54 protein-coding genes and 1 riboswitch (2 of these 55 running past the window's edge) are annotated in these 55,460 nt (G+C 74.2%); of the genes, 25 read left to right on the forward strand and 29 right to left on the reverse strand.

Annotation, left to right across the window (positions count from 1 at the left end; genetic code table 11):
* Together cbiE and cobM are read right to left on the reverse strand one after the other, a co-directional pair.
* Positions 1-655, reverse strand: partial view of a precorrin-6y C5,15-methyltransferase (decarboxylating) subunit CbiE gene (gene cbiE, locus ACFYU0_RS25905; RefSeq protein WP_389304467.1) — the 5' portion only. It extends 578 nt beyond the left edge of the window; the window shows 655 of its 1,233 coding nt (coding positions 1-655); the start codon lies at positions 653-655; the stop codon falls past the left edge of the window.
* A complete protein-coding gene (cobM, locus tag ACFYU0_RS25910) occupies positions 652-1,470 on the reverse strand; it encodes a precorrin-4 C(11)-methyltransferase (protein WP_351669301.1) in 819 nt (272 codons plus the stop codon). The genes cbiE and cobM overlap by 4 nt, the downstream gene beginning before the upstream one ends.
* Before the next feature lie 126 nt (positions 1,471-1,596).
* Between cobM and ACFYU0_RS25915 the strand changes: the two genes are divergently transcribed.
* Complete coding sequence (locus ACFYU0_RS25915) at positions 1,597-2,328, forward strand: ZIP family metal transporter (RefSeq protein ID WP_389304469.1); 732 nt, start codon at positions 1,597-1,599, stop codon at positions 2,326-2,328.
* 14 nt (positions 2,329-2,342) lie between these two features.
* On the opposite strand, the gene cobI is transcribed toward ACFYU0_RS25915, so the two are convergent.
* The 10 genes from cobI to ACFYU0_RS25965 form a co-directional block, all read right to left on the reverse strand.
* Entirely contained in the window at positions 2,343-3,074 is a 732-nt protein-coding gene (gene cobI / locus ACFYU0_RS25920) for a precorrin-2 C(20)-methyltransferase (protein ID WP_389304471.1), read from the reverse strand.
* A complete protein-coding gene (locus tag ACFYU0_RS25925) occupies positions 3,071-4,441 on the reverse strand; it encodes a cobyrinate a,c-diamide synthase (protein ID WP_389304472.1) in 1,371 nt (456 codons plus the stop codon). Before ACFYU0_RS25925 ends, cobI begins: the two co-directional genes overlap by 4 nt.
* On the reverse strand, positions 4,441-5,040 hold the full coding sequence (gene cobO, locus ACFYU0_RS25930) for a cob(I)yrinic acid a,c-diamide adenosyltransferase (protein WP_351669154.1): 600 nt from the start codon (positions 5,038-5,040) through the stop codon (positions 4,441-4,443). The genes ACFYU0_RS25925 and cobO overlap by 1 nt, the downstream gene beginning before the upstream one ends.
* Positions 5,040-7,100, reverse strand: a complete 2,061-nt coding sequence (locus ACFYU0_RS25935; protein WP_389304473.1) for a putative cobaltochelatase — start codon at positions 7,098-7,100, stop codon at positions 5,040-5,042. Before ACFYU0_RS25935 ends, cobO begins: the two co-directional genes overlap by 1 nt.
* A complete protein-coding gene (gene cobN / locus ACFYU0_RS25940) occupies positions 7,097-10,747 on the reverse strand; it encodes a cobaltochelatase subunit CobN (protein ID WP_389304475.1) in 3,651 nt (1,216 codons plus the stop codon). Before cobN ends, ACFYU0_RS25935 begins: the two co-directional genes overlap by 4 nt.
* On the reverse strand, positions 10,744-12,252 hold the full coding sequence (locus ACFYU0_RS25945; RefSeq protein WP_351669148.1) for a cobyric acid synthase: 1,509 nt from the start codon (positions 12,250-12,252) through the stop codon (positions 10,744-10,746). Before ACFYU0_RS25945 ends, cobN begins: the two co-directional genes overlap by 4 nt.
* Positions 12,249-13,193, reverse strand: coding sequence for a cobalamin biosynthesis protein (locus tag ACFYU0_RS25950; protein ID WP_351669146.1), 945 nt, complete (start codon positions 13,191-13,193; stop codon positions 12,249-12,251). The genes ACFYU0_RS25945 and ACFYU0_RS25950 overlap by 4 nt, the downstream gene beginning before the upstream one ends.
* Positions 13,194-13,330: 137 nt before the next feature.
* Positions 13,331-13,403: riboswitch (cobalamin riboswitch) on the reverse strand.
* A gap of 173 nt (positions 13,404-13,576) precedes the next feature.
* Positions 13,577-13,804, reverse strand: a complete 228-nt coding sequence (locus ACFYU0_RS25955; protein ID WP_351669144.1) for a hypothetical protein — start codon at positions 13,802-13,804, stop codon at positions 13,577-13,579.
* Positions 13,805-13,828: 24 nt separating this feature from the next.
* Complete coding sequence (locus tag ACFYU0_RS25960) at positions 13,829-15,106, reverse strand: inorganic phosphate transporter (protein ID WP_389304478.1); 1,278 nt, start codon at positions 15,104-15,106, stop codon at positions 13,829-13,831.
* A gap of 143 nt (positions 15,107-15,249) precedes the next feature.
* Positions 15,250-16,014 carry a lysozyme gene (locus ACFYU0_RS25965; protein ID WP_389304480.1) on the reverse strand — a complete coding sequence of 255 codons (765 nt, stop codon included), beginning with the start codon at positions 16,012-16,014 and terminating at the stop codon, positions 15,250-15,252.
* Positions 16,015-16,205: 191 nt separating this feature from the next.
* Here ACFYU0_RS25965 and ACFYU0_RS25970 point away from each other — a divergent pair, with 191 nt between their 5' ends.
* From ACFYU0_RS25970 to ACFYU0_RS25995, 6 genes are all read left to right on the forward strand, one after another.
* Positions 16,206-16,874, forward strand: a complete 669-nt coding sequence (locus ACFYU0_RS25970) for a class II aldolase/adducin family protein (protein WP_389304482.1) — start codon at positions 16,206-16,208, stop codon at positions 16,872-16,874.
* Positions 16,875-17,001: 127 nt separating this feature from the next.
* Positions 17,002-18,129, forward strand: a complete 1,128-nt coding sequence (locus ACFYU0_RS25975; protein ID WP_389304484.1) for an alpha/beta hydrolase — start codon at positions 17,002-17,004, stop codon at positions 18,127-18,129.
* Between the two features lie 184 nt (positions 18,130-18,313).
* Positions 18,314-19,741, forward strand: coding sequence for a hypothetical protein (locus ACFYU0_RS25980; protein WP_389304486.1), 1,428 nt, complete (start codon positions 18,314-18,316; stop codon positions 19,739-19,741).
* Between the two features lie 187 nt (positions 19,742-19,928).
* Positions 19,929-21,527: an ABC-F family ATP-binding cassette domain-containing protein gene (locus ACFYU0_RS25985; RefSeq protein WP_351669132.1), complete on the forward strand. Its 1,599-nt coding sequence runs from the start codon at positions 19,929-19,931 to the stop codon at positions 21,525-21,527.
* 335 nt (positions 21,528-21,862) lie between these two features.
* The gene (locus ACFYU0_RS25990) at positions 21,863-22,084 is read left to right on the forward strand and encodes a helix-turn-helix domain-containing protein (protein WP_010355597.1); all 222 of its coding nucleotides are present in this window, start codon (positions 21,863-21,865) and stop codon (positions 22,082-22,084) included.
* Positions 22,085-22,209: 125 nt separating this feature from the next.
* Positions 22,210-23,013, forward strand: coding sequence for an enoyl-CoA hydratase/isomerase family protein (locus ACFYU0_RS25995; protein ID WP_351669129.1), 804 nt, complete (start codon positions 22,210-22,212; stop codon positions 23,011-23,013).
* Positions 23,014-23,048: 35 nt separating this feature from the next.
* On the opposite strand, the gene ACFYU0_RS26000 is transcribed toward ACFYU0_RS25995, so the two are convergent.
* Positions 23,049-23,774, reverse strand: a complete 726-nt coding sequence (locus tag ACFYU0_RS26000) for a nucleopolyhedrovirus P10 family protein (RefSeq protein WP_389304489.1) — start codon at positions 23,772-23,774, stop codon at positions 23,049-23,051.
* An 87-nt stretch (positions 23,775-23,861) separates the two neighbouring features.
* Here ACFYU0_RS26000 and ACFYU0_RS26005 point away from each other — a divergent pair, with 87 nt between their 5' ends.
* From ACFYU0_RS26005 to amaP, 5 genes are all read left to right on the forward strand, one after another.
* Positions 23,862-24,335: an Asp23/Gls24 family envelope stress response protein gene (locus tag ACFYU0_RS26005; RefSeq protein ID WP_351669125.1), complete on the forward strand. Its 474-nt coding sequence runs from the start codon at positions 23,862-23,864 to the stop codon at positions 24,333-24,335.
* A 63-nt stretch (positions 24,336-24,398) separates the two neighbouring features.
* Entirely contained in the window at positions 24,399-24,593 is a 195-nt protein-coding gene (locus tag ACFYU0_RS26010) for a hypothetical protein (RefSeq protein ID WP_351669123.1), read from the forward strand.
* A complete protein-coding gene (locus tag ACFYU0_RS26015; protein ID WP_351669120.1) occupies positions 24,590-25,003 on the forward strand; it encodes an Asp23/Gls24 family envelope stress response protein in 414 nt (137 codons plus the stop codon). The genes ACFYU0_RS26010 and ACFYU0_RS26015 overlap by 4 nt, the downstream gene beginning before the upstream one ends.
* Positions 25,000-25,635: a DUF6286 domain-containing protein gene (locus ACFYU0_RS26020; protein WP_351669118.1), complete on the forward strand. Its 636-nt coding sequence runs from the start codon at positions 25,000-25,002 to the stop codon at positions 25,633-25,635. Before ACFYU0_RS26015 ends, ACFYU0_RS26020 begins: the two co-directional genes overlap by 4 nt.
* Before the next feature lie 4 nt (positions 25,636-25,639).
* Complete coding sequence (amaP, locus tag ACFYU0_RS26025; protein ID WP_389304492.1) at positions 25,640-26,221, forward strand: alkaline shock response membrane anchor protein AmaP; 582 nt, start codon at positions 25,640-25,642, stop codon at positions 26,219-26,221.
* A gap of 484 nt (positions 26,222-26,705) precedes the next feature.
* Here the strand turns inward: amaP and ACFYU0_RS26030 are convergent, their stop codons facing one another.
* The 5 genes from ACFYU0_RS26030 to ACFYU0_RS26050 all read right to left on the reverse strand — a co-directional run bounded on the left by ACFYU0_RS26030 (position 26,706) and on the right by ACFYU0_RS26050 (position 31,480).
* Positions 26,706-27,461: an SDR family oxidoreductase gene (locus ACFYU0_RS26030; protein ID WP_351669114.1), complete on the reverse strand. Its 756-nt coding sequence runs from the start codon at positions 27,459-27,461 to the stop codon at positions 26,706-26,708.
* Between the two features lie 5 nt (positions 27,462-27,466).
* On the reverse strand, positions 27,467-29,251 hold the full coding sequence (locus ACFYU0_RS26035; RefSeq protein WP_351669112.1) for a glycoside hydrolase family 15 protein: 1,785 nt from the start codon (positions 29,249-29,251) through the stop codon (positions 27,467-27,469).
* Positions 29,252-29,333: 82 nt separating this feature from the next.
* Positions 29,334-30,146 carry an SURF1 family protein gene (locus ACFYU0_RS26040; protein WP_389304495.1) on the reverse strand — a complete coding sequence of 271 codons (813 nt, stop codon included), beginning with the start codon at positions 30,144-30,146 and terminating at the stop codon, positions 29,334-29,336.
* A 34-nt stretch (positions 30,147-30,180) separates the two neighbouring features.
* Complete coding sequence (locus ACFYU0_RS26045; protein WP_351669110.1) at positions 30,181-30,414, reverse strand: hypothetical protein; 234 nt, start codon at positions 30,412-30,414, stop codon at positions 30,181-30,183.
* A 79-nt stretch (positions 30,415-30,493) separates the two neighbouring features.
* Positions 30,494-31,480 carry a DEDDh family exonuclease gene (locus ACFYU0_RS26050; RefSeq protein ID WP_389304497.1) on the reverse strand — a complete coding sequence of 329 codons (987 nt, stop codon included), beginning with the start codon at positions 31,478-31,480 and terminating at the stop codon, positions 30,494-30,496.
* Between the two features lie 241 nt (positions 31,481-31,721).
* Between ACFYU0_RS26050 and ACFYU0_RS26055 the strand changes: the two genes are divergently transcribed.
* Together ACFYU0_RS26055 and ACFYU0_RS26060 are read left to right on the forward strand one after the other, a co-directional pair.
* Positions 31,722-32,432 (forward strand): VIT family protein, encoded by a 711-nt coding sequence (locus tag ACFYU0_RS26055; RefSeq protein ID WP_389304499.1) that lies wholly within the window; start codon positions 31,722-31,724, stop codon positions 32,430-32,432.
* 123 nt (positions 32,433-32,555) lie between these two features.
* Entirely contained in the window at positions 32,556-33,602 is a 1,047-nt protein-coding gene (locus ACFYU0_RS26060; RefSeq protein WP_389304501.1) for a zinc-dependent alcohol dehydrogenase family protein, read from the forward strand.
* 18 nt (positions 33,603-33,620) lie between these two features.
* Here ACFYU0_RS26060 and ACFYU0_RS26065 read toward each other — a convergent pair whose 3' ends face one another.
* The 3 genes from ACFYU0_RS26065 to ACFYU0_RS26075 form a co-directional block, all read right to left on the reverse strand.
* Positions 33,621-34,631 carry a CopD family protein gene (locus ACFYU0_RS26065; RefSeq protein ID WP_389304503.1) on the reverse strand — a complete coding sequence of 337 codons (1,011 nt, stop codon included), beginning with the start codon at positions 34,629-34,631 and terminating at the stop codon, positions 33,621-33,623.
* Positions 34,632-34,731: 100 nt separating this feature from the next.
* Entirely contained in the window at positions 34,732-36,114 is a 1,383-nt protein-coding gene (locus tag ACFYU0_RS26070) for a CoA transferase (protein ID WP_389304505.1), read from the reverse strand.
* Between the two features lie 157 nt (positions 36,115-36,271).
* Positions 36,272-37,798 (reverse strand): S8 family serine peptidase, encoded by a 1,527-nt coding sequence (locus tag ACFYU0_RS26075; RefSeq protein WP_351669103.1) that lies wholly within the window; start codon positions 37,796-37,798, stop codon positions 36,272-36,274.
* A 287-nt stretch (positions 37,799-38,085) separates the two neighbouring features.
* On the opposite strand from ACFYU0_RS26075, the gene ACFYU0_RS26080 reads away from it, so the two are divergent.
* The 3 genes from ACFYU0_RS26080 to moaA all read left to right on the forward strand — a co-directional run bounded on the left by ACFYU0_RS26080 (position 38,086) and on the right by moaA (position 41,209).
* A complete protein-coding gene (locus ACFYU0_RS26080) occupies positions 38,086-38,442 on the forward strand; it encodes a DUF485 domain-containing protein (RefSeq protein WP_351669101.1) in 357 nt (118 codons plus the stop codon).
* Positions 38,439-40,064 carry a cation acetate symporter gene (locus tag ACFYU0_RS26085; protein ID WP_351669099.1) on the forward strand — a complete coding sequence of 542 codons (1,626 nt, stop codon included), beginning with the start codon at positions 38,439-38,441 and terminating at the stop codon, positions 40,062-40,064. Before ACFYU0_RS26080 ends, ACFYU0_RS26085 begins: the two co-directional genes overlap by 4 nt.
* A gap of 155 nt (positions 40,065-40,219) precedes the next feature.
* Positions 40,220-41,209, forward strand: coding sequence for a GTP 3',8-cyclase MoaA (moaA, locus tag ACFYU0_RS26090; protein WP_389304508.1), 990 nt, complete (start codon positions 40,220-40,222; stop codon positions 41,207-41,209).
* A gap of 218 nt (positions 41,210-41,427) precedes the next feature.
* Here moaA and ACFYU0_RS26095 read toward each other — a convergent pair whose 3' ends face one another.
* Positions 41,428-41,646, reverse strand: a complete 219-nt coding sequence (locus tag ACFYU0_RS26095) for a hypothetical protein (protein WP_351673181.1) — start codon at positions 41,644-41,646, stop codon at positions 41,428-41,430.
* A 224-nt stretch (positions 41,647-41,870) separates the two neighbouring features.
* The gene (locus tag ACFYU0_RS26100; protein ID WP_351673179.1) at positions 41,871-42,272 is read right to left on the reverse strand and encodes a DUF3099 domain-containing protein; all 402 of its coding nucleotides are present in this window, start codon (positions 42,270-42,272) and stop codon (positions 41,871-41,873) included.
* A 245-nt stretch (positions 42,273-42,517) separates the two neighbouring features.
* On the opposite strand from ACFYU0_RS26100, the gene ACFYU0_RS26105 reads away from it, so the two are divergent.
* Positions 42,518-42,802 carry a GlsB/YeaQ/YmgE family stress response membrane protein gene (locus ACFYU0_RS26105; protein WP_351673177.1) on the forward strand — a complete coding sequence of 95 codons (285 nt, stop codon included), beginning with the start codon at positions 42,518-42,520 and terminating at the stop codon, positions 42,800-42,802.
* Positions 42,803-42,872: 70 nt separating this feature from the next.
* On the opposite strand, the gene tyrS is transcribed toward ACFYU0_RS26105, so the two are convergent.
* From tyrS to ACFYU0_RS26120, 3 genes are read right to left on the reverse strand one after another with little or no spacing between them, the layout of a single operon-like run.
* Positions 42,873-44,141 (reverse strand): tyrosine--tRNA ligase, encoded by a 1,269-nt coding sequence (tyrS, locus tag ACFYU0_RS26110; protein WP_351673175.1) that lies wholly within the window; start codon positions 44,139-44,141, stop codon positions 42,873-42,875.
* 55 nt (positions 44,142-44,196) lie between these two features.
* Positions 44,197-45,591 (reverse strand): metallopeptidase TldD-related protein, encoded by a 1,395-nt coding sequence (locus tag ACFYU0_RS26115; RefSeq protein WP_389304511.1) that lies wholly within the window; start codon positions 45,589-45,591, stop codon positions 44,197-44,199.
* Complete coding sequence (locus tag ACFYU0_RS26120) at positions 45,588-47,111, reverse strand: TldD/PmbA family protein (RefSeq protein ID WP_389304513.1); 1,524 nt, start codon at positions 47,109-47,111, stop codon at positions 45,588-45,590. Before ACFYU0_RS26120 ends, ACFYU0_RS26115 begins: the two co-directional genes overlap by 4 nt.
* 247 nt (positions 47,112-47,358) lie before the next feature.
* Between ACFYU0_RS26120 and fabG the strand changes: the two genes are divergently transcribed.
* The 3 genes from fabG to ACFYU0_RS26135 all read left to right on the forward strand — a co-directional run bounded on the left by fabG (position 47,359) and on the right by ACFYU0_RS26135 (position 49,390).
* Positions 47,359-48,063: a 3-oxoacyl-[acyl-carrier-protein] reductase gene (gene fabG / locus ACFYU0_RS26125; RefSeq protein WP_351673169.1), complete on the forward strand. Its 705-nt coding sequence runs from the start codon at positions 47,359-47,361 to the stop codon at positions 48,061-48,063.
* Between the two features lie 5 nt (positions 48,064-48,068).
* On the forward strand, positions 48,069-48,836 hold the full coding sequence (fabI, locus tag ACFYU0_RS26130) for an enoyl-ACP reductase FabI (protein WP_351673167.1): 768 nt from the start codon (positions 48,069-48,071) through the stop codon (positions 48,834-48,836).
* A 203-nt stretch (positions 48,837-49,039) separates the two neighbouring features.
* Complete coding sequence (locus tag ACFYU0_RS26135; protein WP_351673165.1) at positions 49,040-49,390, forward strand: hypothetical protein; 351 nt, start codon at positions 49,040-49,042, stop codon at positions 49,388-49,390.
* On the opposite strand, the gene ACFYU0_RS26140 is transcribed toward ACFYU0_RS26135, so the two are convergent.
* Positions 49,368-50,060 (reverse strand): FCD domain-containing protein, encoded by a 693-nt coding sequence (locus ACFYU0_RS26140; RefSeq protein WP_351673163.1) that lies wholly within the window; start codon positions 50,058-50,060, stop codon positions 49,368-49,370. The genes ACFYU0_RS26135 and ACFYU0_RS26140 overlap by 23 nt on opposite strands.
* 124 nt (positions 50,061-50,184) lie before the next feature.
* Here ACFYU0_RS26140 and ACFYU0_RS26145 point away from each other — a divergent pair, with 124 nt between their 5' ends.
* The 4 genes from ACFYU0_RS26145 (at position 50,185) to ACFYU0_RS26160 (ending at position 52,636) form a co-directional block, all read left to right on the forward strand.
* Positions 50,185-51,447, forward strand: coding sequence for a CynX/NimT family MFS transporter (locus ACFYU0_RS26145; protein WP_389304552.1), 1,263 nt, complete (start codon positions 50,185-50,187; stop codon positions 51,445-51,447).
* A gap of 99 nt (positions 51,448-51,546) precedes the next feature.
* Positions 51,547-51,666: an SGM_5486 family transporter-associated protein gene (locus ACFYU0_RS26150; RefSeq protein ID WP_351673159.1), complete on the forward strand. Its 120-nt coding sequence runs from the start codon at positions 51,547-51,549 to the stop codon at positions 51,664-51,666.
* A gap of 167 nt (positions 51,667-51,833) precedes the next feature.
* Positions 51,834-52,040, forward strand: a complete 207-nt coding sequence (locus ACFYU0_RS26155) for a hypothetical protein (protein WP_351673157.1) — start codon at positions 51,834-51,836, stop codon at positions 52,038-52,040.
* Positions 52,041-52,117: 77 nt separating this feature from the next.
* A complete protein-coding gene (locus tag ACFYU0_RS26160; RefSeq protein WP_351673155.1) occupies positions 52,118-52,636 on the forward strand; it encodes a histidine phosphatase family protein in 519 nt (172 codons plus the stop codon).
* Positions 52,637-52,729: 93 nt separating this feature from the next.
* Here ACFYU0_RS26160 and serB read toward each other — a convergent pair whose 3' ends face one another.
* Together serB and ACFYU0_RS26170 are read right to left on the reverse strand one after the other, a co-directional pair.
* Positions 52,730-53,938 (reverse strand): phosphoserine phosphatase SerB, encoded by a 1,209-nt coding sequence (gene serB / locus ACFYU0_RS26165; protein ID WP_351673153.1) that lies wholly within the window; start codon positions 53,936-53,938, stop codon positions 52,730-52,732.
* A 132-nt stretch (positions 53,939-54,070) separates the two neighbouring features.
* Positions 54,071-55,460, reverse strand: partial view of a streptophobe family protein gene (locus ACFYU0_RS26170; protein WP_389304518.1) — the 3' portion only. 575 nt of this gene lie beyond the right edge of the window; the window shows 1,390 of its 1,965 coding nt (coding positions 576-1,965); the start codon falls outside the window, past its right edge; the stop codon is at positions 54,071-54,073.

A 55,460-nucleotide genomic window follows, 5' to 3' on the forward strand; every position in this document is an offset into this window, starting at 1 on the left:
ATCCTGCGGGCCCCCCGCCCGCTCCGGCGACCGTGCGCACCGGGCCCAGGGCGCGCGCCTCGTCCAGGCACAGCACCACGCTCACCGCCGCGCCCCAGTCCCGGGCGGCGGCCTCGGCGGGCGTCACCCGCTCCACACGCTCGTGCTCCGGATCGCCCAGCGCGCTCGCCACGACCAGCAGCCGGCCGCCGCCGAGCGCGGCTCCCAGCTCGGCCGGCCCGGCCCCGGGCCCGGTCAGCACGGCCACCTTCGGATGCGCCCGGCACGCGTTGACCGCCGTCCGCAGATCGCGCCCGTGCGCGCTGACCACGACCGCGTCGTCCCACGGCAGCCCGAGCCGCGCGAACGCGGTGGCCACCGAGGACACCCCCGGCCGCACGTCAAGCCGCCCCGCCCCGAACCGCTCGGCCAGCGCCCGCACGACCCCGAAGAACCCCGGGTCCCCGGAGGCCAGCACGACCACCGGCCGCCCCCGGTCCGCGTGCTCCCCGATCGCGTCCAGGGCGGGCGCCAGCGGCCCGAGCACGATCCGCGCGGCCCCCGCGGGCAGCTCCACGGCGTCCAGGTGCCGCCGCCCGCCCACGACGAGGGCGGCCCCGGCGAGCACCTCGTCCGGAACCGGCGCGCCCGTCCCGGTGCCGACGACCGTGATCAACTCTTCGCCCTCTGCTCGCGCAGCGCCCGCCGCGCCTCCGGGTCGGCCTTGCGGTACCCGTGGAAGTGGCCGGGGTGGTACAGGTGCGAGCGGGTGCCGTGGGCGTCCAGGGCCGGACCGACCAGGAAGAGGGTGTGCTTCCAGAGCCTGTGCTCCTTGACCGTCTCCTCCAGCGTGCCGATCGTGCACCTGACGACCAGCTCCTCCGGCCAGGTCGCCTGGTACGCGACGACCACCGGGGTGTCCGTGGGGTAGCCGCCCTCCAGCAGCTCCCGCACGAGCTGGCCGCTGCGCGCCGCCGACAGGAACACCGCCATGGTGGTGCCGTGCCGGGCGAACTCGCGCACCTCCTCGCCGGGCGGCATCGGCGTCTTGCCGCCGCCGAGCCGGGTCAGCACCACCGACTGGGCGACCTCGGGGATGGTCAGCTCCCGCTGGGCGAGGGCGGCCACGGCGGAGAACGAGGAGACCCCCGGCACGACCTCGGTCGCGATGCCGATCTCCGCGCACCGGTCGAGCTGCTCCTGCGTGCCGCCCCACAGGGCCGGGTCGCCGGAGTGGATCCGGGCGACGTTCAGGCCCTCGGCGCGCGCCCGGCGGTAGACGGCCACCACGTCCTCCAGCGACATGGCCGCCGAGTCCAGGATCTCCGCGTCCTGCCGCGCGTGCTCGAGGACTTCGGCCTGCACCAGGCTCGCCGCCCAGATCACCACGTCGGCCGCCGCGATCGCGCGTGCGGCCCGGAACGTCAGCAGATCGGCGGCGCCGGGGCCGGCACCGACGAACGTCACCTTGCCGCCGGGGGCATCGGCCATGGCCATGGGAAGTGGTCCTCTCGTGGGAAAGACGCGGGTCTGTTCTGGGATGAAACGTCAGGATCTGGGGGTGTGCGGCAGGCGCCGGATGTGCGCGAAGGCGCCTTCATCGGATAGCAAGGGCCCATGGCGGTCCTTGTCGCGCTCGGCGCGTTCCTGATGACGCTGGCCGGCGGCTGGACGGCACAGCGGGTGACCGACCGCCGCCATCTCGTCCTGGGCCTGGCCGGCGGCCTGATGCTGGGCGTGGTCGGCCTCGACCTGCTGCCGGAGGCGCTGCACGCGGCGGACCGGGAGATCTTCGGCGTGCCGGCCGCCCTGCTGCTGTTCGTGGCCGGCTTCCTGCTGGCCCATCTGGTCGAGCGGACCCTGGCCGCGCGCCAGGCGTCGCACGGGGGCGACGAGCACCCCCACCGCGCGCCCGAGGTGGGCCTGACGGCGGCGGCCGCGATGGTCGGGCACAGCGCCATGGACGGCGTGGCGATCGGCGCGGCCTTCCAGGTGGGCGGCGGCATGGGCGCGTCCGTCGCGCTCGCCGTGATCGCGCACGACTTCGCCGACGGCTTCAACACCTTCACCATCACGAGCCTGTACGGCAACGCCCGCCGCCGGGCGGTGGGCATGCTGGTGGCCGACGCCTGCGCCCCGCTGCTGGGCGCGCTGTCGACGGTCTTCTTCCACATCCCCGAGCCGGTGCTCGGCGGCTATCTCGGCCTCTTCGGGGGCGTGCTGCTCTATCTCGCCGCCGCCGAGATCCTCCCCGAGGCCCACCACGAGCACCCGGCCCGTTCCACCCTGCTGTGCACGGTCGCGGGCGCGGCCTTCATCTGGCTGGTGGTCGGCGTCTCCGGCGGCTGACCGCACGGGCCGCGTCACAGCTTCCCGCCCCGTCCGCCGTCCCGCCGCGGCGGCGCGATCAGCGTGGAGAGGTAGGGCAGCGGCGCCCCGTCCAGCTCGGCGGCCGGCCGCACCGACTCCTCCGGCAGCCCGAGCGCCGAACCCCACACCGCGTCCCCGATCCGCCCGGTCTCCCGCAGCGCCTCGGCGACCTCGGTGGCCTGCCGCCCGAACTTGTACGCCACGACCGTGCCCGGCCCCGCCAGCGCCTCCTTGAGCGCGGCCGAGCCCGCCGTCACCGGCACCAGCGTCAACGGCTCGGTCCCCTCGGTCAGCACCGCGCCCGACCGCGCCGCCAGATCCTGCATGGCGGTGATCCCGGGCACGGTCTCCACCACGACGCCCGGCACCAGCTCCGCGATCGTCTGCGCGAGATAGGTGAACGTCGAGTACACGTTCGGATCGCCGATGGTGGCGAAGGCGACCGACCCGTGCCGCTCCAGCAGCCCGGCGACCCGCTCGCCCGCCGCGTCCCAGGCGGCCTCCCGGCGCGCCCGGTCGGTCCGCTCGTTCAGCGCGAACACCACCCGGACGATCTTCTCGCCGGGCACGTAGTGCAGGACCGTCGCCTCGGCCCGGCCGCGCTCGCCCGTGTCCATCACGGGGACGACGACGACCTCTGCCGCGCGCAGCGCGTTGACCCCCTTGACGGTCACCAGCTCCGGGTCCCCGGGGCCGACCCCCACTCCGACCAGCCTGCTGCTCATGACGTCCGGCACCTCTCCACGAACCGACGGGCCGCACCGGGCGCGGCGGCCCAGTGCGTGTGCAGATAACTCGCGTGCACGCCCTGCTGTACGAAACCCTCGACCCGCCGGACCGGCGTGGTCAGACCCCAGGCGGGGGCGGCGCCGGCGCCGGGCTCGACGACCGTGCGGTGGAACTCGTGCCCGCGCGTCCGCGTCCCCGCGGCGGCCAGCACACTGTCCCCGACGGCCACCGCGTCCCGGTAGCCGAGAGTGAGCCGTTCGCCCATGCGGGCGCCGGCGTCCAGCACCCCGCACATGGGGCGCCCGTCCAGCTCCCGGCACAGGTAGAGCAGCCCGGCGCACTCCGCCGCCACCGGCGCGCCGCTCAGCGCGAGACCGGCGACCGCCTTGCGCAGCGGCTCGTTCGCGGACAGCTCGGCCGCGTACACCTCGGGGAACCCGCCCCCCACGACCAGCCCGGCGGTGCCCTCCGGCAGTTCCTCGTCCCGGAGCGGATCGAACGTGACCACCTCGGCGCCGGCGGCGGCGAGCAGTTCGGCGTGCTCCGCGTAGGAGAACGTGAACGCCCGGCCGCCGGCCACGGCGACGACCGGCCTGTCCGGCGTCCCGGGGCGAGACCCCGGCCCGGCGAGGGCCCCGGCCGGGTCCCAGGCCGCACCCGGCAGCTCACCCGCGCCGCGCGCCAGCGCGGCCAGAGCCTCCAGATCGCACCCCTGCGCCACCTGCGCCGCCATCGCCGTCACCGCCTCGACCGCCGCGGAGCCGCGTTCGGCGACCGGCACCAGACCCAGGTGCCGCGACGGCGTGTCCACCTGCGGCGCCCGCCGCAGCACCCCCAGCACCGGCACCCCGGAGGCGTCCAGCGCCTCCCGCAGCAGCGCCTCGTGCCGGTCGGACCCCACCTTGTTCAGGATCACGCCCCCGACCCGCACCTCCGGGTCCCAGGAGGCGAACCCGTGCACCAGCGCCGCGACCGACCGCGACTGCGACGACGCGTCCACGACCAGCACCACCGGCGCCCGCAGCAGCTTGGCCACGTGCGCGGTGGACGCCAGCTCGCCCTGGCCCGCGGCCCCGTCGTACAGCCCCATCACGCCCTCGACGACGGCGAGATCGCATCCCCGCGCCCCGTGCAGGAACAGCGGGGCGATCAGCTCCGGTCCGCACAGGTACGCGTCCAGGTTGCGCCCCACCCGCCCCGTGGCGAGCGCGTGGTAGCCGGGGTCGATGTAGTCCGGCCCGACCTTGTGCGGGGACACGGCGAGCCCCCGCGCGGCGAACGCGGCCATCAGACCCGTGGCGACGGTGGTCTTGCCGCTGCCCGACGCGGGCGCGGCGACGACCAGCCGGGGCACCGGCGACATCACCACTCGATGCCCTTCTGGCCCTTCTGGCCCACGTCCATGGGGTGCTTGACCTTGGACATGTCGGTGACCAGGTCGGCGAGGTCCACCAGCTTCCGCGGCGCGTTCCGCCCCGTGATCACCACGTGCTGGGTGCCGGGCCGGCCGCGCAGCACGTCCACCACCTCGTCCGTGTCGACCCAGCCCCAGTGCATCGGGTAGGCGAACTCGTCCAGCACGTATAGCCGGTACGTCTCGGCCGCCAGGTCCCGCTTGACCTGCTCCCAGCCCTCGCGGGCCTTCTCCTCGTTGTCCATCTGCGCGTCGCGCTGCACCCAGGACCAGCCCTCGCCCATCTTGTGCCAGTCGACGCTGCCGCCCTCGCCGGAGGCGCCGAGCACGCGCAGCGCGTTCTCCTCGCCGACCTTCCACTTGGCGGACTTGACGAACTGGAACACCCCGATCGGCCAGCCCTGGTTCCAGGCCCGCAGCGCCAGTCCGAACGCGGCGGTGGACTTGCCCTTGCCGACGCCCGTGTGCACCACGACCAGCGGCCGGTTGCGGCGCTGACGGGTCGTCAGGCCATCGTCCGGTACGACACTCGGCTGCCCCTGCGGCATTACGCGGCCCTCCTCGAAGTCCCCTGCACATCCCTGACCAGCCCGGCGATCGAGTCGGACCGCAGCTCCTCCAGCGTCACCGCCGTACCGCCCAGCTCGCCCGCGAGCTGCCCGGCGAGCCCGAGCCGCACCGGCCCCGACTCGCAGTCGACGACCACCGAGGCGACGCCGTCCGCCGCGAACAGCCGCGCCGCCCGCCCCGCCAGCGCCACCGGCTCCGTCCCACCCGTCGCCCGGCCACCACCCCGGCCGGAGGCGCTTCGCGCCGCCCCTCCGCCGGTGGCCCGGCCGTCCGTCACCACCACGACCAGCGCCCGCCGCGCCGGGTCCCGCAGCCGCTCCACCCGCAGCACCTCGTGCGCCCTCAGCAGCCCGGCCGCCAGCGGCGTGCGGCCGCCGGTCGGCAGCGACTCCAGCCGGGCCGCCGCCGCGTCCACCGACGAGGTCGGCGGCAGCGCCACGTCCGCGGCGGACCCCCGGAAGGTCACCAGGCCCACCTTGTCCCGCCGCTGGTAGGCGTCGAGGAGCAGCGACAGCACCGCGCCCTTCACGGCGCTCATCCGCTGCCGCGCCGCCATCGACCCGGAGGCGTCCACCACGAACAGCACGAGGTTGCCCTCGCGCCCCTCCCGGGTCGCCTGCCGCAGATCGTCCCGGCGGACCACGAGCCCCGGCCCGGACCGCCCCCGCGCCCGCTGGTGCGGCGCCGCGGCCAGCACGGTCGCCGCCAGGTGCAGCTTGGTCAGCGCGCCCCGGGGCCGCCGGGCGCCCGTGGTCCGCCCGTGCTCGGAGCGCGCCCGCGAGCGCCGGCCGGCCGCGCCCTCACCGATGCCGGGCACGCTCAGCACCTTCGTGCGGAACGGCTCGGCGGCCCGCACCGCCGACTGCTCCTGGCCGCCCGACGGCTGCGGCTGCCCGCCCTCGCCCGCCTCGGGCCGCGCGGCCGCGCCGCCGTCGCCCTGCGGACCGCTGTCCGGCGCCGGCTGCCCTCCGCCGCCGGGGCCCTGGGGACCGGGGTCGGGGTCGTCGTCGCCCTCGCCGTCGCCCTCGCCGGAGTACTGCTCCATCGTCTCGTCCAGCTTGTCCTCGTCCAGACCCGGCGCGTCGAACGGGTTGCGCCGCCGCCGGTGCGGCAGCGCGAGCAGCGCGGCCTGCCGGACGTCCTCGGCGAGCACGTCGGTCCGCCCCGCCCACGCGGCGAGCGCGGTCGCCGTACGCGCCATCACGATGTCGGCGCGCATCCCGTCCACCTCGAAGGCCGCGCAGGTCGCCGCGATCTGCCGCAGCGCGCCGTCGCCGAGACGCACCCGGGGCAGCAGCTCCCGGGCCGCGGCGATCCGCTGCCGGACGGCGGCCTCCTCCTCGGCCCAGCGCGCCGCGAAGGCGCCGGGATCGTCGTCGTACGCCAGCCGGCGCCGCACGACCTCCACGCGCTCGTCCGGCTCCCGCGAGGCCGCGACCTCCACGGTCAGCCCGAACCGGTCCAGCAGCTGCGGCCGCAGCTCGCCCTCTTCGGGGTTCATGGTGCCGACGAGCAGGAACCGGGCGGCGTGCCGCACCGAGACGCCCTCGCGCTCGACGTACGAGGCGCCCATCGCGGCGGCGTCCAGCAGCAGGTCCACGAGGTGGTCGTGCAGGAGGTTGACCTCGTCCACGTACAGGATCCCGCGGTGGGCGTCGGCCAGCAGGCCCGGCTCGAAGGCCTTCACGCCCTCGGCGAGCGCCCGCTCGATGTCGAGCGCGCCGACCAGCCGGTCCTCGGAGGCGCCGACCGGCAGCTCGACCATCCGCGCCGGCCGTGCGTCCCCGGCGCCCGCCTCGTGCGGCCCGTCCGGGCAGGACGGGTCCGGCGCCGCCGGATCGCAGGAGAACCGGCATCCGGGGACGACGGCCACCTCCGGCAGCAGCGCGGACAGGGCGCGTACGGCCGTACTCTTCGCGGTGCCCTTCTCGCCGCGCACCAGCACGCCGCCGACCGCCGGGGACACGGCGTTCAGCAGCAGCGCGAGCCGCAGATCGTCCTGACCGACAACGGCCGTGAACGGGAACGGGGTGGTCACTGGTCGCCCTCCAAGTCGCCTTCCAGCTCCAGATAGGTGGCGCGCAGCCGCTCCAGCGTGTCCGCGTCCGGCTCGGCCCACAGGCCCCGGTCCGCCGCCTCCAGCAGCCGCTCGGTGATGCCGCGCAGCGCCCACGGGTTGGACTTCTTCATGAAGTCCCGGTTCTCCGGGTCGAAGACGTACTCCGCGCTGAGCTTCTCGTACATCCAGTCGTCGACCACGCCCGCCGTGGCGTCGTAGCCGAACAGGTAGTCCACGGTCGCCGCCATCTCGAAGGCGCCCTTGTAGCCGTGCCGGCGCATCGCCGCCATCCAGCGCGGGTTGACCACCCGTGCCCGGAAGACGCGGTGCGTCTCCTCGCCCAGCGTGCGGGTCCTCACCTGGTCGGGTACGGCGCTGTCGCCCACGTAGGCCTCGGGGTTGGCGCCGGTCAGGTGCCGCACCATGGCGACCATGCCGCCGTGGTACTGGAAGTAGTCGTCGGCGTCGACCAGGTCGTGCTCGCGGGTGTCGACGTTCTTCGCGGCGACCGCGATCCGCTTGAACGCGGTCTCCATGTCCCCGCGCGCCGCCCGGCCGTCGAGCCCGCGCCCGTAGGCGTAACCGCCCCACACCGCGTACACCTCGGCGAGGTCGGCGTCGGAGCGCCAGTTGCGGGCGTCGATCAGCGGCAGCAGGCCGGCGCCGTACGCGCCCGGCTTCGAGCCGAAGATGCGGGCGGTCGCCCGCCGGCGGTCGCCGTGCTCCGCCGTGTCCTCCTCCACGTGCGCCCGCACGTAGTTGACCTCGGCCGGCTCGTCCAGCGCGGCCACCGCCCGGACCGCGTCGTCGATCAGCCCGACCACGTGCGGGAACGCGTCCCGGAAGAAGCCGGAGATGCGGACCGTGACGTCGACGCGCGGCCGGCCCAGCTCCTGCGGGCCGATCACCTCGAAGCCCGTCACCCGGCGCGAGGCGTCGTCCCAGACCGGACGGCAGCCGAGCAGCGCCAGGATCTCGGCGATGTCGTCGCCCTGGGTGCGCATCGCGGAGGTGCCCCACACCGTGAGGCCCACCGACCTCGGGTACTCCCCGGTGTCCTGGAGGTACCGCTGGACCAGCGAGTCCGCGAGCGACTGGCCGACCTCCCAGCTCAGCCTGGACGGGATCGCCTTCGGGTCGACGGAGTAGAAGTTCCGGCCGGTCGGCAGCACGTTGACCAGGCCCCGGGTCGGCGAACCGGACGGTCCCGCGGGCACGTAACCGCCGTCCAGCGCCCGCAGGATGTGACCGATCTCGTCGGTGGTCCGGGCGAGGCGCGGCACGACCTCGTCGCAGGCGAACTCCAGCACCGCGACGGCGTCGGGGAGTTCGGCGCCGAGCACGTCGCCCAGCACGGCCGGCACGGCCACCCGGTCCCACGCCCTGGCCTCCATGCCCTCCGCGATCCGCCGGCAGAGCCGCTCCAGCAGGTCGATCGTGTCGGCCGCCGTCCGGGACGGGCCGTCGACCCGGTCCGTCAGCTCCACCGGCACCTTCACCGGCGCCCCCGGCTCGGCCAGCAGCTCCTTCTCCACCAGCCCGTAGTGCAGGGCGAGCGACGCCCGCAGCCCCGGCAGCGCGTTCGCCTGCCCACCCCACACCTGGGAGGCGCGCAGCACGGCGAGGACCAGGTTCACCCGCGGCTCGGCCTCCGGGCCGCCGCCGAGGACGTGCAGTCCGTCGCGGATCTGCACGTCCTTGATCTCGCACAGGTAGCCGTCGATGTGCATGACGAACTCGTCGAACTCGGCGTCGTCCGGCTGCTCGTCCACGTGCAGGTCGTGGTGCAGCTCGGCGGCCTTGACCAGCGTCCAGATCTGGGCGCGCACCGCCGGCGCCTTCGCCGGGTCCAGGTCCGAGACGAGCGCGTACTCGTCCAGGAGCTGCTCCAGCTTGGCCAGGTCGCCGTAGGTGTCCGCGCGCGCCATCGGCGGCACCAGGTGGTCGACCACGGTGGCGTGCCCGCGCCGCTTGGCCTGGGTGCCCTCGCCGGGGTCGTTGACGATGAACGGGTAGACGAGCGGGAGGTCGCCGAGCACGGCGTCCGGGGCGCAGCCGCCGCTCAGGCCCAGGCCCTTGCCGGGCAGCCACTCCATGGTGCCGTGCTTGCCCATGTGCACGATCGCGTCGGCGCCGAAGCTGTTCTCCAGCCAGCGGTAGGCCGCGAGGTAGTGGTGGGAGGGCGGCATGTCCGGGTCGTGGTAGATCGCGATCGGGTTCTCGCCGAAGCCGCGCGGCGGCTGGATCATCACGACGACGTTCCCGAACCGCAGGGAGGCGAGCACGATGTCGTCGCCGTCCACGTACAGGCCGCCCGGCGGCTCGCCCCACGCCTCGAGCATCGCGTCCCGCAGCTCCGGGTCGAGCTTGCCGAACCACTCCCGGTAGTCGGCGAGCGGCACCCGGGCGGGCGCGGCGGCCAGCTGCTCCTCCGTCAGCCACTCCACGTCGTGGCCGCCGGCCGCGATCAGCCGGTGGATCAGCTCGTCGCCGTTGTCCGGGTACCCCTCGGCCGCGTAGCCGGCGTCGCGCAGCGCGTCCAGCACCCGGACCGCCGAGGCGGGCGTGTCCAGGCCGACCGCGTTGCCGACCCGGGAGTGCTTGGTCGGGTAGGCGGTGAAGACCAGCGCGATCCGCTTCTCCGCGTTCGGCTTGTGGGCCAGCTCGGCGTGGCGTACGGCGATCCCGGCGACCCGCGCGGCCCGCTCGGGGTCGGCGACGTACACCGGCACGTCGTCCGGGCCCTGCTCCTTGAAGGAGAACGGCACGGTGACGAGCCGTCCGTCGAACTCCGGGATGGCCACCTGCATCGCCGCGTCCATGGGGGAGAGGGCGGCGTCCGACTCCGCCCAGGCGGCGCGCGAGGAGGTGAGGCAGAGGCCCTGCAGCACGGGCACGTTGAGAGCGGCGAGCGCCCCTACGTCCCAGGACTCCTCGTCGCCGCCCGCGGACGCCTGCGAGGCGTGCGTGCCGCCGGCCGCGAGCACGGTGGCGACCAGCGCGTCGGCCCGGCCCAGCAGCTCGTACAGGCCGGGGTCCGCGCCGCGCAGCGAACCGCAGTACACCGGCAGGGCGTTGGCGCCGCGCGCCTCGATCGCCTCGCACAGCGTGTCCACGAAGGCGGTGTTGCCGCTCAGTTCGTGCGCCCGGTAGAACAGCACGCCCACCGTCGGGCGGCCGTCGCGCAGCGGGTACGAGCCGTGGACGCCGAACTCCGGCATCTTCCGCGGCTCCTCGAAGCCCTCGCCCGTGAGCAGCACGGTGTCGGAGAGGAACCGGGCCAGCTGGGTCAGGTTGTCCGGGCCGCCCTCGACGAGGTACCTCAGCGCCTCGGCCACCACGCCCGCCGGTACGGACGACTCGGCCATCAGCTCGGCGTCCGGCACCGTCTCGCCGCCCAGCAGCACGGTCGGGACGCCGGACGCCCGCAGCGCGGCCAGCCCGTCCTCCCAGGCCCGCTTGCCGCCGAGCAGCCGCACGACGGCGAGGTCGGCGCCCTCGATCAGCCCCGGCAGTTCCCCGGCCACGTCCACCCGGGTCGGATTGCCGGTCCGGTACCCGGCGCCGGAGGCCCGGGCCGCCAGCAGATCGGTGTCGGCGGTCGACAACAACAACACTGTGCTCATGCGGGCGCTCCCGGTGGAATGAAAGGCAGTCCTTGCGGCGCGCCCGACTCGATGAGCCGCCAGAGCGCGTCCGTGTCCGCGTGCTGTTCGATCAGGTCGCCGAGCCGGTCGAGCTGCTCCTCGCGCAGCGCGGCGAACGAGGTGCCCGGGGCCGGTACGAAGCGGCGTCCCGCGGCGGCCGCCACCTCGCGCAGGAAGGCGCGCCGGAAGCCGTCCGACTCCAGCGAGCCGTGCCAGTGCGTGCCCCACACGGAACCCACCCGGCAGCCGTCCAGGAAGGGTTCCCCGCCGACGACCTCGGCGACCCCGTGGTGGATCTCGTACCCCTCGACCGGCTCGCCGAGGGCACGCCCGGCCGGGCGTGCGAGGGTCTTCTCCCGGGCGAAACGCACCCGCACGGGCAGCAGGCCGAGCCCGTCGACGGCGCCGGCGCGCGACTCGACCTCGTCCTCGATGTGCTCGCCCAGGATCTGGAAGCCGCCGCAGATCCCGAGCACCGGGCGCCCCTCGGCGGCCCGTCGCGCGAGCGCGTCGGCGAGGCCGCGCTCGCGCAGCCACCGAAGCGCCCGCACGGTCCCGCGGGTGCCCGGGATCACCGCCAGGTCCGCGTCCACCAGCTCCTCCGGCCGGTCCACGAACCGCACCACGACGCCCGGTTCGGCGGCCAGCGCGTCCACGTCGGTGAAGTTGGACATCAGCGGGACCGCGCACACGGCGACCCGCAGCACGTCCGCACCGGCCGGGGGAGCCACCGTGGACTCCCGCACGGCGCCCCGCAGGGAGACCCGCAGCCCGTCCTCCTCGTCGATGCCGAGCCCGTGCCGGAACGGCAGCACGCCGTACGTCCGCCGCCCGGTGAGGCCGTGGAGCATGTCGAGGCCGGGCTCCAGCAGGGAGACGTCGCCCCGGAACTTGTTCACCAGGAACCCGGCGACCAGTTCCTGGTCCTCGGGCGACAGCAGGGCGAGGGTGCCGAAGAAGGAGGCGAAGACGCCGCCGCGGTCGATGTCGCCGACCACGAGGACGGGCAGCCGCGCGCCCCGCGCGATCCCCATGTTGACGATGTCCGTCCGCCGCAGGTTGATCTCCGCCGGCGAACCGGCGCCCTCACAGATCACCGCGTCATACGTGCCCCGCAACTCGGCCAGGCAGTCCAGCACCGTGCCCAGCAGCCGCTGCTGGCGTCCGCCGTGGTAGCCGCGCGCGCTCATCTCGCCCACCGGCTTGCCCAGCAGCACCACCTGGCTGCTCTGTTCACCGCCCGGCTTCAGCAGCACGGGGTTCATCAGCGCGGTCGGCTCCACCCGGCAGGCCTGCGCCTGCATCGCCTGCGCCCGCCCGATCTCGGCGCCCTCGCGCGTCACGAAGGAGTTGAGGGACATGTTCTGCGCCTTGAACGGCGCGACCTTGACGCCCTGGCGCACCAGCCAGCGGCAGATCCCGGCCGTCACGACGCTCTTGCCGGCGTCGGAGGTGGTGCCGGCGACGAGGAGCCCACCGCTCACTTGCCACGTCCCTTCACGAGGAGGCGCGCACCGGCGGTGACGCCGAGCGCGAGCAGGCCGACGCGGCGGGAGAGCGTCACGGCCCGGTCGATGTCGGTGACCCGGACGGCCCGCCCGGTGCCGCCGCCCAGCACCGGCCGGTGTTCCACCCGCCCGGCGTAGGAGAGCGTCCCGCCGAGCCGCACCCCGAGCGCGCCCGCGAACGACGCCTCGACGGGTCCGGCGTTGGGGCTCGGGTGCTTCGCCGCGTCCGCCCGCCAGGCCCGTACGGCGCCCCGCGGGTCCGGTCCGGCCAGCACGGCGAGCGCGGCCGTCAGCCGGGCCCCCGGCCAGCCGGCGAGGTCGTCGAGCCGGGCCGAGGCCCAGCCGTAGCGGCGCAGGCGCGGCGACTTGTGACCGACCATCGCGTCCAGGGTGTTGACGGCCCGGAACCCGAGCAGCCCCGGCACGCCGGCGACGGCGCCCCACACCAGCGCGCCCACGACGGCGTCGGAGGTGTTCTCGGCGACGGACTCGACCACGGCCCGGGCGATCCCGTCGGCGTCCAGCGCCTGCGGGTCCCGGCCGCACAGGTGCGGCAGCCGCGCGCGGGCCGCCGGCACGTCACCGGCCTCCAGGGCGCGCCCGATCGCCCGGGCCTCGCGGGCCAGCGAAGTGCCCCCGACGACGGCCCAGGTGGCCACGCCGGTCAGCGCGGCGGAGGCGACGGGGGAGCGGCGCACGGCCCGTTGGGCGACGAGCCCGGCGGCCACGGCGCCGCCGGCGCAGACGGCGGTGTGCAGCGCGCCCCAGCCGCGGTGGTCGTGCCACAGCACGCGTTCCACGGCAGCGGCCGCCCGCCCGAACACGGCGACCGGATGCCCGCGGCGCGGATCGCCGAGGAGCAGGTCGCCGAGAAGGCCGGCGGCGGCGCCGTACGCGTAAGCGCGATCGGCACCCATCGGCTCAGCCGGCCGTGGGCGCGGGGGCGGAACTCTCGCTGCGGGCCCTGGAACGGGCCCTCGATCTGCGGCCGAGCATGGCGATCGGTGTCCTCACTCAGGGTGTCCACGCCCTGGTTCGACGAAGCCGGCGGTGAGAGTTCCTGGCTCCCGGGGATCACTCCCCGGTGACAGTGGCGGGACCGCGCCGGATTCGCACCGGCTTCCTCTCCTGCCGCCGTACATGGCCCGGGCAGTCCACCACGGGCCCGGAAGGGCCGTCAACTTGCCTGTGACCTGCGGGGGGAGAGTGTGCCGAGCCCCACACCGGCGGGATCCGGACACGAGAAGAGGCTCCCTGCCGGAAACACACCGGCGGAGAGCCTCTTCGGGGACGGCCTGCCTTAAGGCTTGGCCACGATCAGGTAGATGCCGTAGGCCACGGCCGCCGCGCACGCCGCGAAGCACACGTACGCGCCGGTGACGGCGAGCGTCGCGGAGCCGCCCTGCGCGGCCGCCCGCTCGCGCCGGGACAGGCCGTTGACGCCGAGGGTGAACAGGGCCACCAGGCCCACCGTGAAGGCGAGGCTGACGCCGAGGACGGAGCCGATGGCCGCCCAGTCGATCTTCATGTTGCTTTTCCTCCGGTAACCGGGTCAGACGGTGGCGGCCGGCGGGACGGCCGGTGCGGTGACTTCGGCGGTGGCCGGGGCCGGGCCGCTCGACTGTGCCGGGAAGGTGATGGCCGGCCCCTCGGTGAGGGTGACGCCGGCCGGCGGCGGGGTCACCGCGGCGATCGCGGCGGTCACCACACCCACGGGCTCCGCGGCCTCGTCGGTGCCGTTGACGTTGGTGTGGTCGACGACCTCGCGGCGGGAGCGCTTCCAGATCGCGGCGCTGGAGCCGACCAGGAAGACCGCGACGAGGGCGGTGCCCCAGTCGCCCAGGTCCGTGACGGACTCGGCGAGCGCGCCGACCAGGGCCGCGGCCGGGAGGGTGAGGACCCAGGCGACGGCCATCCGGGTCGCGGTGGACCAGCGGACCACACCGCCCTTGCGGCCCAGACCCGCGCCCATCACCGAACCGGAGACGACGTGCGTGGTGGACAGCGAGAAGCCGAGGTGCGAGGAGGCCAGGATGGCGGTGGCGGCGCTGGTCTGGGCGGCGAAGCCCTGGCGCGGCTGCAGCTCGGTCAGGCCCTTGCCCATGGTGCGGATGATGCGCCAGCCGCCGATGTAGGTGCCGAGCGCGATGGCCATGCCCGCGGAGAGGATCACCCAGGTGGGAGGGTTGGAACCCGGGGCGATGGCGCCGCCCGCGATCAGCGCGAGGGTGATGATGCCCATCGTCTTCTGGGCGTCGTTGGTGCCGTGGGCGAGGGAGACCAGTCCGGCGGAGGCGATCTGGCCGGCGCGGTAGCCCTTGCGGGAGGCCTCGCCCTCGGCCTTGCCGCCGATCCCGTAGGAGAAGCGGGTGGCGAGCATGGCGGCCAGGCCGGCCACGACCGGGGCGGCGACCGCCGGCAGCAGCACCTTGGTGACCAGCACGTCGCCGTGGACGGCGCCGAAGCCCGCCGAGGCGACGGTGGCGCCGATCAGGCCGCCCATCAGGGCGTGGGAGGAGCTGGAGGGCAGACCCACCAGCCAGGTCAGCAGGTTCCAGAGGATCGCGCCGACCAGGGCGGCGAAGATGACCTCGGGACGGATGCCGTTCTCATCGACGAGACCCTTGGAGATCGTGTTGGCGACCTCCACGGAGAGGAAAGCGCCCACAAGGTTGAGCACGGCGGACATGGCCACCGCGACCTTGGGCTTGAGCGCGCCGGTCGAGATGGTGGTGGCCATCGCGTTGGCGGTGTCGTGGAAACCGTTCGTGAAATCGAACGCGAGAGCGGTTACCACCACTATCGCGAGGATCAGCGAGAAGCTTTCCATTTACCCAGGCAATCGTTCGAGCGTCATTGGCGGGTCGAACGTAGGCAACCTGGGTGAACGGAAGGTGAACTGGGTCGGGCGCGGGGGTGTCGGTAACGGGGGTCGGCGATTCCGTTCCGGTCGGGCGCCCGTGCGCCCCTTGGCTACCGGCCGCGCGCGAAGGCCCGCAGCCGGCTCGGCGGCCCGTGAAAGAGATTCTGGTCACCCGGCAGACCGCCCTCGGTGCCGTACTGCCAGAAGGTCCAGGACGACCATCCGCCGGGCAGCGATCCCGGCGCTGACGTGCCGTGACGGGCGATCCACAGCGGGTGGTCGGAGGCGAAGGCGCGGCTGCCGCCGGTGCAGGAGGCCCACCACCGGGCGGTCGTGTAGATCACCGGACGCCGGCCGGTGAGCCGGTGCAGTTCGTCGCTGAACGAGCGGATCCAGCGGACCATCCGCCGGTGGCCGAGCCCGTAGCAGATGTGCCTGCCGTCGTACGGGTCGTATTCGATGTCGAGGGCCGGCGGCAGGGTCCAGCCGTCCGCCCGCCAGTCGCCGCCGTGCCGTACGAAGTACGCGGCCTGGGCGGCGCCGGAGGACTGGTCGGGGCGGGCGAAGTGATAGGCGCCGCGGATCAGGTGCGCCCGGCGCGCGCCCGCGTACTGCCGGGCGAAATAGGGATTGCGGTAGTCCGTGGACTCCGTCGCCTTGATGTAGGTGAACCGAGCGCCGTCCGACCGGGCGGCGGGCCAGTCGACGTGTCCCTGGTGCGAGGACACGTCGTGCCCCCGCGGCAGGCCCGCCGCCACCGCGGCCGACGGCCCGGCGGCGGCGCACCGGGCGCCCGCGAGGACGAGCGCGGCCGCGGCGGCCGCGACCACGGCCGCGCGACGGCGGGGGCGGGAGGGTGAGCGGTCACGGGCCATGCGTCCCCCTGGTGTGACGGTGCAGCGTCGTGCGACTGCGGGCATTAATGATCATTAGATGCTTGGATATCACCCGATCAAGTGCGTTTAGGTGCGTTTCGCACCGGTATCCACTCGTCCGGCGGCACGGGTTCCGGACGGAAGTCCGCCGGCGGACTTCCCCGCACCGGGCGGGCTGGCAGGATCGCGGCATGGCTGGACAGCGGCGGGACGCGGAAGAGCAGCAGGAGCGGAGCTGGGCGGCGCTGGTCGCGACGGCCCGCCGGACCGTGGCCGACGGGCTGGTCGTCGGCACCTCGGGCAACGTCTCCGCCCGCGTGGGGGACGTCGTGCTGGTCACCCCGTCGGGCGTGCCCTACGACCGGCTCACCCCGGCCGACATCACCGGCGTCGACCTCGACGGCCGGCAGGTGCTCGGCACCCTCGTGCCGACCAGCGAGCTGCCCATGCACCTCGCCGTCTACCGCAGCACCGACGCCCGCGCCGTCGTCCACACCCACGCCGTGCACGCCACGGCGGTCTCCACCCTCGTCACCGAGCTGCCCCCGATCCACTACATGACCGCCTCCCTCGGCGGCCCCGTACGGGTCGCCCCCTACGCCGCCTACGGCACCGACGAATTGGCCGGCAACATGCTCGCGGCGCTGGCCGGCCGCTCCGGCTGCCTGCTGCGCAACCACGGCACGGTCACCCACGGCGCCACCCTCGACCAGGCCTACGACCGCACCGCCCAGCTCGAGTGGATGTGCCGGCTGTGGCTGACGGCGTCCTCCGTGCCGGGCCTCACGCCCGCCCTGCTGACGGAGGCACACATCGCGGAGGCCGGGGCACGCTTGAAGGGATACGGCCAACGGAGGTGACCCCTTGTCGTCGCACAGCCACCCGCTCCGGCCCCCTGCCGTCCGGCCGCCCCTCGGCCGCCGCACCGGGCCGTCCGGCCCGCTCCTCCGGCTGGCCGGTTCCGGCGGCCCCCAGGACACTGGAGCCGTGCGCACCGTCAGAGCGACCGCCGCCGCCCTCGGCGCCGTCCTGGCCGCCGGAGCGGCCTCCGTCGCCGCCGGCCGGCTGGCCAGCGACGCGGCGCTGAAGGCTCCACCCGGCAGGCCCCTGCCCACCGAACCCCGGCTCACCGTGCACGGCACCGCGCCCGGGCGGATCACCCTCACCCGCGACCTCGCCTCGCTGCGCCCCGGCACCTACGGCCTGGCCGGCGACGGCTCGCACGCGGTCGTCGGGCCCCCGCTGGACTCGGCCGAGCACACCGCCGACACCGTCGTCAGACGCCTGGAACGCGTCACCCACGGGTCCTTCGCCCCCGGCGACGCGGCCTGGCTCACCCCCAACGTGCACGTCGGCAACCCGGGCACCGCCCTCGGCCTCGACCACGCCGACATCGACGTCCCCGGTGAACTCGGCCCGCTGCCCGCCTGGTTCGTGCCCGGCCACCGGGACACCTGGGTGATCGCGGTGCACGGCCTCGGCACCACCCGCGAGCTCGCCCTGAACGTCATGGCGAACCTGCACCGCCGCCGCGTCCCCGTCCTCGCCCTCGCCTACCGCGGCGACCTGGGCGCCCCGCGCTCCCCGGACGGCCTGAACCACCTCGGCGAGACGGAGTGGCGCGACGTGGACGCGGCGATCCGCTACGCCGTCCGCTACGGCGCCCGCCGGGTCGTCCTCCTCGGCTGGTCCACCGGCGCCACCATGGCCCTGCGCGCCGCCGAGCACTCCGCCGTGCGCGAGCGCGTCGCCGGGCTGGTCCTCGACTCCCCGGTGCTGAGCTGGCAGGCGGCCCTGCGCGCCCTCGCCCAGGCCCGGCACACCCCCGACGCCTTGCTGCCGCTGGCGGTGCGGGCCGCACAGGGCCGGGCCGGACTGCACGCCGACCGCGGCGCCGGGACCGCCGACTCCGACCGGCTCGCCGTGCCCACGCTGATCATCCACGGTCCCGACGACGTGGTGGCCCCGTGGGCCCACTCCCGCCGCCTCGCCGCCCGCCGCCCCGACCTGGTCGCGCTGCACACCGTGCCGCAGGCCCCGCACGCGGCCATGTGGAACGCCGACCCGGAGGAGTACGAGGAGCGGCTGCGCCGGTTCCTGACCCCGCTGATGTGACCGGCACGCGGCTCCCTCCGCTACGGGCCGGACGGCCACTGGTACGGCCGGTGCGTCAAGGGCCGTACCACTGGCCCGATCCCGCCCGCGGAGCCGCCTCCGGCCCGCGTGCCTTGGCCACTCCCGTAGCCCCCCGTGACATTCCGTTTGGGTTTTCGGACGGTCAACCGGAAGACTGCACCCCGTGACGTCCCGTATCCCGCGCGACTCCAGGCTTCGACTCGTCCGACCGCGACCCCTGGCCGCCGCCCCCAGAGCTGTGAACCAGCGGCGCCCGCGCCGCCCCGCACCCCGGCCGCCGGAGGGCACCCCCGCCCCGGCCGAGCTGGCCAGAATGGCGCGCACCGGTCTGGCCGGCGCGGTCCGGGTCGCCCGCTGGGCCGACTCCGCCCTCGGTCCCGGCAGCGACGCCGCCACCGCGGACGGCAAGGCCACCCTCTCCGACGCGACCGCCGAGCGCGCCGCCGCAGGCCTCGGTCTCGACCCGGACCGGATCCGCGCCGACTGGGACACCGCCCGGCTCGCCGGACTCATCGAGGTGCACGGGGACAACGCGCGCCCGGGATGGCGCCTGCGTGCCTGGGACCGCGACGACAGCGCCGTGCTGCGCGGCTGGGTCGCCCTGTTCGACGCCTGGTCGCTCGCCGGCCCGGAGCCCGCGGAGGCCGAGCCGGCCGCCGTCGCCGAGGTCGTCTCGGCCATGCCCCAGGTGCTCTCCTTCCTCCAGCTCTCCGCCGGCCCGGTGCCCGTCGAGCAGCTCCTCGACCTGCTCCAGCAGCGGGTCACCGAACTGCGCACCGAGCGCTGCGAGGTCTCCTACGAGCCCGGCGAAGGCGGCTCCCCGGCCCCCGCGGGCGCCGCCGCCCCCGCGGAACCCGCGCCCGCCGGGGACACCCCGCTCGCCCCGCTCCTGGAGTGGGCCCTGACGGCCCTCGCCTCCGTCGGCGCCCTGACCTACGGCGACGGCCAGGCCACGCTCACCCCGCTGGGCAGCTGGGCGGTCTGGGTCAAGCTGGAGCAGATCTGCGTGGCCGCGCAGAGCCCCGCCGGCAACATCGAGCAGTCGGCCGAGGACATGCTCCGCGGCTGCGCCCAGCTCCGCCCCAACGCCGCCCGCGCCGAGTACCGCGCCTGGCTCGCCGCCCGCCCCGTCGGCAGCGCCGTCACCGAGCTGCTCGCCGCGGCCCGGGGCGACGACGCCCTGCTGCGCGGCCTCGCCTTCGAGGCGCTGCGCGTCGTCGGCGCCCCCGCCGAACCCGAGGTGCACGCGGTGCTGGACGACCCCGCCCTGCGGCCGTACGCGCTGCTGTGGCTGGCCGAGCACGACGGCGTCGACCCGGAGGACGCCCACGAGGTCCTGACCCGCGAGGAGGCCACCTGGCTGTGGGTCGACACCGCGGCCGCCGTCGCCGACCACGGCGAGACGTCGATGCTGGTGCGGCACCTGGAGGCCGCGGTGCAGCCGACCGTGCCCACGCTGCTGGACGAGGTCCGCGCCGTCGGCCACCCGCGCACCGTGCAGGTCCTGGTGGCCCTCGCCGCCGCCCACCCGGACCCGGCCCTCGCCAAGGCCGTGCGCCGGGCCGCCTTCCAGGTGCACACCGGCGGCTGACCCGGGGCGCCGGGCGGCCGCCCGGGTCACGCCCGCGGCCGCCCCGGGCCGGCGGCCCGCGGACGCAGCGAAAAGCGCTTGCACGGTCCCGTTAGACTTGGCCCATGGCCATTCTCCTCGCGCATTAGACGGCGGGAACGTCCGCAGCCGCCCACCGCCAATCCTCAGTACGCCCTGGAGTCTGTCCGTGATCTCCGCTTCCGGTATCGAGCTGCGCGCCGGTGCGCGCGTCCTCATCGAGAACGCCACCTTCCGTGTCGCCAAGGGCGACCGCATCGGCCTCGTCGGCCGCAACGGCGCGGGAAAGACCACCCTGACCAAGTGCCTGGCCGGCGAGGGCATCCCGGCCGGCGGCCAGATCGCCCGCTCCGGCGAGGTCGGCTACCTCCCGCAGGACCCCCGCACCGGCGACCTCGACGTGCTCGCCCGCGACCGCATCCTCTCCGCGCGCGGCCTGGACGTGCTGCTGCGCAAGATGCGCGAGAACGAGCAGCGCATCGCCAACGGCCAGGGCGCCACCCGCGAGAAGGCCCTCAAGCAGTACGAGCGCCAGGAGACCGAGTTCCTGACCAAGGGCGGCTACGCGGCCGAGGCCGAGGCCGCCACCATCGCCGCGGCGCTCAACCTGCCCGACCGGGTCCTCGGCCAGCCGCTCCACACGCTCTCCGGAGGTCAGCGCCGGCGCATCGAGCTGGCCCGCATCCTGTTCTCCGACGCGGACACCCTGCTGCTGGACGAGCCGACCAACCACCTCGACGCCGACTCGATCATCTGGCTGCGCGACTACCTGAAGACCTACCGCGGCGGCTTCATCGTGATCTCCCACGACGTCGACCTGGTCGAGACGGTCGTCAACAAGGTGTTCTACCTGGACGCCAACCGCGCCCAGATCGACGTCTACAACATGGGCTGGAAGCTCTACCAGCAGCAGCGCGAGGCCGACGAGAAGCGCCGCAAGCGCGAGCGCGCCAACGCCGAGAAGAAGGCCGCCGCCCTGCACTCGCAGGCCGACAAGATGCGCGCCAAGGCCACCAAGACGGTCGCCGCGCAGAACATGGCCCGCCGCGCCGACAAGCTGCTCTCCGGGCTGGAGGCGGTCCGCCAGTCCGACAAGGTCGCCAAGCTCCGCTTCCCGGACCCCGCGCCCTGCGGCAAGACCCCGCTGATGGCCGAGGGCCTGTCCAAGTCGTACGGCTCGCTGGAGATCTTCACCGACGTCGACCTGGCCATCGACAAGGGCTCGCGGGTCGTCATCCTCGGCCTCAACGGCGCCGGCAAGACCACGCTGCTGCGCCTCCTCGGCGGCGTCGAGCAGCCCGACACCGGCGAGGTCGTCCCCGGCCACGGCCTCAAGCTCGGCTACTACGCCCAGGAGCACGAGACCCTGGACCCCGACCGCACGGTGCTGGAGAACATGCGCTCGGCGGCGCCCGACATGGACCTGGTCGAGGTCCGCAAGGTGCTCGGCTCGTTCCTGTTCTCCGGCGACGACGTGGACAAGCCCGCCGGGGTGCTCTCCGGCGGCGAGAAGACCCGGCTGGCCCTCGCCACGCTGGTCGTCTCCTCCGCCAACGTCCTGCTGCTCGACGAGCCGACCAACAACCTGGACCCGGCCAGCCGCGAGGAGATCCTCGGCGCCCTGCGCACCTACAAGGGCGCGGTCGTCCTGGTCACCCACGACGAGGGCGCGGTCGAGGCGCTGCAGCCGGAGCGCATCATCCTGCTGCCGGACGGCGTCGAGGACCTGTGGGGCTCCGACTACGCGGATCTCGTCGCCCTGGCTTGATCGAAAGCCTGATCCACGGCGTATGGATCATTCGGCCGAGCCGTGATCCATCATCTGTGTGAGATCTCCTCGTACCGACGTGTGTCGTACACCGATTTCGCGGCCGATCCCTTCCACGGCAAGGGGTCGGCCGCCTCGCGTCTCTGACCTGGCACTTCGCGGAACCACCCGTTCGGCCGTGTGTCCCCGGGATCATGGAATCACCGATTCCGCATGTGGGGACGCGCTCCTGTCGTCACGTCGATGTCTCACGGACCTTGCCGAATGGGTGGCCATCACGCCCCGGAGGGGTGATCATGAGGAGACCAGAGCGCACTTCCCATGAGGAGGCACGGGTGGCCGAGACTCTGAAGAAGGGCAGCCGGGTGACCGGCGCCGCGCGCGACAAGCTCGCGGCAGACCTGAAGAAGAAGTACGACTCCGGTGCGAGCATCCGGGCGCTGGCCGAGGAGACCGGCCGCTCGTATGGCTTCGTGCACCGGATGCTCAGCGAGTCGGGCGTCACGCTCCGTGGGCGTGGCGGAGCGACCCGGGGCAAGAAGGCCGCTACGTCCTGACTCCGGGCGGCCCATCGGCTTCGATGGTGGCCACCCGGTCGGCGGTCTGAGCGGCCGGGTGGTTACTGTGCAGTCACTTAGCATGCCGTACGGCAATGTGTGACCGCATTCATCGGAGGCGCCCCATGGCTTCGCCCGACCAGGACCTCGCTCCTGTACTCGACAAGGACGGCGTACGGCTCACCGTCGACGACGCGCTCGCCACGGTGACGCTGGCCAACCCGGCCAAGCGCAACGCGCAGAGCCCCGCCATGTGGCGGACGCTGGCCGAGGCCGGCCGGCTGCTGCCGGGCTCCGTCCGGGTCGTGGTGCTGCGTGGTGAGGGCCAGTCCTTCTCCGCCGGGCTGGACCGCCGGATGTTCACACCGGAGGGAATCCCGGGCGAGCCGACCTTCATCGATCTCGCGCGTCGTGACGACGCCGGGCTCGACGCGACCATCGCCGAATACCAGGAGGCGTTCACCTGGTGGCGGCGCAACGACATCGTGTCCATCGCCGCCGTCCAGGGCCATGCCATCGGTGCCGGGTTCCAGCTCGCGCTCGCCTGCGACCTGCGGGTCGTCGCGGACGACGTGCAGTTCGCCATGCGTGAGACCTCACTCGGCCTCGTTCCCGACCTGACCGGCACGCATCCGCTGGTCGGTCTCGTCGGGTACGCCCGCGCGCTGGAGATCTGTGCGACGGGCCGGTTCGTCGGCGCCGGTGAGGCGGTCGCCTCCGGGCTGGCCAACCTCGCCGTGCCCGCGGCCGAACTCGACGGCGCGGCACGGGACCTGGCCGCGGCGCTGCTGGCAGCCCCGCGCGACGCGGTGGTGGAGACCAAGGCGCTGCTGCGCGGCGCGCCGGAGCGGGACTACGACTCCCAGCGTGCCGCCGAACGGGCCGCCCAGGCCCGGCGGCTGCGGGATCTGGCCGGCGTCGGCGACTGAGCCCGCGGGGCGCCGCGCGCCCGCCGGCCGGACGGTCAGGCCACGCTCGTGACCAGCACCGCCACCGTCGGGTGATCGTCCAGCGCGTCCCGCACCGCCTCGCGCACCCGCCGGGCCACCTCGACGGCCCGGTGGCCCGCGCCCGTCGCCAGTTCCACGCGGACGTGCCGGTGCGGCAGCGCGGCGTCCCCGGCGCGCTCCTCGACGTGCACGGCCCGGCCGAGACCGCCGAGCGATCCGGTCAGCCGCGCGACCCCGGGGACGGACAGCGCGGCCGCCGCCGCGCGGGACTCGTCGGGGCCCGTGGCGTCCCGGGCCTCCGGCGGCCGCGGCGCCTCCACCGGCGCGGCCCGCCCGTCCGCCGCCTCCAGCAGTTCCGTCACTCGCAGGTCCACCTCCGCGACCACGAGGCCCAAGGTGTCCGTCGCGGCCGCCAGCAGCACGAGCCGCAGCCGGGACGCCGTCGCCTGCAGCGGCTCGGCGGCCGACGCCGCGAAGTCCGCCGTCACCCGAAGGGCCCCCGGCGGCAGCGCGCCCGGCGGCCGCGGCACGACGGGTTCGCGGACCTCGTCCGGGTCGGCGAGTGTGATCCGCGGTGTGCCCAGGCGCACACCCGGCACCCCGGCCGCCGCGCGCTCCAGTACCGCCCGCACCGCGCCCTCGGCGATCCAGGCGCCGTCGCGCGGGCCGCCGAGGGGCAGCAGTCTGCCCAGGGCGGGCCCGTACTGTCCCGCCACCCGCGTCCACCGATCCGCCGTCATTCCTCCAGCCTGCCGTATCCCCGGCGCGCAACCGCGCAACCGCGCTTACGGTGGTCGAAGAACGACGACCGAAAGGGACGTACGGCGATGACCGAGATGACGACGAGCCCAGCCGGTGAGAACCAACCACAGCCTTCGACCCGCAAGGCCACCCCACGCGGCGGCGGCGACCCGGCGACCCGGGGACGGACCACCATCGCCGACGGCGTCGTGGAGAAGATCGCCGGGCTGGCCGCCCGTGACGTGGTCGGCGTGCACGCCCTGGGCAGCGGCTTCGCCCGGACCTTCGGCGCGGTACGCGACCGGGTGCCCGGCGGCTCCAAGTCCGTGACCCGGGGAGTGAAGGCGGAGGTCGGCGAGGTGCAGACCGCGCTCGACCTGGAGATCGTCGTGGACTACGGCGTTGCCATCTCCGACGTCGCCCGCGCGGTGCGGGAGAACGTGGTCGCCGCCGTGGAGCGGATGGCCGGACTCGAGGTCGTCGAGGTCAACATCGCGGTGAGCGACGTCAAGCTGCCCGACGAGGAGGAGGAGGAACCCGAGCCGCCCCGGATCCAGTGACGTCCCGCCCGCCCGGGGCCACGCCCCCGGGACCGCACCGCCGACGGACTGAAGGAGCGCTGCATGAGCATGGCCATGATCGGCATGATCGCCGGGATGGCGCTGGGGTTCGCCGGGTACTTCGGCGGCTTCGGAGCCTTCCTGCTGGTGGCGGCGCTGGGCGCCGTCGGCTTCGTCGCCGGCCGGTATCTGGAGGGCGACCTGCGGCCCGGTGACCTCTTCCGCAGCCGCGGCGACCGGCCCGACCGGCGGGTATGACCGCCGTGAGCACGCAGACCGGCACGGCGCGCCCGGTACCGGTGCCGCCCGGTGAGCGCGGCGCCCTCAGGATCGCGGACCGGGTGGTGGCGAAGATCGCCTCACGGGCCGCCCGCGAGGCGCTCGGACCGCTGCCCGCGGACGCCGCCGCCCCGCACGCCGCGGTCGTCGTCCGCCCCCACCCCCGGGCCGGCTCGGACCGGGGGAGCCCGGTGGGGACGGCCCGCGTCCGCGTCCAGGTCGAACTCGCCCACCCCGTCGACATCGGCGCCCGCTGCGCCGCGGTGCGCCGGCGGGTGACCGAGCGGCTGGGCGAACTGGTGAGCATGGAGGTGCTGGAGGTCGCCGTCCGGGTGGAGCGGCTGCATCTGGCGCCGGTGCCCGGCACGCACCGCGGGAGGGTGCGATGAGCGAACCCCGGCCGGCCGAGGACACCGGGCGACCGTCCGCCCCCGGCCTCGACGAGGACCCCGCGGCCCCGCCGCCCCTGCTCGACCGGAGCAGCGGCCGCTTCTGGTCGCCGCGCCGGATCCCCGCCGGCGTCGTCGCCCTGCTCCTGCTCGCGGGCGCGGGCGTCCTGCTGTACGACGTCGTCGCCGTACGCGCCCACCGCCCCGCGATGCACTGGCGCCGCGCGCTGGCCCGGCAGCTCGCCGAACGCCCCCTGGACGACGTCTGGGTGCTGACCGGCGCCGGCGTGACCGCCGCCCTGGGCCTGTGGCTGATCGTGCTCGCCGTCACGCCCGGCCTGCGCGGCCTGCTGCCCATGCGGCGCCCGCACCCCGACGTCCGCGCCGGACTGCGCCGGGAGGCGGCCGCCCTGGTGCTGCGCGACCGCGCCCTCGAGGTCTCGGGCGTACGGGAGGCGCGGGTGCGGATGCGCCGCCGCCGCGCCCGCGTCCGGGCCCTCGCGCACTTCCGCGACCTGGACGAGGTGCGGGCCGACCTGGACACCGTGCTCGGCGAAGCGGTGAGCGGGCTCGGGCTGAGCCGGCCGCCCGCTCTGTCGGTGGCCGTCCGGCGGCCCGGACGAAAGGGGTGAGGACGTGCGCACCGGCCGGGTGAACCGCGTACTGCTCTGTCTCATCGGGCTCGTGCTGCTCCTCGTGGGCGGCTCGGTGCTCGCCGTGGGCCTGGGCGCCCCGGTGCCGCGCCGCTGGCCGCACGCCGGCCCGCACGACGTCCTGCTCAGCACCGCCGAGCGCACCCGGTGGCGGGACGCGGGCTGGTGGTGGCCGGCGGTCATCGCGGGCCTGGCCGTCCTCGTCCTGCTGGCCCTGTGGTGGCTCGCCGCGATCCTGCGCCGGCGCCGCCCGGCCGAGATCCTGGTCGACACGGGGGACGGCGAGGGTGCCCTGCTGCGCGGGCCGGCCCTGGAGTCGGCGCTCGCCGGCGACGCGGCCCGGCAGCCGGGTGTGGCAGGCGCCGAGGTCCTGCTGGCCGGCCGCCGCAGCGGACCCGCGGTACGGGCCGGCCTCCGGCTGGAGCCGGCCGCCGACCCGGCCGCCGCCCTGAGCGAGTTCACCGCCGGCCCCCTGACCCGCGCGCGCGAGTCGGCGGGCCTGGCCGCACTCCCGGCGGCGGTGCGGCTGCGAGCGATGAGGCACCGCCCGGAACGGGTCTCCTGACCGCCCGCGGTCGGGACGCGGCCCGGCCGCCGCGGTGGTGCGGGAATTCTGCGGTCGGCCGCCGTGGCGGGCCTGCGGTACGGGCCGGTCTCCGGTTGGAGCCGGCCGCCGACCGGGCCGCGCGAGTTCACCGCCGAGCCGCTGACCAGAACGGGTCTCCTGACCGCGCGCGCAGTCAGGGCGCGGCGGCCCGGCAGCCGGGTGTGTCCGGCGCCGAGCGTCTGCTACCTGGCCGCCGACCGGGCCGCCGCCCTGAGCGGTCACCGCGGCCCCTGAACACGCGCGCGAGTCGGCGGGTCTGGCCGCGCTCCCGGCGGCGGCTCGGCAGCCGGGTGTGTCCGGCGCCGAGCGTCTACCATCCGGCCGCGGCCCTGAGCGAGTTCACGCCGGGCCGCTGACCAGCGCGGGTCTCCTGACCGCCCGCGGTCGCGCGGCCCCGGCGCCGGGGAGGGGCACCGGTGCGTGAACCTTCCCGGCGGCGGTGCTAGAACCCGTGCCGCATTCCGCCGTCCACCGGCACCATGACGCCGGTCAGGTAGGAGGCGGCGGGGGACAGCAGGAACGCCGCGACCCTGCCGAACTCCTCCGGGGCGCCGTACCGGCGCAGCGGGATCCGGGACTCGCTCGCCGCCCGGGTCGCCTCCGGGTCGGCGGACAGCGCGTCCAGTTCCCGCACCCGGTCCGTGTCGATACGGCCCGGCAGCAGACCCAGGACGCGAATCCCGCGCGGGCCCAGCTCGTCGGAGAGGGACTTCGCGAATCCGGCGAGCCCCGGCCGCAGCCCGTTGGAGATGGTCAGCCCCGGAATGGGCTCGTACACCGACCCGGACAGCACGAACCCGATGACGCCCCCCGGCCGCAGTTCGGCCGCCGCCGTGCGGGCGAGCCGCACCGCGCCGAGGAACACCGACTCGAACGCGTCCCGCCACTGCTCGTCCGTGTTGTCGGCCACGAACCCCGGCGCAGGCCCGCCGACGCTGACCAGAACGCCGTGGAAGCCGCCGAAGTGCTCCCGGGCGGCCGCGATCAGCCGCTCGGCGGCCTCCGGGTCGGCGTTGCCGACGGCCACGCCCACCGCGTCGGGCCCCAGTTCGGCCGCCGCGTCGGCGACCCGCTTCTCGTCGCGGCCGGTGACGACCACCTTCGCCCCGTCGGCCACCAGTGCCCGCGCGGCGGCGTTGCCCAGCCCCCGCGTCGCGCCGGTGACGACGTACACCCGGTCCTTCAGTCCAAGATCCATGGCACCTATCCTGCCCCCTCGCCGCCGAACAGGGCGAGGGCGGTGTTCACCAGCGCGATGTGGCTGAACGCCTGCGGGAAGTTGCCGAGCTGGCGGCCCAGTTCCTGGTCGTACTCCTCCGCGAGCAGCCCCACGTCGTTGACGAGACCCACCAGCCTCTCGAACAGCTCCCGCGCCTCGTCCTTGCGGCCGGTCATGTGCAGGGCCTGAGCGAGCCAGAACGAGCAGGCCAGGAAGGCGCCCTCGCCGCCCGGCATGCCGTCGACGCCGACCGCGTCGGTGTCGTAGCGGCGGACCAGCCCGCCGTGGTCCAGGTCGTCCCGGATCGCGTCGACCGTGCCGATCACCCGAGGGTCGTCGGGCGGCAGGAAGCCGTAGTAGGGGATCAGCAGCAGGGCCGCGTCCAGTTCGCGCGAGCCGTAGTACTGGGTGAAGGTGTTGCGCCCGGGGTCGTACCCCCGCTCGCACACCTCCCGGTGCACCTCGTCCCGCATCGCCCGCCAGCCGTCGAGGTCGCCGGGCAGCTCCGGGTACCGCTCCAGGGTCCGCACGGCGCGGTCGGCGGCCACCCACACCATCACCTTCGAGTGCACGAACTGGCGCCGGCCGCCGCGCACCTCCCACAGCCCCTCGTCGGGCTGCCGCCACGCCGACTGCAGGAACTTCATCAGCGCGCACTGCAGCGACCACATGTGCGGCTTGGTGGACAGGCCCGAGTCGCGGGCCAGGAACAGCGAGTCCATGACCTCGCCGTACACGTCGAGCTGGAGCTGGTCGACGGCGCCGTTGCCGACCCGCACCGGCGCGGAGTCGGCGAAACCGGGCAGCCAGGGCAGCTCCCACTCGGGCAGCCGCCGCTCGCCCGCCACGCCGTACATGATCTGCAGGTCGGCCGGGTCGCCCGCGACCGCCCGCAGCAGCCAGTCGCGCCACGCCTCGGCCTCGCCGTGGTAGCCGGCGGCCAGCAGGGCGCCCAGGGTGAGGGTGGAGTCGCGCAGCCAGCAGAACCGGTAGTCCCAGTTGCGCACCCCGCCCGGCTCCTCGGGCAGGGAGGTGGTGGCCGCGGCGACGATCCCGCCGGTCGGGGCGTAGGTGAGCGCCTTGAGCGTGATCAGGGACCGTACGACGGTGTCCCGGTGCGGCCCGTCGTAGCGGCAGCGGGCAGTCCAGCGCCGCCAGTCCCGCACGCTGGCGCTCAGCGCCGCGTAGGGGTCGACGAGCGCGGGGCGCGGTTCGTGCGAGGGGTGCCAGGTCAGCACGAACGCGACCCGCTCGCCCTCGGCGAGGGCGAACTCCGAGCGGGTGCAGAAGTCCTCGCCCCAGGTGCGCACATGGGGCTCGGTGCGCAGCCACACCGAGTCCGGTCCGGCGATGGCCACCCGGTGGCCGTCCGAGCGGCGCATCCACGGGATGATCGAGCCGTAGTCGAAGCGCAGGCGCAGCTCGCTGCGGACGGTGACCCGCCCGCTGACGCCCTCCACGATGCGTACGACGTCGGGGGCGCGGTCGCGCTGCGGCATCAGGTCGGTCACCCGCACGGTGCCCTCGGCGGTGTCCCACTCGGTGTCGAGGACCAGGGTGTCGGGCCGGTAGGCGCGCCGAGTGCAGGCGCCCGCGCCCTTCGGCGCGATCCGCCAGTGGCCGTTGTCCTCGTCGCCCAGGAGCCTGGCGAAGCAGGCGCCGGAGTCGAAGCGGGGCAGGCACAGCCAGTCGATCGAGCCGTCCAGGCCGACCAGGGCCGCGGTCTGCTCGTCCCCGATGACGGCGTAGTCCTCGATGCGCGCGTTCACAGCATCCGGTTTCCCGGGGGCCCGCACGGCCAACCAGGCGGTGCGCCGGGGGAGTGACGGCCGCCCGGGGCCGCCGGCGCCGTCACACGGCGGCCGGTTCGCTCTCCTCCGGCGCCGGCTCGGCGGCCGCCTCGTCCCGGTCCCGGAGCTCGCGCCGGACCAGGAACCACCAGCCCACCGGGACGCCCGCGGCGAACAGCCACCACTGGAGCATGTAGGCGTAGTTGAGCGGGGCGTCCTCGCTGCCCGGGTCGGAGATCTGCTCCGGGGTGCCGCCCTTGGCGGCGGGCGCCGTCTGCTCGACGTAGCCGCCGAGCACCTTCTCGCCGAGCCTGCGGGCCTCCTCGGCGCTGTTGATCAGCATGATCTGCCGGTCCGGCAGGCCCTTGACGTTCTTGATGCCGCTCGCCGAGGTCGTCTCGTCGGCCTCCAGCCGCCCGGTGAGGGTGAGCCGGCCCGCGGGCGGCTCGGGGACCTCGGGGAACGCGGTCTGCACGCCGTTCGCCGGGATCCAGCCCCGGTTGACCAGCAGCACCCGGCCGTCGGTCAGGACGAACGGGGTCAGGACGTGGAAGCCGACCTCGCCGTCGGAGTTCGTCCGGCGCCGCACCACCACCTCCCGGGAGGCGTCGAAGGTGCCGGTCGCGGTGACCGTGCGGTACTTCTCGGCGCGGGTCACGGAGTGACCGGGGGAGGTGAGCCGTTCCACGCGGACGGGCTCGGCGTGCAGCGCCCGGGAGACGAGGTCGTTGCGGGCGGTGCGCTCCTGGTACCGGTGCTGCTGCCAGAAGCCCAGCTTGATCATCGTCGGGATCAGCGCGATCGCGATGACGGTGAGGACGACCCACTGGCGGGTCAGCAGGAAGCGGTAGCGGTGCACCCCACGACGGTACATCCGGGCCGTGGGGTGCATTCGGGCGGGTACCGGGTCACACCCGGTCCACCACCCCCGTCTTCCCCTCCGCCCGGGCGCAGTGCGCGCCGCAGAACCACTGGCCCTCGACCTCCACGCCCTGCCCGATGATCTGCACCCGGCAGTGCTCGCAGATCGGGGCCATGCGGTGGATCGCACAGGAGAAGCAGTCGAACACGTGCACGGCGCCCTGCGCGTGCACCTCGAAGGTCATTCCGTAGTTGTTGCCGCATACCTCGCATGTCGCCATGGGGCACAGCGTGAGCCGTGGCCGACCCGCGGGCGAGCGGGCGCGGCGCGAGTCGCGCGCCAATCACCCGTCCGTACGGTCATCCGTCGGCGGGCTCGACGTCCCGCAGCAGCTGTCCGAACGCGGCCTCGTCGACCACCGGCGTCCCGAACTGCCGCGCCTTGACCACCTTGGAGGTGCCCGAGCCGGGGTCGTTGGTCACCAGCAGGCTGGTCAGCCGGGACAGGCTCGTCGCCACGTGCAGCCCGGCCTCGGTCGCCCGGTCCTCCAGCAGCTCCCGCTCGGTGGAGGTGTCCCCCGAGAACGCCACCCGCATGCCCTGTTTGAGGCGTTTGCCCGCCTCGTAGCGGCCGGGGTTGGGATAGGGGCAGGCGGGCCGCTTGCGGGACGGGCGCCAACCGCCGTAGCCCTGGCCGCCGTAGCCGCCGCTCGCCTGCCGGCCGATCCGGGGGGTGTCCGACCACTCCGTCAGCGGCCGGCACTCCAGCAGCGGAAGCCGTACGTCGCCCGCCGCCGCGGCCCGCAGGCTGGGCCGGAACGCCTCGGCGAGCACCCGCGCGTCGTCCAGCGCGTGGTGCGCCCGCTGCTGCACCACCCCGAAGTGCGCGGCGAGCGACTCCAGCTTGAAGTTGGGCAGCGGCAGCCCCAGCTCCTTCGACAGCGCGATGGTGCACAGCCGCTGCCGCACCGGCGCCTCGCGCCGCGCGCGTGCGTACTCGCGCGCGATCATCTGCCAGTCGAAGACCGCGTTGTGCGCGACGAGCACCCGGCCGTCGAGACGGGCCGCGAACTCCTCCGCCACCTCCCCGAACAGCGGCGCCCCTTCGAGCACCTCGCTCGTCAGGCCGTGTATCCACACCGGCCCCGGATCGCGCTCCGGGTTGACCAGCGTGTACCAGTGGTCCTCGACCTCGCCGCGCGCGTCCAGCCGGTACACGGCCGCGGAGATGATGCGGTCGTCCCGGGCCAGGCCGGTGGTCTCCACGTCAACGACCGCGTATCCCTTCGGATACGCGGCCGGCCACTGCGTGGCGGAGGACACTGCGGTCGCACGGTCTTCGAGCATGGTCAATGAGGATACGGGCCACGACCGACAGCGCCGTCCCCCAGGTCCGGCGGCGGCGCCCCGGCCCGTCCGCCCGCTCGGCGGCCGCACACCCGTGCGTGCCGCGAACCGGCCGCCGGCGCACGGCAGTTCCCGCGTCCGTGCCCGAACTCGGCGCACCGGCGGAGGAGTACGTTGCCGTGCCCGCGGCACGGTCCCGGCGGGACGCCGGCGCGGCCGCGGCTGTGCGATTCTCCCTGCTGTGACGGAACCAACCCATGACGAGACACACGGCGGCGCGCTGGGCTCCCGCCTGAACTGGCTGCGGGCGGCCGTCCTCGGCGCGAACGACGGCATCGTGTCCACCGCGGGCCTCGTCGTCGGCGTGGCCGGCGCGACCGACTCACGGGCCGCCCTGCTCACCGCGGGCCTGGCCGGCCTGCTCGCCGGCTCCATGTCGATGGCGGCCGGGGAGTACGTGTCGGTCTCCACCCAGCGGGACTCGGAGAAGGCCGCGCTGGCCCAGGAGCGGCGGGAGCTGCGCGAGCAGCCGGCCGCGGAACTGCAGGAGCTGGCCCAGATGCTGGAGGAGCGCGGGCTGTCCCGCGAGGTGGCCCGGGAGGCCGCCGAGCAGCTCACCGAGCGGGACGCGCTCAGGGCGCACGCGCGCGTGGAGCTGGGCATCGACCCGGACGAGCTCACCAACCCCTGGCACGCGGCCTGGGCGAGCTTCCTGGCCTTCACGGTGGGCGCCCTGCTGCCGCTGCTGGCGATCGTCCTGCCGCCGGCGGGCCGGCGGCTCCCGGTCACCGTGCTCTCCGTGCTGGCCGCGCTCGTGCTCACCGGCTGGAGCAGCGCCCGGCTCGGCGCCGCCGCGCCCGGCCGCGCGGTACTGCGCAACGCGGTGGGCGGCGCCCTCGCGATGGGGGTGACGTACCTGGCCGGGACGCTGCTGGGCGCGGCGGGGGTGTAGCCGGCGGCGGGCGGGCCCGGCCCCCGCCCGCGCGGCCCGCCGCCGGCAGGACGTACCGTGAGGTGCGCTCGACCACCCCCCGGGCGCACCGCACGACACCCTCGCACGAGAAGGACCCTCGCCATGCGCGCCACCACCATCCACGCCCCGTACGACATGCGCGTGGAGGACGTCCCCGAACCCGTGGTCCAGCTGCCCACCGACGCCGTGGTGCGGGTGCTGCGCGCCTGCATCTGCGGCAGCGACCTGTGGGCCTACCGCGGCGAGGCGGCCCGGCAGCCGGGCCAGCGCATCGGCCACGAGTTCCTCGGCATCGTCGAGGAGACCGGCTCCGAGGTGTCCACCATCCGGCGCGGCGACCTGGTCGTCGCCCCCTTCATGTGGTCCGACGGCGTCTGCGACTACTGCCGCGAGGGGCTGACGACCTCCTGCGAGCACGGCGGCTTCTGGGGCTCCGTCGGTTACGACGGCGGCCAGGGCGAGGCCGTGCGCGTGCCGTTCGCCGACGGCACCCTCGTCCAGCTGCCCAAGGACGCCGCCTCCGACGACCATCTGCTGTCCGCCCTGCTGACCCTCTCCGACGTGCTCGGCACCGGCCACCACGCGGCCCTCGGCGCGGGCGCCCGCCCGGGCGCCACCGTCGCCGTGGTCGGCGACGGCGCCGTCGGCCTGTGCGCCGTGCTGGCCGCCAAGCGGCTGGGCGCCGAGCGGATCATCGCGCTCGGCCGGCACGAGGTCCGCACCGACATCGCGCGCCGCTTCGGCGCCACCGACGTCGTCGCCGAGCGCGGGGACGCGGCCGTGGAGGCCGTCCGAGAGCTGACCCGGGGTCAGGGCGCGCACGCCGTCGTCGAGGCGGTCGGCACCGAGCAGTCCATGCGGACCGCCGTGAACGTCACCCGCGACGGCGGCGCGATCGGCTTCGTCGGCGTGCCGCACGGCAGCGGCACCGGACTTGACCTCGGCGTCATGTTCGACCGGAACATCGCCCTGCGCGGCGGTGTCGCGCCGGTCCGCGCCTACATTCCCGACCTGCTGCCCGACGTCCTCGACGGCACCATCGACCCCTCCCCGGTGTTCGACCTGACCGTCGGCATCGAGGGCGTCCCGGACGGCTACAAGGCGATGGACGAGCGGACCGCCCTCAAGGTGCTCGTCACCAACGGCTAGCACCAGGCCGGAAGCCGGCTAGGACCAGCGGATCGGCAACGGCAGAGCCGTGAGCAGACCCGAGACCGCGACCACCGCGCCCAGGGCGGCCACCTCGGCACGCGCCGGGGCGTACGCGGTCAGCGGGTCCGCCGCGCGGCTCAGCCGGATCCGCGCCCACAGGGCGAACCCGGCGACGACGGCGACCAGGACCACCTTGGCCAGCAGGGTGCGCCCGTAGGCCGTCGTCGTGAGCTGGTCCACGACCGTCGCCGCCGGCATGCGCCGCAGCGAGCTGCACACGCCCGTCGCCGTGAGGGCGGCGAGCAGAACGGCCGCCACGCGCGCGTACAGCCCGAGCAGCCGGGGCCCGGCCGCGTCGCCGCGCCACCGCCGCAGGGTCCGCAGCGCGTGGAGCAGCCCTCCCGTCCACAGCGACGCGCAGACCAGGTGAACCAGCGTCAGAGCGGAGCCGGTCAGCGGGCCCTGCTCGGTCGCGGGGTGCGCGCGCAGCGCCTCCGCGACCACCACCGCGGCCAGCGGCCACACCTGGAGCGCCGGCCGGCGGCCGAGCGCGCACAGCCCCGCCAGCAGGAAGCCGTTGACCTCCAGCAGCGCCAGCCGGCCGTCGCGGGAGTCGTACAGGCCGCCGACGTCGATCTGGCCCGGGCCGTGCGGGATCAGGTTGCCGGCGGAGACCACCGCGGCCAGCGCCAGCGCCGCGGCGAGACCGGCGGCGTTCGCGGCCGGCGCCCAGCTCCGCGGCCGTCCGGCGGGGACGCCGGGCAGCCGCCGGGCGAGCCGGAGCACGAACAGCTCGCCCAGCGGCACGCACAGCGCGGCGAACAGCACCCCGCGCAGCAGCGCGATGCCGCCCGCCCCGGGCGCGGCGGCCTCCCCGGTTCCGTGCAGCGCCGCGGGCGGCCCGAACAGCGGGATCACGGCCGCCAGGGCCACCAGCACCAGCACGGCCACGGCCCGGCCGGTCCCGGTCCCGCGGGCCGCGCCGTCCGCTTCCCCGGTCCCGGCGGCCGGTCGTATCGAGGTCACCCCGCGATCCTCGCCAGCGGGCCGGGAACCGGGCAAGTCCCGGCGGACGACCGGCGCCCCGCCCTTCCGCCGGCACGCACGTTTCCGGCCGCCCCCCCGCTCAGTCCCAGCGCGCGGGGTCCGACCCCCAGGGCGCCGGGGGCCGCGCCCAGCCGGCCGGGCCGCCCGTGAAGGACACCGGCGGCAGGGCGTGCCGCAGCCGTCCCAGTGGGCTGCCGGTCTCCGCCAGCCAGGCGTCCGGGCCCTCGTACCCGGCGCCGTCGCCACCGGCACGGGCGGGCGGCATCCCGTCCGTCAGCCAGTGCGCGGTACGGGCGAGCGCCAGCCGCACCACCCGGCCGCCCCCGTCGTACGACCGCTCGGTCACCGCCCGCAGCACGGCCGCCGCCAGCAGGTACCCGGTGCCGTGGTCCAGGGCCTGCGCGGGCAGCGCCCCGGGCCGCTCGGCCGAGCCCTCGGTCACCGCGATGCCGGTCGCGGCCTGCACCAGGCTGTCGAATCCGCGCCGCCCGGCCCAGGGCCCGTACGCGCCCCACGCCGAGACCTGCGCCACCACCAGGCCGGGGCGACGCTCCGCCAGCGCCTCGGGGGAGAGCCCGAACCGGTCCAGGGCGCCGGGCCGGTAGCCGGTCACGACGACGTCCGCCGCGGCCAGCAGCTCCTCCAGGGTGTCCCGGCCGGTGGTGAGGTCGAGAACGGCCGACCGCTTGCCGAAGCCCGTGTCGGCGTGCAGGTCGGGGAGTTCGGGAGAGCCCGGCGGGTCCAGGCGCAGCACGTCCGCGCCGAGCAGCGCGAGCGTGCGGGTGGCGACCGGACCGGCCAGCACCCGGGTCAGGTCCAGGACGCGCAGGCCGGAGGCGGGCAGCAGCCTGGCCGCGGCCGGGTCGAGCGGGGGCGGCACGCGCGCGGGGGAGGTGTCCAGCCGCTCGCGTTCGACCAGCGGCCGGGCGGCCACCTCGGCGGCCTGTCCGTGCGCCGCCCACTGCGCCGGGGTGCGCAGGGCCACGGCGAGACCGCCGGCGCGGGTGACCGTGTCCTCCACCTCCAGGGCGGAGCGTTCGGCGATCCGCGCGCCCGCCTCCGCCACCGTGACGTCCTCGGTGAGGCCCAGCGCGCGCAGCAACCGGGCGCGGTGGTGCGGGTAGTTGGCGTGGGTGCGCACCCAGCCGTCGGCGGTCCGCCAGAACCGGGACAGCGGCGCGAAGGCGACCGGGGCCCTGCCGTCCACCCGCAGCAGCCGCTCGCTGTGGAACGCGGCGGCGACCGCGCCGTCGTCCACCTCGGCCCTCGGCACCCGGCCGGCCCCTGCCCGCCGCGCCCCCAGCTCGGCGGCGGCCAGCGCGCACGCGCCGACGCACGCGCGCGCCAGCCGGCTCACCGGCAGCCGTGCCGGCAGCGCGCCCGGGCGCTCGACGACCGATACACGCGACAGGAGGGCGGGGTCGCCGCCCAGCGCCGTCCAGGCGAACTCGATATCCGTCATGACCGCACTATGCATTATTGATTCGATCAATATCGCGAGGCGGGCGGCCGTGGCGCGGTCGGAATGCCTGGTGTTCGGAATGCCTGGTGTTCCGGGCGATCGCGACCGGGCGGGTGCCGCCGGAATCGTCCGGCGGCACCCGTGCGCGGGGCCGGGGTCAGCGCACCGCGCGCAGAGCGTTGACGATTCCGGACCCGTAGAAGCCGTTGACGCGCTTGCCGCCGACGCAGGTCGCGTCCACGACTCCGTCGCCGTCACCGTCGTACGGGCCCGCCGGGCAGCCCGGGTTGTCCGCCTGGGCCTTGAGCAGCGCCTGGAGCTGGGCCGGAGTGGCGTGCGGGTGCGCCGACTTCAGCAGCGCGGCCACGGCGGCCACGTGCGGGGACGCCATGGAGGTGCCCTGGAGGAAGCCGTACTGGTTGTTCGGCAGCGTGGACAGGATGCGGCCGTTCTTCGACGGCGTGTCCGGGATCTGGTACTTGTCGCCGCCCGGTCCCGCCACGTCCACGACGCCCTTGCCGTAGCTGGAGTAGTACGACTTGGCGCCCTTGACGCCCACCGCGCTCACGGTGACCACGCCGGGCAGCTGGGTCGGGATGTCGAAGCACTCGTGCGGGTCGACCGTCCGGGTGGTGGCGGTCGAGTCGTCCGGGCTGGAGTCGTCCACGATCGCGTCGGAGTCGAGGTCGTCGTTGGAGTTGCCCGCCGAGGCCACGTTGAGCGTGCCCTTGCGCTGGGCGTACAGCTGCGCGCGGTTGACCGCGTCCACGATGGCCCGCTGGTCGGGGTCGTCCATGCAGTTGTACAGCCACGGGTCGACGTAGTAGCTGTTGTTGGTGATCTCGACGCCGTGGTCCGCGGCGAAGACGAAGGCGCAGACCACGCTCTCCGGGTAGAACAGCGAGGTCGAGTCCGGCTGGGCCACCGTGATGCTGGCGACCTTCACGCCGGGCGCGACGCCCGCCACGCCTATGCCGTTGCGGGCCGCGGCTATCTCGCCCGCGACGTGCGTGCCGTGGTAGTGGTCGGCGTCCGCCGGCCGCCAGGCGCCGTACGTCGTGTCCGCCTTGCCGCTCACGCAGTTCGCCGACTGCGACGCGGAGAAGTTCGGGGCGATGTCCGGGTGGGTGTCGTCGACACCCGTGTCGATCACGCCGACGGTCACGCTCCGGCTGCCCGGGTTGATCGTCGCGGCCTTGTCGGCGCCGATCGACCGCAGGTCCCACTGGTCGGCCTCGAGGGGCTCCTCGCCCGTCGCCGCGGCCCGGGCGGCCTTCGCGGCCTCCGCCTTCGACAGGACCTGGACCGCGCCCTCGTCCGTCGTGCCCGCCGCGCTCAGCGGGGCGGTGCGTGTCGCGCCCGCCGACTGCACGCCGCGCACCGCGCGCATCCGCGCGCCGAAGTCCGCCTGCGCGGAGTGCGCGACGATCACCCCGATCCGGGCGTAACTCGCCACGACGGTGCCGCCGTTGCGGGAGACCGCCCGCTCCACCGACTCGATCGTGCGGTGGTCCGTCCTGGTGTTGACCACGTACGCCAGGGCCGGGCCGTCCGCCGCCCGTGCCGTCGTGGCCGCCTCGGTCGCCGCCGAGGCCGCCGCCGGCAGGAAGCCGAGCGAGGCGGTCAGTGAGAGCACGACCGGCACGGCGAGTGCCAGTCGGCGTCTGGAGCGCAGATGAGCCATGGGATCTCCACATCATCCGGATACGGAACCGCCCGAGACACAGGTGGTGCTTGGGCGCGTACATGACGGGTGGTGCAGGCCGAAGCTATCTCCCCGATCTGATCTCCGAAAGGGGCAGGCCGACTTGAACCGGTCCGGGCGCGGCTCCGTGACCGTGGACGGAGGGCCCGTCACCAGCGCCGGCCCGCCACCGGAGTCACTCCCCGGAGCCGTCCCACGACTGCCGGTAACGTGACTTCCTGTCCGTGTGAGGTCGACGCAGCGCATGTCCGACGCGAGGAGAGCCCGTGGCCACCGAGACACCGCCACCCGCGAAACCGCAAGCCCACCTTCCCTCCACCGAGGAGTTCGCCGAGGTCCAGCAGAGCGCGGAATTCGCTGAGTTGCGCCGCGCCAACCGCTCCTTCGCGTTCCCCCTGACCATCGCCTTCACCACCTGGTACCTGCTGTACGTGCTGCTCTCCTGCTACGCGGGCGGCTTCATGGGCACCAAGGTGGCCGGCAACATCAACGTGGCCCTCGTCCTGGGCATCGCGCAGTTCCTGACCACGTTCCTCATCGCCTGGTGGTACGCACGGCACGCCGCGGCCAAGCTCGACCCGCGCGCCGAGGCCATCAAGTCCCGGATGGAGGGCGGAGCATGACTCCCGCACAGCACACCCTGCTCGCCGCCGGCGAGGCCGGCGAGCACCGGACGCTGATCATCACGCTGTTCGCGGTGTTCGTCGCCGCGACCCTCGTGATCACCGTCTGGGCCGGCCGGCAGACCCGGGACGCCGCCGACTTCTACGCCGGCGGACGGCAGTTCACCGGCTTCCAGAACGGCCTGGCCGTCTCCGGCGACTACATGTCCGCCGCGTCCTTCCTCGGCATCGCCGGCGCCATCGCCCTCTTCGGCTACGACGGCTTCCTGTACTCCATCGGCTTCCTGGTGGCCTGGCTGGTCGCCCTCCTGCTGGTCGCCGAACCACTGCGCAACTCCGGCCGCTACACGATGGGCGACGTCCTGGCCTACCGGATGCGCCAGCGGCCCGTGCGCACCGCGGCCGGCGTCTCCACCATCGTCGTGTCGATCTTCTACCTGCTCGCCCAGATGGCCGGCGCCGGCGTGCTCGTCTCGCTGCTGCTCGGCATCACCAGCGACGGCGGCAAGATCGGCATCGTCGCCCTGGTCGGCGTCCTGATGATCGTGTACGTCACCATCGGCGGCATGAAGGGCACCACCTGGGTCCAGATGGTCAAGGCGGTGCTGCTGATCCTGGGCGCCCTGCTGCTGACCTTCCTGGTCCTGCTGAAGTTCCACTTCAACATCTCCGACCTGCTCGGCACGGCAGCCGACAACAGCGCCAAGGGCTCGGCCTTCCTGGAGCCCGGCCTGAAGTACGGCGCCACCGGCACCACCAAGCTGGACTTCATCTCCCTCGGCATCGCCCTGGTCCTCGGCACCGCGGGCCTGCCGCACATCCTGATCCGGTTCTACACGGTGCCGACCGCCAAGGCCGCCCGTAAGTCCGTCATCTGGGCGATCGGCCTGATCGGCGCCTTCTACCTGATGACCCTCGCCCTCGGTTTCGGCGCGGCCGCGCTGATCAAACCCGACGAGATCATCGCCTCCAACAAGGCGGGCAACACCGCCGCCCCGCTCCTCGCCCTGCACCTGGGCGGAGTGGACTCCAACTGGGGCGCGATCCTGCTCGCCACCATCTCGGCCGTCGCCTTCGCCACCATCCTCGCGGTGGTCGCCGGCCTCACCCTGGCCTCGTCGTCCTCCTTCGCCCACGACATCTACGCCAACGTCATCAAGAGGGGGCAGGCCACCGAGAAACAGGAGCTGGGCGCGGCCCGCTGGGCCACCGTCGGCATCGGCGCCGTCTCCATCCTGCTCGGCGCCATGGCCCGCGACCTGAACGTGGCCGGTCTGGTCGCCCTCGCCTTCGCGGTCGCCGCCTCCGCCAACCTGCCGACCATCCTCTACAGCCTGTTCTGGAAGCGGTTCACCACCTCGGGCGCCCTGTGGTCGATCTACGGCGGCCTGGTCACCGCGGTCGGCCTCGTGCTGTTCTCGCCCGTGGTGTCCGGCAAGCCGACCTCGATGTTCCCGGACGTCGACTTCCACTGGTTCCCGCTGGAGAACCCGGGCATCATCTCGATCCCGGTCGGCTTCCTGCTGGGCGCGGTCGGCACCCTGCTCTCCAAGGAAGCCCCGGACGCCGGGAAGTACGCGGAGCTGGAGGTGCGGTCCCTGACCGGCACCGGAGCGCACTGACCCTCGCGACGACGGCCGCGTCGTACCGGATCGTACGGTCCTACGACGCGGCCTCGCCGTGCCTCGTGGGATCCGGCCACCGCCGTTGTCGGCGGTCTCACGTAGGCTCGCAGGTGACGGAGAACGATGATGCGGTACCGAGGGAGGGGGCCCACGTGCTCATCGACACCTACGGCCGAGTCGCCACCGACCTTCGGGTCTCGCTGACCGACCGGTGCAATCTGCGCTGCACCTACTGCATGCCCGAGGAGGGCCTGCAGTGGCTGGCCAAGCCCGACCTGCTCACGGACGACGAGATCGTCCGTCTCATCGACATCGCGGTCCGCCTGCTCGGCATCGAGGAGGTCCGCTTCACCGGCGGCGAGCCGCTGCTGCGCCCCGGCCTGACCGGCATCGTCGAGCGCGTCGCGGGCCTCGAGCCCCGGCCGCAGATGTCCCTCACCACCAACGGCATCGGACTCAGGCGGACCGCGTCCGCCCTGAAGGCGGCGGGCCTGGACCGGGTCAACGTCTCCCTGGACACCCTGCGCCCGGACGTCTTCAAGACCCTTACCCGCCGCGACCGCCACCGGGACGTCCTGGAGGGCCTCGCGGCCGCCCGCGAGGCGGGCCTCGACCCGGTCAAGGTCAACTCGGTCCTGATGCCTGGGCTCAACGCAGACGAGGCCCCGGACCTGCTGGCCTGGGCGGTCGAGCACGACTACGAGCTGCGCTTCATCGAGCAGATGCCGCTCGACGCCCAGCACGGCTGGAAGCGCGAGGGCATGGTGACCGCCGGGGACATCCTGGCCTCCCTGCGCACCCGCTTCGACCTCACCCCCGAGGGCGCCGACGAGCGCGGCTCGGCGCCGGCGGAGCGCTGGCTGGTCGACGGCGGCCCGCACCGGGTGGGCGTGATCGCCTCGGTCACCCGCCCGTTCTGCGCGGCCTGCGACCGCACCCGCCTCACGGCCGACGGCCAGATAAGGACCTGCCTGTTCGCCACCGAGGAGACCGACCTGCGGGCGGCCCTGCGCTCCGGCGCCCCCGACGAGGAGATCGCCCGCATCTGGCGCCTGGCGATGTGGGGCAAGAAGGCCGGAGCCGGCCTCGACGACCCCTCCTTCGTCCAGCCGGACCGGCCGATGTCGGCCATCGGCGGCTAGGCCGTGTCCGCAAAGTCGCGTCTGCGTCGCGACGCCCGGCACGCACTCTCGCCGCACCGGCCGAAAGCCCGAGTACACCCAGTACGAGGGCATCCGGCCGGCCCGCCGAGAGCACGCACCGGACGCCGCGACGCCCGCCCTGCGGGCGAACGACGCGACTTTGCGGACACGACCTAGCGCCTGCCGCGGAGGTGGCGGACGGGTATCCGGCGACGGGTCTAGGACCCCTCGGCCGCCCGCCACTCCTCGAACGGCACCACGTCCTTCAGGAAGCCCCGGACGCCGAGGAACTGCGAGAGGTGCTCGCGGTGCTCGTCGCAGGCGAGCCACGTCTTGCGCCGCTCCGGGGTGTGGATCTTCGGGTTGTTCCAGGCCAGCACCCACACGGCGGCGGCACGGCAGCCCTTGGCGGAGCAGATGGGGGTCTCGTCACTCACGGCTTCGTCACTGGTTCCGTCTCGCAGATCCCCCGTAAACAAGGCGACGCCGAGCAGCCACGGGGGGAGCTGCCCGGCGTCGGTCCGTCGCTCCGACGGGGGATGCGGAGCGCGTACGCAGTATGTCATGGGTCACCCTGCGTCCGGCACTGAACCGCACGATGAAATTGAGCTTTTCTTGAGCTTGCCGGCGAGCCCGGCACACCGCCCCGGATCCGCCGTGGTCAGGCCCGTTCCGGCCGCTCGCCGGGCCCCTGCGGCCCCGGCTCGGCCGACAGGTCCTCCGGTACGGATTCCGCTCGCGTGCCCTCGTCCTCCGCGCGCGGCGGCGTGATCATCGGCCGCGTCGGGGCCGTGACGAAGGTCGACGGCAGCGTGGGCGGCCGTTCCCGGCCGGCGTTCGCGATCACCACCGCGATGTAGGGGAGCACCGCCCCGAGCACCAGCGCCACGATGGCGACGTACCGTTCGACGTTCCACAGGGTCGCCGCGAGGATCACCGAGGCGGTCCGGATCGTCATCGAGATGACGTACCGCCGCTGCCGGCCCCGCACGTCCTCGGCCAGACCGGTCCGGGCGCCGGTGATCCGGAACACCTGGACGTTGCCGCCGTGCTGCTTCCGCATCACATTCCACCATCCGCCCGCATCGGACTCCCATGGCCCGCAACCTTCGCCCGCGCGCGGGCGAAGAGCCCGCGCACGACACCTCCACGTTACGCCGCGCCCCCACCGCCCACGAGACCGGGTCGCCGCCCGCCCGCGCGGACGTCGTCGGCCGGGCCACGTACAGCCGTGTCCGACATGCGCCGTACGGCCTGCACGCGGAGACTTGCCGTAGTGCTCACACCGATCGGTACGAGGAGGCAGCCATGGGCTGGTTGTGGGCGATCATCGTGGGGTTCGTCCTGGGCCTCATCGCCAAGGCCGTCATCCCGGGCAAGCAGCACAGCCCCCTGTGGCTGACCACCATCGGCGGCATCCTCGGCGCGATCGCCGGCAACGCGATCGCCGCAGCCCTCGGCGTGGCCCAGACCAAGGGCATCGACTGGAGCCGGCACGCCTTCCAGCTCGTCGCCGCGATCATCATCGTCGCCCTGATCGACGCCCTCTACATGGCCACGATCGGCAAGCGGAAACAGCAGCAGCGCGTCTGACGGCCCACACGCCGAAGGGCGGCCCCGGTGTCCGGGAGCCGCCCTCCGGCATGTCTCAGGCCCGCATGTCTCAGGCCGGCTTGACCTCGACCGCGGCCAGGTTCTTCTTGCCCCGGCGCAGCACGAGCCAGCGCCCGTGCAGCAGGTCCTCCGGGGCGGGCACCGCGTCCTCGGCGGCGACCTTCGCGTTGTTCACGTAGGCGCCGCCCTCCTTGACCGTGCGGCGGGCGGCCGACTTGCTGGCCACCAGACCGACCTCGGCGAGCAGGTCGACCACGGGGGCCAGCTCGGTGACCTGGATGTGCGGCAGCTCGGACAGCGCCGCCGCCAGCGTCCTGTCGTCCAGCTCCGCCAGCTCGCCCTGGCCGAAGAGCGCCTTGGACGCGGCGATCACCGCGGCCGTCTGGTCGGCGCCGTGCACCAGCGTCGTCAGCTCCTCGGCGAGCGCGCGCTGCGCGGCACGGGCCTGCGGGCGCTCCTCGGTCTGCCGCTCCAGCTCCTCCAGTTCCTCCCGGGACCGGAAGGACAGGATCCGCATGTACCGAGAGATGTCCCGGTCGTCGACGTTCAGCCAGAACTGGTAGAACGCGTACGGCGTCGTCATCTCCGGGTCGAGCCAGACGGCGCCGCCCTCGGTCTTGCCGAACTTCGTGCCGTCCGCCTTGGTCATCAGCGGCGTGGCCATGGCGTGCACCTGGGCGTCCGGCTCCAGCCGGTGGATCAGGTCCAGGCCGGCCGTGAGGTTGCCCCACTGGTCGCTGCCGCCCTGCTGGAGCGTGCAGCCGTACCGCCGGTAGAGCTGCAGGAAGTCCATGCCCTGCAGGATCTGGTAGCTGAACTCGGTGTAGCTGATGCCCTGGTCGGACTCCAGGCGGCGGGCCACGGAGTCCTTGGTGAGCATCTTGTTGACCCGGAAGTGCTTGCCGATGTCCCGCAGGAACTCGATCGCGGAGAGACCCGAGGTCCAGTCGAGGTTGTTCACCATGACCGCCGCGTTCTCGCCCTCGAAGGACAGGAACGGCTCGATCTGGCCGCGCAGCCGGCCCACCCAGCCGGCCACCGTCTCCGGGTCGTTCAGCGTGCGCTCGGCGGTGGGACGCGGGTCGCCGATCAGGCCGGTCGCCCCGCCGACCAGCGCCAGCGGCCGGTGCCCGGCCTGCTGGAGCCGGCGCAGCGAGAGCACCTGCACCAGGTGTCCCACGTGCAGGGACGGCGCCGTCGGGTCGAAGCCGCAATAGTAGGTGACGGGACCGTCCGCGAGCGCCTTGCGCAAGGCGTCCTCGTCGGTGGACAGGGCGAACAGCCCACGCCACTTCAGCTCGTCGACGATGTCCGTCACGGTTCTCGTGTCTCCTTGAAGATCTTCGGCGGTCGGATGACAGCCGACTACGAGGTTATACGCCCTGGCTGACCGAGCTCATGTTGAAGTCGGGGATCCGCAGCGCGGGCATCGCGGCCCGGGTGAACCAGTCGCTCCACTCGCGCGGCAGCGTCTTCTCGGTGCGCCCGGCCTCCGTGGCCCTGCCCAGCAGGTCCACCGGCGACTCGTTGAACCGGAAGTTGTTCACCTGACCGGCGACCTCGCCGTTCTCCACGAGGTAGACGCCGTCCCGGGTCAGCCCGGTGAGCAGCAGCGTCGCCGGGTCCACCTCGCGGATGTACCACAGGCAGGTCAGCAGCAGCCCGCGCCCGGTGTCCGCGACCATCTCCTCCAGGGAGCGGTCCTGCCCGCCGTCGAGGATCAGGTTGCCGAGCGCCGGGGCGACCGGCAGCCCGGTCAGGCCCGCGCTGTGCCGGGTCGTGGTCAGGTTCCGCAGCACGCCCTCGCGGACCCAGTCGGTGGCCCGCACCGGCAGCCCGTTGTCGAACACGGACTGGTCGCCGCCGGAGGAGTGGGCGACCACGAACGGCGCGCACTCCAGGCCCGGCTCGTGCGGGTCGCTGCGCAGCGTCAGCGGCAGCCCGCTCAGCTTCTCGCCGACCCGGGTGCCGCCGCCCGGCCTGGAGAACACCGTCCGGCCCTCCGCCGCGTCCCGGCCCGAAGCCGACCAGAGCTGGTAGATCAGCAGATCGGCCACCGCGGTCGGCGGCAGCAGCGTCTCGTACCGGCCCGCGGGCAGCTCCACCCGCCGCTCGGCCCAGCCGAGCCGCACGGCCAGCTCGGCGTCGAGCGCGCCCGGGTCGACGTCCTTGAAGTCGCGCGTCGACCGCCCCGCCCACGCCGAGCGGGTGCGGTCCGGCGACTTGGCGTTCATCTCCAGCGTTCCGGTGGGCTGGTCGTGCCGCAGCCGCAGCCCGGTGGAGGTGCCGAGGTACGTCGACACCAGCTCGTGGTTGGCGAAGCCGTACAGCTCCCGGCCGCCGGCACGCGCGCGTGCGAAGGACTCGCCGAGCGCCGGGGCGAAGTCCGCGAACACCGCGGAGGACGTCTCGGCGGGCGCCTCGGTGAAGTCGGGGGACGCGGGCACGTCGCCGACCAGCGGCTGCGCGTCCTCGGCGGGCCCGGCTCCGCGCGCGGCGGCCTCGGCGGCCCGCACCAGCGGCTCCAGCTCCGCGGCCGTCACCGCCGAGCGGGACACGACGCCGGAGGCGGTGCCCTCCTTGCCGTCCACGGTCGCGATCACGGTGAGCGTACGGCCGCGCGTCACACCGTTCGTGGTGAGCGCGTTGCCCGCCCAGCGCAGGTTGGCCGTGGACTGCTCGTCGGCGATGACCACGCAGCCGTCGGCCCGGGACAGCGCGAGCGCCTGCTCGACGACCTCGTGCGGCTTGTTGGTACGGGCGCTCATCGACCGGCCTCCTGGGTGGTGTTGAGGATGTTGACGCCCCGGAACAGGGCGGAGGGGCACCCGTGGGACACGGCGGCCACCTGGCCCGGCTGGGCCTTGCCGCAGTTGAAGGCGCCGCCCAGGACATAGGTCTGCGGGCCGCCCACAGCGGTCATCGAACCCCAGAAGTCGGTGGTCGTCGCCTGGTAGGCGACGTCCTTCAGCTGCCCGGTGATCCGGCCGTTCTCGATCCGGAAGAAGCGCTGCCCGGTGAACTGGAAGTTGTAGCGCTGCATGTCGATCGACCAGGACCGGTCGCCGACGACGTAGATGCCCCGGTCGACGCCCCCGATCAGGTCCTCGGTGGACATGCCCGCCGGATCCGGCCGCAGCGACACGTTGGCCATGCGCTGCACCGGCACGTGTCCCGGCGAGTCGGCGAACGCGCACCCGTTGGACCGCTCGAACCCGGTCAGCCGCGCGATCCGCCGGTCGAGCTGGTAGCCCACCAGCGTGCCGTCCTTCACCAGGTCCCAGGACTGGGCCTCGACGCCCTCGTCGTCGTAACCGACGGTCGCGAGGCCGTGCTCGGCGGTGCGGTCGCCGGTGACGTTCATCAGCTCGGAGCCGTACCTGAGCTTGCCGAGCTGGTCGAAGGTGGCGAACGAGGTGCCGGCGTAGGCGGCCTCGTAGCCGAGGGCGCGGTCCAGCTCGGTGGCGTGCCCGATGGACTCGTGGATGGTCAGCCACAGGTTGGACGGGTCGACGACCAGGTCGTACACGCCCGGCTCCACGCTGGGCGCCCGCATCTTCTCCGCCAGCAGCTCCGGCATCCGCTCCAGCTCGGCGTCCCAGTCCCAGCCGGTGCCCGTCAGGTACTCCCAGCCCCGGCCGGCCGGCGGCGCGATGGTCCGCATGGAGTCGAACTCACCGCTCGACTCGTCCACCGACACCGCCGTGAGCTGCGGGTGCAGCCGCACCCGCTGCTGGGTCGTCACGGTGCCTGCCGTGTCCGCGTAGAACTTGTTCTCGTGCACGGTGAGCAGCGAGGCGTCCACGTGGTTCACGCCGTTCGCCGCGAGCAGCCGTGCACTCCACTCCGCCAGCAGCCCCGCCTTCTCCTCGTCGGGCACCGAGAAGGGGTCGATCTCGTACGACGAGATCCACGTGCGGTCCGCGTGCACCGGCTCGTCCGCCAGCTCCACCCGCTCGTCCGCGCCGGCCGCCCTGATGACCTGCGCGGAGAGCTTCGCCATCGCCACCGCCTGGGAGGCGACCTTCGCGGCCGCGTCCAGGCTCAGGTCCACCCCTGACGCGAAGCCCCACGTGCCGCCGTGCACGACCCGGACCGCGTAGCCGAGGTCGGTGGTGTCCGACGATCCGGCGGGCCTGGCGTCCCGCAGCCGCCAGGACGCGCTGCGCACCCGCTCGAACCGGAAGTCCGCATGCTCGGCCCCCAGCGCACGCGCGCGTGCCAGCGCGGCGTCGGCCAGGGCCCTCAGCGGCAGCGCCGTGAAGGCTTCGTCGATGGAATGAGGCACGGAGGTCTCCCTGCTGTCGTGGCCTGTCGGTCCGATCATGTCGTGACACCGGCCCGGCGGACCACAGGTTTCGCGGTGCGCACCGGTGCTTTCTGTAGGGACCCGACAGTGACGCACTTCAGCCACTGTCGGTGCCCGCTTGCCCACGGAAGGGGCGCTACCGATAGGTTTTCGATGAAGCCGCCTGTCATCGAGGTGTTCGGGCGGGTGCCGTACCGCATCAGACCGCTATCGAAAGGGTGATCCGTTGAGCCGCTCGGTTCTCGTCACCGGAGGCAACCGGGGCATCGGCCTCGCCATCGCCCGCGCTTTCGCCGACGCCGGCGACAAGGTCGCGATCACGTACCGCTCGGGTGAGCCGCCGGCCGGCTTCCTCGCCGTCAAGTGCGACATCACCGACCCCGAGCAGGTGGAGCAGGCCTACAAGGAGATCGAGGAGCAGCACGGTCCGGTCGAGGTCCTGATCGCCAACGCCGGCGTCACCAAGGACCAGCTCCTGATGCGCATGTCCGAGGAGGACTTCACCTCGGTCATCGACACCAACCTGACCGGCACCTTCCGCGTCGTCAAGCGCGCCAACCGCGGCATGCTGCGGGCGCGCAAGGGCCGCGTCGTGCTGATCTCCTCGGTGGTCGGCCTGCTCGGCTCGGCGGGGCAGGCGAACTACGCCGCCTCCAAGGCCGCCCTGGTCGGCTTCGCGCGCTCCCTCGCCCGTGAGCTGGGTTCGCGCAACCTCACCTTCAACGTCGTCGCGCCCGGCTTCGTCGACACCGACATGACCAAGGTGCTCACCGACGAGCAGCGCAAGGACATCGTGTCCCAGGTGCCGCTCGGCCGGTACGCGCGGCCGGAGGAGATCGCCGCGACGGTGCGGTTCCTCGCCTCGGACGACGCCTCGTACATCACTGGAGCCGTCATTCCCGTTGACGGCGGACTGGGAATGGGTCACTGATCACCATGAGCGGAATTCTCGAGGGCAAGCGCATCCTGGTCACGGGTGTGCTGATGGAGTCCTCCATCGCCTTCCACGTCGCCAAGCTCGCCCAGGAGCAGGGCGCCGAGATCATCCTGACCGCGTTCCCGCGGCCCACGCTGACCGAGCGCATCGCCAAGAAGCTGCCGAAGCCGGCCAAGGTCATCGAGCTGGACGTGACCAACGAGGAGCACCTCGGACGGCTGGCCGACGTGGTCGGCGAGGAGCTGGGCGGCCTGGACGGCATCGTCCACTCCATCGGCTTCGCCCCGCAGGACGCACTCGGCGGCAACTTCCTCAACACGCCGTTCGAGTCGGTCTCCACCGCCATGCACGTCTCGGCGTTCTCCCTGAAGTCGCTGACCATGGCCTGCCTGCCGCTGATGCAGAACGGCGGCTCGGTCGTCGGCCTCACCTTCGACGCGCAGTACGCCTGGCCGCAGTACGACTGGATGGGCCCGGCCAAGGCCGCCCTCGAGGCCACCAGCCGCTACATGGCGCGCGACCTGGGCAAGCAGAACATCCGCTGCAACCTCATCTCGGCCGGCCCCATCGGCTCCATGGCCGCCAAGTCCATCCCGGGCTTCGGCGACCTGGCCTCCGTGTGGGACACCCGCTCCCCGCTGGAGTGGGACCTCAAGGACCCGGAGCCGGCCGGCAAGGGCGTCGTCGCCCTGCTGAGCGACTGGTTCCCGAAGACCACCGGCGAGATCATCCACGTGGACGGCGGCCTGCACGCCATCGGCGCCTGAGCCGCGCACGGCACACGGTGACCCGCGTCCGGCGCGGGTGAGCTCCCCGTACGGCGCCGACGCCCCGTTCCCCGCAGCGCGCGGGGAGCGGGGCGTCACTCGTTCGGCGTACCCGGCCGGGCGGGGCGGGTGACCGGCTGCGCACCCTGGAGGCAGCGTTCACCTCGCGCATCCCTCCGCAGCCCGGCCGAGGAGGTCCCCTTGTGCGCCTGTCCCGCAGCCTGGCCCCGGTGACCGTGGCCGCCGCCCTCACGATCTGCCTGCCGTACGCGGCGCTGTGCCACGCGCGCGCGAGCGACGCCAAGCCGCCCGCCCCGAAGCTGTTCGGCGCCGCCTGCCGCACGGCTGTGACCGGCTCGCACGTGGTCGCCTACTGCCACAACCCCTATGTCGACACCGACCGCGTGCGCCTGCACATCGAGTGCGCCCGCTGGTGGGACATCGACACCGACAGCGCGCCCGTGAACACCGACGCCGCCATGACGGTACGGCTGACCGGCCGCTGCTGGAAGGAGGTCCGCTCGGTGTGGATCAGTCACCAGAAGGCGCGCTGAACCGGCCCGGACGGCACAGGAAGGGGTAGCTTCCGGCCTCCTCGGCCGCCGCGCCCGCGTCACCCGCGCGGATCGCGTCCACCAGACGGGCGTGGTCCATGTGCGCCTCCGGGGTCAGGCCCGCGCCGACGTCGGCGCGCAGCCAGTCGCGCAGCACCTCGCCCAGGTCGGCGTACATCGCCGTCATGACGTCGTTGTGGGAGGCGGCCACCACGGCCAGGTGGAAGGTGGCGTCCGCCGTCACGAAGGCCTCGGCCTCGCCGGACTCCCACGCCTCCTCACGCCGCACCAGCAGCGCGTCGAGCTGCTTGAGGTCCTTCTCGGTGCGCCGCTCGGCGGCAAGCCGCGCCGCCGCCGACTCCAGCGTCGAGCGCAGTTCCGCGATGTGCCGGGGATCGGCCCCCGCGAAGCGGCGGTGCATCACGCCGGCCAGCTCGCTCGTCGCCGCTACATAGGTGCCCGAACCCTGGCGGATGTCCAGCAGGCCGTTGTGCGCGAGTGCCCGCACGGCCTCGCGGACGGTGTTGCGGGCGACGCCGAGCTGCTCCACCAGTTCCGGCTCGGTCGGGATGCGCGAACCCACCGGCCACTCGCCGGAGGCGATCTGCGCCCGCAGCTCGGCGATGACCTGCTCGGAGAGCGCCGAACGGCGCGGGTGGCTCAGAGGCATGGCACACCTTCGCACGGGATTCCCGGCCGTGGCCGACGAGGGAGTGGACAACCAATCATCCCATGATTCTATGATGAGCCGCATGGCCAGTGAGGAAACACGGATCGCGGACACCCGTACGGAGATGCCTTCGACCGAACGCGGCGCGAGCACGGCGCCCGGAACCCGTACGACTCCGCCCACGCGCGCGTGGGCCACCCGGCTGGTCGTCGTCGGCATCGTGCTGACCGCGCTCAACCTCCGCCCCGCCATCACGAGCCTCGGCGCGCTGCTGGAGGAGGTCCGCGACGGACTGGGCATGAGCGGCAGCGTGGCCGGACTGCTCACCTCCGTGCCGCCGCTCTGCTTCGCCGTCTTCGGCGTCACCGCGCCACGCCTGGCCCGGCGCTTCGGCCCGGCCGCCGTGGTGTGCGCCGGCATGGCCGCCATCACCGCGGGCCTGCTGATACGCCCGTACGCCGGCGGCACGGCCGGCTTCCTCGTCGCCAGCGCCCTCGCCCTCATGGGCATCGCCGTCAGCAACGTGCTGATGCCGGTCATCGTCAAGCGCTGGTTCCCCGACCGCGTCGGCTCCATGACCGGCCTGTACTCGATGGCCCTCGCCCTCGGCACCTCCCTCGCCGCCGCGGTGACCGTGCCGCTGACCGGCGCGCTGGGCGGCGCCTGGCAGTCCGGGCTCGCCGTGTGGGCGGCGCTCGCGGCCGCCGCCGTGCTGCCCTGGCTGCCGCTGGTGCGCGGCCGGGACACGGCCCCCGCCCAGGAGCCGGCCCGCACCGCGCCGGACGGGCGGACGGCGCCGCTGCGCATCACCCGCAGCCGCACCGCGTGGGCGCTCGCCGTCTTCTTCGGGCTCCAGGCCACCGCCGCCTACATCACCATGGGCTGGATGGCGCAGATCTTCCGGGACGCCGGCGTCCCGGCCGGCACGGCGGGCCTGCTCCTCGCCGTCACCATGGTGATGGGCGTCCCCCTGGCCTTCGTCATCCCGCGGCTCGCCACCCGGCTGCCCCACCAGGGGCCGATCGTGCTGGCCCTGGGCGTGTGCGGCCTCGCCGGATACGCCGGGCTGTACCTGGCGCCGGCCGCCGGCGCCTGGGCCTGGGCCGTGCTGCTCGGCGTCGCCAACTGCGCCTTCCCGCTCGCGCTGACGATGGTCGGCATGCGCGCCAGGACCGGTGCGGGCGTGGCCCAGCTCTCCGCGTTCGCGCAGAGCACCGGCTACCTGATCTCCATCCCCGGCCCGCTGCTGGTCGGCGTGCTCTACCAGCACAGCGGCGGCTGGGGCCTGCCGATCGCCCTGATGGCGGGGCTGATGCTGCCCCAGATGGCGGTGGGCGTCCTCGCGGGCCGCGACCGCACGGTGGAGGACGAGGCGGGCCGCGCCTGAGCACGCGGGTCCGCCACCGGCCGCCCGTGCCGCCCGCCGACGCGGCGGCACGGACACCCCGGGCGGTCCGTTCCGGACGAAGGGTGCGAGACTGGGCGCATGGAGCCCGTGCTGGACCCGAACCCCAAGAACGGCCAGAAGAAGCTGCTGCTCGTCTTCGGCTCGTTCCTCGCCATCTTCGTGATCATCGGCATCATCGCGACGATCGCGTCGCCCTGATCCGTCCGGCGCCCTGATGGTGGTGCTGGCCCCACCATCCCCTAGGGGGACAGGGTCAGGGTCAAGTGGGTGGGTCACCGGATGGGCCGGCGGCCCCGTACTCCGTACCTTCGAGACATGACCGCGGCAGGCGGCCACGAGCACTCGAGGACCCGACGGAGGCGACCATGCCGGTCCGTACGCACACCCGGCCCCACCCGGCGACCACGGGCGGCGTCGACATCCGGCTGCCCTGGTGGGCGCTCGCCCTGCCGGCCCTCGCCTTCGTCGCACTGCTGGCGCTGATACTGAACCCGTCCGACGCCCACGCGGCGAGCGCCACCCCGGCGGTCACGCAGCTCCTCGAACGCGCGCAGCAGCTCCTCGCCCGCTGACGCAGGGGCGCTCCGGCGGTGATCGCCCATGTCAACTCCCTGCGCCGGGTGGCCTGTTTCATGCGAAGCTGGGACCCATGAGCGTCGCAGAACCCCGCAGGATCGTGATCTTCCGGCATGCGAAAGCCGACTGGCCCCAGGTGGCCGACCATGAACGGCCCCTCGCCGAGCGGGGCCGTATGGACGCCGCGGTCGCCGGGCGCAAGCTGGCCGACACCGGTTACACCTTCGACCTTGCCCTGTGCTCCACCGCCGTCCGGACCCGCGAGACCTGGAAGCTCGCCGTCCACGAACTCGCACACCGGCCGAAAACCGTCTACGAGGAGCGGGTCTACGAGGCCTCTCCCGGCGAGCTGATCGCAGTGCTCAACGAGGTCCCGGACGACGCGCAGAACGTGATCCTCATCGGCCACAACCCCGGCGTGCACGGCCTGGCCGAGGTCCTGGCCGGCGAGTCCGGCGGCGACGCCCGCCGGCGGATGGAGCGCCGCGGCTTCCCGGCCGCCGCCTTCGTGGTGCTGACCTTCGACGGCGGCTGGAAGAGCCTGGAGCCGGGCACGGCCACGATGGTGGACTACTGGGCGCCCTCCGAGTGACGGCACACACGGTGAAGGGCCCGGCACCACGACGGTGCCGGGCCCTTCCCACGTCCGGAGCCGGGCCGAGCGCGAACCCCGCGGGCCGGCGGTTCAGCCCTCGTCGTGCGTGTCGGCCGCCTCGACCTCTTCCCGGGTGACGCCCAGCAGATAGAGCACGGTGTCGAGGAAGGGGAAGTTCACCGCCGTGTGCGCGGCCTCGCGGACCACCGGCTTGGCGTTGAAGGCGACGCCCAGACCGGCCGCGTTCAGCATGTCCAGGTCGTTGGCCCCGTCGCCGATCGCCACCGTCTGCGACAGCGGCACCCCGGCCTCGGCCGCGAACCGGCGCAGCAGCCGCGCCTTGCCCGCCCGGTCCACGATCTCCCCGGTGACCCGCCCGGTGAGCTTCCCGTCGACGATCTCCAGCGTGTTGGCCTGCGCGAAGTCCAGCCCCAGCCGCTCCTTCAGATCGTCCGTGACCTGCGTGAAGCCGCCGGAGACGACACCCACCTGGTAGCCGAGCCGCTTGAGGGTGCGGATCAGGGTGCGGGCGCCCGGCGTCAGCCGCACCTCGTCGCGCACCTTCTCCACCACCGAGGCGTCCAGACCCTCCAGCAGCGCCACGCGCGCGTGCAGCGACTGCTCGAAGTCCAGCTCCCCGCGCATCGCCGCCGCCGTCACCTCGGCGACCTTGTCCTCGCAGCCCGCGTGCGCCGCGAACAGCTCGATGACCTCGTCCTGGATGAGGGTGGAGTCCACGTCCATGACGACCAGCCGCTGGGCGCGCCGGTGCAGGCCCGCCGAGACCACGGCGACGTCGACACCGAGTGCCGCCGCGTCCGAGGCCAGGGCCGTGCGCAGCGGCTCCGTCTCCACCCCGGAGACGGCGAACTCCACCGCGGTCACGGGGTACTTGGCGAGCCGGAAGATGCGGTCGATGTTGCCGCCGGTCTTCGCGATGCGGGCGGCGATGGCCGCCGTCGACTCGGCGGTGAGCGGATGGCCGAGCACGGTCACCAGGGAGCGCCCGAGCCCGCGCGGCCGGTTGTCGCCGCGCCCGGAGATGATCTCCGCCTGCATCTTCATCGACTCGGCCCAGCTGTGCACGGTGGACCGCAGATCGCCCTCGAGCCCGGCCGGCGGCTGGGTGACCAGCGCGCACAGCACCAGGCGGCCCCGGGTGACGACCTGCTCGATGTCGACCACGTCGACGTTGAAGGCGGCAAGGGTGTCGAAGAGGCCGGCCGTGATGCCCGGCCTGTCCTTGCCGAAGATCTTGACGAGGAGAGTGGGGACCTCGGGGGTCTGCGAAGCGCTCATGGTGTCACCACCGTATCCGGCACCCAGTGCCTTCCGCCCGTGCGGTCCGCCTGACGGACATGGAACAACAAGTGTCCACCCGATGTCCCGCATCTTGCCCGCAGTGGTCGCCCCGGCACACCCGTCCGCCGGTCACCTCCCGGTCCTCGGACGCGGGGGAGGCGGGGGAGGCGGCGGGGGCGTGCCGTCGTCCGGGCCGTCCGGCGAGCGATCCGGCGGGCGGGCGCCCGGACGGCTGCGGGGCGGGGGCGGGGGCAGCCGGCGGGAGATGGTCGGGGCGCCGTACATGTCGTCCCCGGCGGAGGGCGGCCGCGCGTCCTCGGGCTCGTCCCGCACCTCCTCCGGCACCCGGAGATAGGGGTTCGTGCCGGGGTTCGGCGGCCGGTACGGCCTGCCCGGCGCGTACGGCCCGGCCCCAGAGCCGGACAGCGGCCCATCGGAGCCACCGCCGGACAGCGGCGGCCCGGAGCCGTCGCCCGGCGCGGGGCGCCCGTGCCCCACGCCATCACCGGTCGAGGGGCGGCCGGGGCTCCCGGGGCGGTCACCGGACGCAGGGGACCCGGAGTACGCGGAGTGCCCGGAGCCATCGCCGTACCCCGTTCCCGCGCTGTACCCCGTTCCCGCGCCGAACCCTGCTCCCGCGCCGTACCCCGGTCCGCCGTACCCCGGTCCGCCGTACCCGGGTCCGTCGTCCCCCGCCGCGGCCGTCCCGCCTCGCGCGGGCCACGCCGCCCGGGCCCCCGCCGCCCCCAGCGCCCGGGCGAGCAGCGCTCCCGCTCCGCCGGCCCCGGCGCCCCACACGGCGCCCAGGAGCAGTGCCGCGCCCGTGCGGCCGTGCAGTTCGACGCCCGCGCCGAACGCGTCGAAGCCCAGCACGGACAGCGAGGCGTCCACCGAGACGTCCGTCAGCCAGGCCAGGAACGGCAGGGTCAGCGCGGTCGCGGCCCCGAGCCGCAGGGCGCACCGTCCGGCGAGGCCCGCCGCGCCCGTCCCGTCCGGCACCGGTGTGCGCACCGCGGTCAGCACCCCCGCCAGCAGCATCGCCGCGGCGGCGGCCACCGCGAGCAGCCACACCCGGCCGTCGAGACCGGCCAGCCGGCCGAGGGTGACGGGCTGGTCCCGCGCCGCGCCCAGCAGTTGGTCCAGCGGGTGGGGGAGCAGGGCGCCCAGGGCGCCGGTCGCCCGGCCGTCCCAGGGGACGAAGAGGCCGAGCGGGATGCCGAGCCACACCCCGTTCGGCGCGCCGAGCAGGGCCGCGCCGGCGATCCGCCCGGGGTGGTCGTCGCCGATCGCCGCGTACGCCGCCGCGGCCAGCCCGGCGACCACGGCCAGCAGCAGCACGGTGACGAGCGCCGAGACGGCCGGCCGCACCACCCGGTGCACGGCGTCCCAGCCCGGCGGCAGGGGAGCGCGGCGGGCGGCCAGCAGCGCGATCAGCAGCACGCCGGCGGACCAGCCGAGCCCGCCGAGGAGTGTGGGCACGGTGTCCACGGTGAAGCCGACGGCCGCCTTGGCGTGGATC

Source organism: Streptomyces sp. NPDC003720, from assembly GCF_042875075.1.
In the GTDB taxonomy this organism is placed as follows: Bacteria; Actinomycetota; Actinomycetes; order Streptomycetales; family Streptomycetaceae; genus Streptomyces.

What these genes read in the sequence shown, in the direction of transcription:
- ACFYU0_RS26145 (WP_389304552.1), top strand. Translation starts at nt 50,185, where the DNA reads ATGCCTTCGACCGAACGCGGCGCGAGCACGGCGCCCGGAACCCGTACG.
- ACFYU0_RS25925 (WP_389304472.1), bottom strand. Translation starts at nt 4,441, where the DNA reads ATGTCGCCGGTGCCCCGGCTGGTCGTCGCCGCGCCCGCGTCGGGCAGC.
- ACFYU0_RS26045 (WP_351669110.1), bottom strand. Translation starts at nt 30,414, where the DNA reads ATGGCGACATGCGAGGTATGCGGCAACAACTACGGAATGACCTTCGAG.
- ACFYU0_RS25965 (WP_389304480.1), bottom strand. Translation starts at nt 16,014, where the DNA reads ATGGCCCGTGACCGCTCACCCTCCCGCCCCCGCCGTCGCGCGGCCGTG.
- ACFYU0_RS26155 (WP_351673157.1), top strand. Translation starts at nt 51,834, where the DNA reads ATGCCGGTCCGTACGCACACCCGGCCCCACCCGGCGACCACGGGCGGC.
- cobI (WP_389304471.1), bottom strand. Translation starts at nt 3,074, where the DNA reads ATGAGCAGCAGGCTGGTCGGAGTGGGGGTCGGCCCCGGGGACCCGGAG.
- ACFYU0_RS26040 (WP_389304495.1), bottom strand. Translation starts at nt 30,146, where the DNA reads ATGTACCGTCGTGGGGTGCACCGCTACCGCTTCCTGCTGACCCGCCAG.
- cobN (WP_389304475.1), bottom strand. Translation starts at nt 10,747, where the DNA reads ATGAGCACAGTGTTGTTGTTGTCGACCGCCGACACCGATCTGCTGGCG.
- cobO (WP_351669154.1), bottom strand. Translation starts at nt 5,040, where the DNA reads ATGCCGCAGGGGCAGCCGAGTGTCGTACCGGACGATGGCCTGACGACC.
- ACFYU0_RS25995 (WP_351669129.1), top strand. Translation starts at nt 22,210, where the DNA reads ATGGCTTCGCCCGACCAGGACCTCGCTCCTGTACTCGACAAGGACGGC.
- ACFYU0_RS26160 (WP_351673155.1), top strand. Translation starts at nt 52,118, where the DNA reads ATGAGCGTCGCAGAACCCCGCAGGATCGTGATCTTCCGGCATGCGAAA.
- ACFYU0_RS26085 (WP_351669099.1), top strand. Translation starts at nt 38,439, where the DNA reads ATGACTCCCGCACAGCACACCCTGCTCGCCGCCGGCGAGGCCGGCGAG.
- fabI (WP_351673167.1), top strand. Translation starts at nt 48,069, where the DNA reads ATGAGCGGAATTCTCGAGGGCAAGCGCATCCTGGTCACGGGTGTGCTG.
- ACFYU0_RS26060 (WP_389304501.1), top strand. Translation starts at nt 32,556, where the DNA reads ATGCGCGCCACCACCATCCACGCCCCGTACGACATGCGCGTGGAGGAC.
- ACFYU0_RS26150 (WP_351673159.1), top strand. Translation starts at nt 51,547, where the DNA reads ATGGAGCCCGTGCTGGACCCGAACCCCAAGAACGGCCAGAAGAAGCTG.
- ACFYU0_RS25960 (WP_389304478.1), bottom strand. Translation starts at nt 15,106, where the DNA reads ATGGAAAGCTTCTCGCTGATCCTCGCGATAGTGGTGGTAACCGCTCTC.
- ACFYU0_RS26030 (WP_351669114.1), bottom strand. Translation starts at nt 27,461, where the DNA reads ATGGATCTTGGACTGAAGGACCGGGTGTACGTCGTCACCGGCGCGACG.
- ACFYU0_RS26020 (WP_351669118.1), top strand. Translation starts at nt 25,000, where the DNA reads ATGAGCGAACCCCGGCCGGCCGAGGACACCGGGCGACCGTCCGCCCCC.
- ACFYU0_RS25970 (WP_389304482.1), top strand. Translation starts at nt 16,206, where the DNA reads ATGGCTGGACAGCGGCGGGACGCGGAAGAGCAGCAGGAGCGGAGCTGG.
- ACFYU0_RS25915 (WP_389304469.1), top strand. Translation starts at nt 1,597, where the DNA reads ATGGCGGTCCTTGTCGCGCTCGGCGCGTTCCTGATGACGCTGGCCGGC.
- ACFYU0_RS26005 (WP_351669125.1), top strand. Translation starts at nt 23,862, where the DNA reads ATGACCGAGATGACGACGAGCCCAGCCGGTGAGAACCAACCACAGCCT.
- ACFYU0_RS25955 (WP_351669144.1), bottom strand. Translation starts at nt 13,804, where the DNA reads ATGAAGATCGACTGGGCGGCCATCGGCTCCGTCCTCGGCGTCAGCCTC.
- ACFYU0_RS25950 (WP_351669146.1), bottom strand. Translation starts at nt 13,193, where the DNA reads ATGGGTGCCGATCGCGCTTACGCGTACGGCGCCGCCGCCGGCCTTCTC.
- ACFYU0_RS26070 (WP_389304505.1), bottom strand. Translation starts at nt 36,114, where the DNA reads ATGACGGATATCGAGTTCGCCTGGACGGCGCTGGGCGGCGACCCCGCC.
- ACFYU0_RS26115 (WP_389304511.1), bottom strand. Translation starts at nt 45,591, where the DNA reads ATGAGCGCCCGTACCAACAAGCCGCACGAGGTCGTCGAGCAGGCGCTC.
- ACFYU0_RS26015 (WP_351669120.1), top strand. Translation starts at nt 24,590, where the DNA reads ATGACCGCCGTGAGCACGCAGACCGGCACGGCGCGCCCGGTACCGGTG.
- ACFYU0_RS26105 (WP_351673177.1), top strand. Translation starts at nt 42,518, where the DNA reads ATGGGCTGGTTGTGGGCGATCATCGTGGGGTTCGTCCTGGGCCTCATC.
- ACFYU0_RS26140 (WP_351673163.1), bottom strand. Translation starts at nt 50,060, where the DNA reads ATGCCTCTGAGCCACCCGCGCCGTTCGGCGCTCTCCGAGCAGGTCATC.
- ACFYU0_RS26010 (WP_351669123.1), top strand. Translation starts at nt 24,399, where the DNA reads ATGAGCATGGCCATGATCGGCATGATCGCCGGGATGGCGCTGGGGTTC.
- ACFYU0_RS26100 (WP_351673179.1), bottom strand. Translation starts at nt 42,272, where the DNA reads ATGCGGAAGCAGCACGGCGGCAACGTCCAGGTGTTCCGGATCACCGGC.
- serB (WP_351673153.1), bottom strand. Translation starts at nt 53,938, where the DNA reads ATGAGCGCTTCGCAGACCCCCGAGGTCCCCACTCTCCTCGTCAAGATC.
- ACFYU0_RS26050 (WP_389304497.1), bottom strand. Translation starts at nt 31,480, where the DNA reads ATGCTCGAAGACCGTGCGACCGCAGTGTCCTCCGCCACGCAGTGGCCG.
- ACFYU0_RS26075 (WP_351669103.1), bottom strand. Translation starts at nt 37,798, where the DNA reads ATGGCTCATCTGCGCTCCAGACGCCGACTGGCACTCGCCGTGCCGGTC.
- cobM (WP_351669301.1), bottom strand. Translation starts at nt 1,470, where the DNA reads ATGGCCGATGCCCCCGGCGGCAAGGTGACGTTCGTCGGTGCCGGCCCC.
- ACFYU0_RS26000 (WP_389304489.1), bottom strand. Translation starts at nt 23,774, where the DNA reads ATGACGGCGGATCGGTGGACGCGGGTGGCGGGACAGTACGGGCCCGCC.